The organism is Synechococcus sp. Lug-A, from assembly GCF_024345655.1.
Lineage (GTDB): Bacteria > Cyanobacteriota > Cyanobacteriia > PCC-6307 > Cyanobiaceae > MW101C3.
Map to the genome: position 1 here is coordinate 226,201 of NZ_JAGQBN010000001.1, position 57,525 is coordinate 283,725.

General features: G+C 68.0%; 51 protein-coding genes (2 of these 51 cut by a window edge). 34 read left to right on the plus strand and 17 right to left on the minus strand.

The genetic code is table 11. From position 1 onward, the window contains the following. A protein-coding gene (locus tag KBY86_RS01085) for a dihydroorotase (protein WP_255139841.1) crosses the window boundary here: on the minus strand, window positions 1–280 show its start. The gene continues 992 nt to the left of window position 1, outside the view; only the first 280 of its 1,272 coding nucleotides appear in the window; it begins with the start codon at window positions 278–280; the stop codon falls past the left edge of the window. After that, window positions 280–1,656, minus strand: coding sequence for a histidine phosphatase family protein (locus KBY86_RS01090; protein WP_255139842.1), 1,377 nt, complete (start codon window positions 1,654–1,656; stop codon window positions 280–282). Before KBY86_RS01090 ends, KBY86_RS01085 begins: the two co-directional genes overlap by 1 nt. 74 nt (window positions 1,657–1,730) lie before the next feature. On the opposite strand from KBY86_RS01090, the gene KBY86_RS01095 reads away from it, so the two are divergent. The 5 genes from KBY86_RS01095 to KBY86_RS01115 all read left to right on the plus strand — a co-directional run bounded on the left by KBY86_RS01095 (window position 1,731) and on the right by KBY86_RS01115 (window position 7,321). Next, entirely contained in the window at window positions 1,731–3,155 is a 1,425-nt protein-coding gene (locus tag KBY86_RS01095) for a CPBP family intramembrane glutamic endopeptidase (RefSeq protein WP_255139843.1), read from the plus strand. A gap of 177 nt (window positions 3,156–3,332) precedes the next feature. Continuing rightward, window positions 3,333–3,680, plus strand: coding sequence for a hypothetical protein (locus KBY86_RS01100; RefSeq protein WP_094512957.1), 348 nt, complete (start codon window positions 3,333–3,335; stop codon window positions 3,678–3,680). 46 nt (window positions 3,681–3,726) lie between these two features. Next, window positions 3,727–5,586 (plus strand): penicillin-binding protein 2, encoded by a 1,860-nt coding sequence (locus KBY86_RS01105; protein WP_255139891.1) that lies wholly within the window; start codon window positions 3,727–3,729, stop codon window positions 5,584–5,586. A gap of 65 nt (window positions 5,587–5,651) precedes the next feature. After that, window positions 5,652–6,839 (plus strand): transaldolase, encoded by a 1,188-nt coding sequence (locus KBY86_RS01110; protein WP_094512959.1) that lies wholly within the window; start codon window positions 5,652–5,654, stop codon window positions 6,837–6,839. A 98-nt stretch (window positions 6,840–6,937) separates the two neighbouring features. After that, the gene (locus tag KBY86_RS01115) at window positions 6,938–7,321 is read left to right on the plus strand and encodes a Crp/Fnr family transcriptional regulator (protein WP_255100784.1); all 384 of its coding nucleotides are present in this window, start codon (window positions 6,938–6,940) and stop codon (window positions 7,319–7,321) included. Here the strand turns inward: KBY86_RS01115 and KBY86_RS01120 are convergent. From KBY86_RS01120 to KBY86_RS01140, 5 genes are all read right to left on the minus strand, one after another. Then, on the minus strand, window positions 7,299–8,432 hold the full coding sequence (locus KBY86_RS01120; protein WP_255139892.1) for an NAD(P)/FAD-dependent oxidoreductase: 1,134 nt from the start codon (window positions 8,430–8,432) through the stop codon (window positions 7,299–7,301). The genes KBY86_RS01115 and KBY86_RS01120 overlap by 23 nt on opposite strands. Before the next feature lie 5 nt (window positions 8,433–8,437). Further along, on the minus strand, window positions 8,438–8,977 hold the full coding sequence (gene frr, locus KBY86_RS01125; RefSeq protein WP_094512960.1) for a ribosome recycling factor: 540 nt from the start codon (window positions 8,975–8,977) through the stop codon (window positions 8,438–8,440). Between the two features lie 25 nt (window positions 8,978–9,002). Beyond that, entirely contained in the window at window positions 9,003–9,716 is a 714-nt protein-coding gene (pyrH, locus tag KBY86_RS01130; protein WP_094512961.1) for a UMP kinase, read from the minus strand. Window positions 9,717–9,771: 55 nt separating this feature from the next. After that, window positions 9,772–10,536, minus strand: coding sequence for a cob(I)yrinic acid a,c-diamide adenosyltransferase (cobO, locus tag KBY86_RS01135; RefSeq protein WP_255139844.1), 765 nt, complete (start codon window positions 10,534–10,536; stop codon window positions 9,772–9,774). Between the two features lie 93 nt (window positions 10,537–10,629). Beyond that, window positions 10,630–11,817 (minus strand): site-specific integrase, encoded by a 1,188-nt coding sequence (locus tag KBY86_RS01140; protein WP_094513048.1) that lies wholly within the window; start codon window positions 11,815–11,817, stop codon window positions 10,630–10,632. Between the two features lie 167 nt (window positions 11,818–11,984). Between KBY86_RS01140 and hemH the strand changes: the two genes are divergently transcribed. The 7 genes from hemH (at window position 11,985) to ppsA (ending at window position 20,251) form a co-directional block, all read left to right on the plus strand. Then, window positions 11,985–13,160, plus strand: a complete 1,176-nt coding sequence (gene hemH, locus KBY86_RS01145) for a ferrochelatase (RefSeq protein WP_255139847.1) — start codon at window positions 11,985–11,987, stop codon at window positions 13,158–13,160. Next, window positions 13,141–13,707, plus strand: coding sequence for a M23 family metallopeptidase (locus KBY86_RS01150; RefSeq protein WP_255139848.1), 567 nt, complete (start codon window positions 13,141–13,143; stop codon window positions 13,705–13,707). The genes hemH and KBY86_RS01150 overlap by 20 nt, the downstream gene beginning before the upstream one ends. 78 nt (window positions 13,708–13,785) lie before the next feature. Beyond that, window positions 13,786–15,654 (plus strand): biosynthetic-type acetolactate synthase large subunit, encoded by a 1,869-nt coding sequence (gene ilvB / locus KBY86_RS01155; RefSeq protein ID WP_399220918.1) that lies wholly within the window; start codon window positions 13,786–13,788, stop codon window positions 15,652–15,654. A gap of 176 nt (window positions 15,655–15,830) precedes the next feature. Next, on the plus strand, window positions 15,831–16,208 hold the full coding sequence (locus KBY86_RS01160) for a hypothetical protein (RefSeq protein WP_315855824.1): 378 nt from the start codon (window positions 15,831–15,833) through the stop codon (window positions 16,206–16,208). Then, a complete protein-coding gene (locus KBY86_RS15185) occupies window positions 16,205–16,507 on the plus strand; it encodes a GIVxVP protein (protein WP_315855825.1) in 303 nt (100 codons plus the stop codon). The genes KBY86_RS01160 and KBY86_RS15185 overlap by 4 nt, the downstream gene beginning before the upstream one ends. 26 nt (window positions 16,508–16,533) lie before the next feature. Then, window positions 16,534–17,721, plus strand: a complete 1,188-nt coding sequence (locus KBY86_RS01170; RefSeq protein ID WP_255100782.1) for an ABC transporter substrate-binding protein — start codon at window positions 16,534–16,536, stop codon at window positions 17,719–17,721. Between the two features lie 43 nt (window positions 17,722–17,764). Beyond that, a complete protein-coding gene (gene ppsA / locus KBY86_RS01175; RefSeq protein WP_255139850.1) occupies window positions 17,765–20,251 on the plus strand; it encodes a phosphoenolpyruvate synthase in 2,487 nt (828 codons plus the stop codon). Window positions 20,252–20,321: 70 nt separating this feature from the next. On the opposite strand, the gene KBY86_RS01180 is transcribed toward ppsA, so the two are convergent. Continuing rightward, window positions 20,322–21,872, minus strand: coding sequence for an FAD-linked oxidase C-terminal domain-containing protein (locus KBY86_RS01180; RefSeq protein WP_255139851.1), 1,551 nt, complete (start codon window positions 21,870–21,872; stop codon window positions 20,322–20,324). A 241-nt stretch (window positions 21,873–22,113) separates the two neighbouring features. Between KBY86_RS01180 and hemL the strand changes: the two genes are divergently transcribed. From hemL to KBY86_RS01215, 7 genes are all read left to right on the plus strand, one after another. Beyond that, window positions 22,114–23,415, plus strand: coding sequence for a glutamate-1-semialdehyde 2,1-aminomutase (gene hemL, locus KBY86_RS01185; RefSeq protein ID WP_255139894.1), 1,302 nt, complete (start codon window positions 22,114–22,116; stop codon window positions 23,413–23,415). Window positions 23,416–23,420: 5 nt separating this feature from the next. Further along, window positions 23,421–24,614: an ABC transporter substrate-binding protein gene (locus KBY86_RS01190; RefSeq protein WP_255139852.1), complete on the plus strand. Its 1,194-nt coding sequence runs from the start codon at window positions 23,421–23,423 to the stop codon at window positions 24,612–24,614. Further along, entirely contained in the window at window positions 24,611–25,555 is a 945-nt protein-coding gene (locus KBY86_RS01195) for a branched-chain amino acid ABC transporter permease (RefSeq protein WP_255139853.1), read from the plus strand. Before KBY86_RS01190 ends, KBY86_RS01195 begins: the two co-directional genes overlap by 4 nt. Then, window positions 25,552–26,457, plus strand: a complete 906-nt coding sequence (locus tag KBY86_RS01200) for a branched-chain amino acid ABC transporter permease (RefSeq protein WP_233133005.1) — start codon at window positions 25,552–25,554, stop codon at window positions 26,455–26,457. The genes KBY86_RS01195 and KBY86_RS01200 overlap by 4 nt, the downstream gene beginning before the upstream one ends. After that, window positions 26,454–27,227: an ABC transporter ATP-binding protein gene (locus KBY86_RS01205; protein ID WP_255100776.1), complete on the plus strand. Its 774-nt coding sequence runs from the start codon at window positions 26,454–26,456 to the stop codon at window positions 27,225–27,227. The genes KBY86_RS01200 and KBY86_RS01205 overlap by 4 nt, the downstream gene beginning before the upstream one ends. Beyond that, a complete protein-coding gene (locus KBY86_RS01210) occupies window positions 27,224–27,961 on the plus strand; it encodes an ABC transporter ATP-binding protein (protein WP_255139854.1) in 738 nt (245 codons plus the stop codon). The genes KBY86_RS01205 and KBY86_RS01210 overlap by 4 nt, the downstream gene beginning before the upstream one ends. Before the next feature lie 107 nt (window positions 27,962–28,068). Further along, complete coding sequence (locus KBY86_RS01215) at window positions 28,069–29,445, plus strand: NAD(P)/FAD-dependent oxidoreductase (RefSeq protein ID WP_255139855.1); 1,377 nt, start codon at window positions 28,069–28,071, stop codon at window positions 29,443–29,445. Here the strand turns inward: KBY86_RS01215 and KBY86_RS01220 are convergent. Next, window positions 29,420–30,238 carry an SDR family NAD(P)-dependent oxidoreductase gene (locus tag KBY86_RS01220; RefSeq protein ID WP_255100773.1) on the minus strand — a complete coding sequence of 273 codons (819 nt, stop codon included), beginning with the start codon at window positions 30,236–30,238 and terminating at the stop codon, window positions 29,420–29,422. The genes KBY86_RS01215 and KBY86_RS01220 overlap by 26 nt on opposite strands. A 105-nt stretch (window positions 30,239–30,343) precedes the next feature. Between KBY86_RS01220 and KBY86_RS01225 the strand changes: the two genes are divergently transcribed. The 3 genes from KBY86_RS01225 (at window position 30,344) to KBY86_RS01235 (ending at window position 32,841) form a co-directional block, all read left to right on the plus strand. Further along, entirely contained in the window at window positions 30,344–31,276 is a 933-nt protein-coding gene (locus KBY86_RS01225) for a DMT family transporter (protein ID WP_255139856.1), read from the plus strand. After that, window positions 31,273–32,283 (plus strand): VOC family protein, encoded by a 1,011-nt coding sequence (locus tag KBY86_RS01230; RefSeq protein WP_255139857.1) that lies wholly within the window; start codon window positions 31,273–31,275, stop codon window positions 32,281–32,283. The genes KBY86_RS01225 and KBY86_RS01230 overlap by 4 nt, the downstream gene beginning before the upstream one ends. A 66-nt stretch (window positions 32,284–32,349) precedes the next feature. After that, window positions 32,350–32,841 carry a DoxX family protein gene (locus KBY86_RS01235; RefSeq protein ID WP_399220936.1) on the plus strand — a complete coding sequence of 164 codons (492 nt, stop codon included), beginning with the start codon at window positions 32,350–32,352 and terminating at the stop codon, window positions 32,839–32,841. A 104-nt stretch (window positions 32,842–32,945) separates the two neighbouring features. Here KBY86_RS01235 and KBY86_RS01240 read toward each other — a convergent pair whose 3' ends face one another. The 4 genes from KBY86_RS01240 to KBY86_RS01255 all read right to left on the minus strand — a co-directional run bounded on the left by KBY86_RS01240 (window position 32,946) and on the right by KBY86_RS01255 (window position 39,368). Next, window positions 32,946–34,583 carry a GMC family oxidoreductase gene (locus tag KBY86_RS01240; protein WP_255139860.1) on the minus strand — a complete coding sequence of 546 codons (1,638 nt, stop codon included), beginning with the start codon at window positions 34,581–34,583 and terminating at the stop codon, window positions 32,946–32,948. Between the two features lie 51 nt (window positions 34,584–34,634). Continuing rightward, on the minus strand, window positions 34,635–37,298 hold the full coding sequence (locus KBY86_RS01245) for an MGH1-like glycoside hydrolase domain-containing protein (protein WP_255139861.1): 2,664 nt from the start codon (window positions 37,296–37,298) through the stop codon (window positions 34,635–34,637). Window positions 37,299–37,362: 64 nt separating this feature from the next. Then, window positions 37,363–37,809: an Rrf2 family transcriptional regulator gene (locus tag KBY86_RS01250; protein ID WP_094512978.1), complete on the minus strand. Its 447-nt coding sequence runs from the start codon at window positions 37,807–37,809 to the stop codon at window positions 37,363–37,365. Next, on the minus strand, window positions 37,806–39,368 hold the full coding sequence (locus KBY86_RS01255) for a UbiD family decarboxylase (RefSeq protein WP_255100768.1): 1,563 nt from the start codon (window positions 39,366–39,368) through the stop codon (window positions 37,806–37,808). Before KBY86_RS01255 ends, KBY86_RS01250 begins: the two co-directional genes overlap by 4 nt. Before the next feature lie 57 nt (window positions 39,369–39,425). On the opposite strand from KBY86_RS01255, the gene KBY86_RS01260 reads away from it, so the two are divergent. The 6 genes from KBY86_RS01260 (at window position 39,426) to KBY86_RS01285 (ending at window position 45,192) form a co-directional block, all read left to right on the plus strand. Beyond that, on the plus strand, window positions 39,426–40,184 hold the full coding sequence (locus KBY86_RS01260; protein ID WP_094513054.1) for a 2-phosphosulfolactate phosphatase family protein: 759 nt from the start codon (window positions 39,426–39,428) through the stop codon (window positions 40,182–40,184). 74 nt (window positions 40,185–40,258) lie between these two features. Continuing rightward, on the plus strand, window positions 40,259–41,077 hold the full coding sequence (locus tag KBY86_RS01265) for a carbon-nitrogen hydrolase family protein (protein ID WP_094513055.1): 819 nt from the start codon (window positions 40,259–40,261) through the stop codon (window positions 41,075–41,077). Between the two features lie 35 nt (window positions 41,078–41,112). Further along, window positions 41,113–42,195, plus strand: coding sequence for an N-acetylmuramoyl-L-alanine amidase (locus KBY86_RS01270; RefSeq protein WP_255139895.1), 1,083 nt, complete (start codon window positions 41,113–41,115; stop codon window positions 42,193–42,195). Continuing rightward, the gene (murI, locus tag KBY86_RS01275) at window positions 42,192–43,025 is read left to right on the plus strand and encodes a glutamate racemase (RefSeq protein ID WP_255139862.1); all 834 of its coding nucleotides are present in this window, start codon (window positions 42,192–42,194) and stop codon (window positions 43,023–43,025) included. Before KBY86_RS01270 ends, murI begins: the two co-directional genes overlap by 4 nt. Window positions 43,026–43,048: 23 nt before the next feature. Then, window positions 43,049–44,020 carry a solanesyl diphosphate synthase gene (gene sds, locus KBY86_RS01280; protein WP_094512982.1) on the plus strand — a complete coding sequence of 324 codons (972 nt, stop codon included), beginning with the start codon at window positions 43,049–43,051 and terminating at the stop codon, window positions 44,018–44,020. Between the two features lie 308 nt (window positions 44,021–44,328). Continuing rightward, the gene (locus tag KBY86_RS01285; protein WP_255139863.1) at window positions 44,329–45,192 is read left to right on the plus strand and encodes a helix-turn-helix domain-containing protein; all 864 of its coding nucleotides are present in this window, start codon (window positions 44,329–44,331) and stop codon (window positions 45,190–45,192) included. Between the two features lie 59 nt (window positions 45,193–45,251). Here KBY86_RS01285 and KBY86_RS01290 read toward each other — a convergent pair whose 3' ends face one another. Beyond that, entirely contained in the window at window positions 45,252–46,247 is a 996-nt protein-coding gene (locus KBY86_RS01290) for a sensor domain-containing diguanylate cyclase (protein ID WP_094512984.1), read from the minus strand. Between the two features lie 178 nt (window positions 46,248–46,425). On the opposite strand from KBY86_RS01290, the gene KBY86_RS01295 reads away from it, so the two are divergent. Together KBY86_RS01295 and KBY86_RS01300 are read left to right on the plus strand one after the other, a co-directional pair. Next, window positions 46,426–48,924, plus strand: a complete 2,499-nt coding sequence (locus KBY86_RS01295) for a type II CAAX prenyl endopeptidase Rce1 family protein (RefSeq protein WP_255139867.1) — start codon at window positions 46,426–46,428, stop codon at window positions 48,922–48,924. After that, window positions 48,921–49,304, plus strand: a complete 384-nt coding sequence (locus tag KBY86_RS01300; RefSeq protein WP_094512985.1) for a hypothetical protein — start codon at window positions 48,921–48,923, stop codon at window positions 49,302–49,304. The genes KBY86_RS01295 and KBY86_RS01300 overlap by 4 nt, the downstream gene beginning before the upstream one ends. Window positions 49,305–49,363: 59 nt before the next feature. Here KBY86_RS01300 and KBY86_RS01305 read toward each other — a convergent pair whose 3' ends face one another. Continuing rightward, a complete protein-coding gene (locus KBY86_RS01305) occupies window positions 49,364–50,122 on the minus strand; it encodes a prohibitin family protein (RefSeq protein WP_399220132.1) in 759 nt (252 codons plus the stop codon). Between the two features lie 210 nt (window positions 50,123–50,332). Here KBY86_RS01305 and KBY86_RS01310 point away from each other — a divergent pair, with 210 nt between their 5' ends. Together KBY86_RS01310 and KBY86_RS01315 are read left to right on the plus strand one after the other, a co-directional pair. Beyond that, the gene (locus tag KBY86_RS01310; RefSeq protein WP_255139868.1) at window positions 50,333–51,910 is read left to right on the plus strand and encodes an iron uptake porin; all 1,578 of its coding nucleotides are present in this window, start codon (window positions 50,333–50,335) and stop codon (window positions 51,908–51,910) included. A 50-nt stretch (window positions 51,911–51,960) separates the two neighbouring features. Continuing rightward, window positions 51,961–53,187: a hypothetical protein gene (locus KBY86_RS01315; protein ID WP_255139869.1), complete on the plus strand. Its 1,227-nt coding sequence runs from the start codon at window positions 51,961–51,963 to the stop codon at window positions 53,185–53,187. A gap of 111 nt (window positions 53,188–53,298) precedes the next feature. Here the strand turns inward: KBY86_RS01315 and KBY86_RS01320 are convergent, their stop codons facing one another. After that, window positions 53,299–53,949: an HAD family phosphatase gene (locus KBY86_RS01320; protein WP_094512988.1), complete on the minus strand. Its 651-nt coding sequence runs from the start codon at window positions 53,947–53,949 to the stop codon at window positions 53,299–53,301. 60 nt (window positions 53,950–54,009) lie between these two features. After that, window positions 54,010–54,204, minus strand: coding sequence for a hypothetical protein (locus KBY86_RS01325; RefSeq protein WP_255139871.1), 195 nt, complete (start codon window positions 54,202–54,204; stop codon window positions 54,010–54,012). A gap of 501 nt (window positions 54,205–54,705) precedes the next feature. Between KBY86_RS01325 and acs the strand changes: the two genes are divergently transcribed. Both acs and KBY86_RS01335 read left to right on the plus strand, forming a co-directional pair. After that, on the plus strand, window positions 54,706–56,670 hold the full coding sequence (gene acs, locus KBY86_RS01330; RefSeq protein ID WP_255139896.1) for an acetate--CoA ligase: 1,965 nt from the start codon (window positions 54,706–54,708) through the stop codon (window positions 56,668–56,670). 21 nt (window positions 56,671–56,691) lie between these two features. After that, window positions 56,692–57,525 carry the 5' portion of a hypothetical protein gene (locus tag KBY86_RS01335; protein ID WP_255139873.1) on the plus strand. 129 nt of this gene lie beyond the right edge of the window, so the window shows 834 of its 963 coding nt (coding positions 1–834); the start codon lies at window positions 56,692–56,694; the stop codon falls past the right edge of the window.

Sequence of the window (57,525 nt, forward strand, 5' to 3'; positions counted from 1 at the left end):
CGGTGCCATAGCCCGCCGCCGCCGCGGAGGCCACCAGGCTGGCCAGGGTTTCCGCCCGACCGGCGAAGGGCTCCTCCAGGGTGCTGTGGGGATCCACCAAGGCCGGGGCCAGCAGCCAGTCGTGGGCGACCAGCGGCACGAGACCACGATGCTGGGCCTCGCTGGCGGCGGCCTGATCGAAACCGATCAGCACGCCATCATCAAGCAGCACATCGCGGTGGCGCAGGGGCTGATCCGGACCGGCCAGCACCTGCACCTGCGACAGGAAGCGGGCCGCCATCAGAGCGCACCGGCAGCCGTGCGGTCGATCACACCACCGAGGTGGCTGGTGAGGTTGAGGCTGGATACCACCGGCCAGGCGGAAACAGGGCCGCTGACCTGGCGGGCGGGGTAATCGATGACAGTGACGCCGCCGTTGCCCTGCTTGACCATCCAGATGTCGGCGGGGCTGAGCCCGAGCAAGGCGCAGAGCAGGGTTTTGTTGACGGCATCGTGGGCCACCACGAGCGCGGTCTCGTCGTCGGCAAGGCTGCGGGCGATCCGCTCCCAGGTGTCGAGCGAACGATCCCAGACCTGCTGAAGATTCTCCCCATCGGGCATCTGCACGGTGTGGGGCGCCCGCTTCCAGTCGGCCAGCAGCTGGGGCCAACCGGCCTCAATCTCCGCCTCCAGCCTGCCCTCCCACTGGCCGTGGCCGATCTCCACCAGGCCCTGCAGGCTGGTGAGTGGCACGCCGGGGTGGAGCGCCAGGATCGCTTCGGCGGTCTGGCGTGGCCGCGCCATGGCACTGCTGTAGGCCCGCTGGATCGGCAGCTCGGCCAGGAAACGGCCTGCGGCGGCGGCCTGCTCGCGACCATGGCCGTTGAGCGGAATGTCGATCTGCCCCTGGAAGCGCCCCTGGCGGTTCCAGTCGGTTTCGCCGTGGCGCACGAGCAGCAGGCGGGGCCCTTCCGCCTTCGGTGGCACCGGCACACCCAGATGGGCGGTGCCATTGAGCGATTCGATCTGCACCTCCACGGTGTGATCGGGGCGTCGGCGCAGATTCAGCACCGAGAGGGAGGCGTTATCCACGCGCAGCCGCTGAAAGTTGCTGGCGGGCAGACCGAGTGCCGCCAGCAGCAGACAGCGCAGGATGGCGTTGTGGGCCACCACGAGCACCGACACGGGCCCATCAGCCGAAGACGTTTCGGCCGCAGGGTCGGTCACCGGCAGATGGCGCTCCAGCAGGCGTTCGAGGAAATCGGTGGCCTGGTCCCTGAGTTCGGGTACCGGCCGGTAGGGCTGGCCGTGGCGGGTCAGTTCGAGGGTGTGGGGGGCCTGGCGCCAGAGCGCGTAGTCGGCAGGAAACCGGTCGCGGATCTCGCGGCTCAGCAGACCGCTCCAGGGGCCCAGATCCACCTCCAGCAGACCGCTGTCCGCCTCGGCGCGCTGTCCGCCGCCATGGGCTTCCAGCAGGGCGGCGGCCGTGGCGCTGGCGCGGCTGAGCGGCGAGGTGTAAGCGGCGGCGATGTCAAGCCCGCGCAGAGCCTCGCCGGTGGCGGTGGCCTGACGCACGCCTTCGCTCGTGAGGGTGGAAAGGTCGTCGCGCCCCTGCACCCGATGCTCGGTGTTGAAGCTGCTCAGCCCGTGACGGACCAGAAGAAGCCGGAGGGGCACAGGGATGGAGCCGCAAGCGAGGCCATCGTATGGGAGGGCTTCAGGGCACAATCGATGCAAAGACGGGACGTGTTGTGACAACGGCAGGCCCCAGACAACGCATCCCCCCCTGGAAAACGGCGCTGGCCTTCGTCAGCCTGGCCCTCAGCCTGCTGCTCTGGGTCAATGGCCTGGTGGCAAGCCTCACCCGCCCATCGGTAGGCAACGATCTCGGCCGGCGCCAGCTTGAGTTGGCCGCGCTGGCAGCGCCCCAACTGCCCCCCAGCTGGCGTGCCGCCGTGGTGGGCCAGGAGCCGGAAGCCTCACTGCTGGCTGAACTGCAGCGCCAGGCCCAGCTGCCGCCCCTGCCGGACAGCGCCGAAAACGATCAGGACCCCGAGTTTGCCCGCGTCCAGCAGCGCTCCACCCTGTTGACCCGGGCGCTGCTGCTGATCCGTGCGGGCACTCCCGAGGAAGCCCGCCCCCTGCTGGAGCGGCTCGATGACGGCACCGACCCTGGCCAGAGCGCCCTGATCCGGAGCCTGATGGCGGGCAGCCCAAGGACCGGCGTCGACCCGGTGGCCGCTGCTCTACCGCTGGAGAACCCGCTCCAGCGGCGCCTCACCTGCCAGGCACTGGGCGGGTCTGCGGACCGCTGCGCTCTGCCTGCAGAAGAGCGCCGGGCCAAGGCCCAGCTGCTAGCGGCGAACGCGCTGCCGGCCCTGGCCCTGCTGGCCGGCCTGGCCCTGCTGGTGCGAGCGGCCTGGGTGCGCGTGAGAACCAAACCGAGCCCGCTGCCGCCGCTGGTGGGACCGGAGCTGGGGGCGGTGGATCTGATCCTGCTGATTTCGGGCGGCTTCGTGCTGCTGGGCGAAGTGCTCACGCCGGTGCTGGTGAGCCCGGTGCTGAAGCAGTTGCTCGACGGGCTGCAGGTGGAACCCTCTCTGGCGAAAGGCCTCACCGTGGTGGCGCTCTACCTCGGCCTCATCGCCGCTCCGCTGGCGATTCTGCTGCTGATGCTGCCCAAGGCCGGCCCCGAGGGGGGGTGGCTGCAGTTCCGCTGGCGGCCGCTGGCGCCCACTTTGGGTAGGTCGTTTCAGTATTTTCTGATGGTGCTGCCGCTGGTGAGCTTCGCCGGCTGGCTGCAGCAGCAGATCTGGCCGGATCCCGGTGGCAGCAATCCGCTGCTGGAGATGGTGCTGAACAACCGCAGCAGCCTCGGCCTGCTGTGTTTCGCCTTCACCGCCGTTGTGCTGGCTCCTCTGTTCGAGGAAGTGATCTTTCGTGGTGTGCTGCTGCCGGTGGTGGCCCGCGACCTTGGACCCAGCTGGGGAGTGGTGATCAGTGCCACCATCTTCGCGGTGGCGCACCTGAGTCTTGGGGAGCTTCCCGCCCTGTTCGTGCTGGGCCTGGCCCTGGGCTGGCTGCGGCTCAACAGCGGCCGGTTGAGTGCAAGTGTGTGGCTGCATTCCCTCTGGAACGGCTTCACCTTCACCAACCTGCTTCTGCTGGGAAGCTGACGTCGCCTTGCTGAGCCTGCGCACGCATGGTTCACTGGCGGATCGAGGCACATTCCCGTGGTCGCTGTCCCTTCAGCCGCACCTGCTGCAGCGCCCTCCCTTCACCGGCGCTCCTTCGCCGTCATCCACGGTTCTCTGTCGTCGCGCAAGGTTGCGCGACAAGCTCCAGTTCTCGCCGTGCTTCACAAGGCTGCTGATGGTCTCCTGATCGCCCTTGGCGGCTCGATGATCGGTCTGGCAGCCCTCACGGTCCACTGGCAGAGCCAATGGACCAGGAGCTACCAGGAATTGGAGTCGTCCCAGGTGCTTGAGCACCGCCTGCAGGAATCGGTGGCCCAGTTGGAGCGCCATCACCTGACCGCGGCTCGGCGGCCCGGTCAGTTGATCCCGACGAGCATCCGCCAACTCGTTTATCTGCCCTCGCCATCGGATCACCACAAGGCCGCTGCGCAACTCCCCCTGCTCGGCCAGGTGAACGCCACCATGCTCGACGTCAGCCAGCGCACCGTTCGTCCCGGTTACTGAGGTGGTGCGATCAAGGGGATGGACCGGTTCCGCGCCGTCTGCGCCCATCCGGCGAAACGACCCCCCTGCGCGCGGTGGCCGCAACCGTCGGGTGGTTGCGTTGCAGTCGGTACCGGCCGGACGGCTAGTGGCCGTCTTCCTGCTGCTGGCCGCCGGCCTGGTCGGTCTGTCGATCCGCCTGGCCTGGCTGCAGGTCAAGGAAGGTGACCGGCTGCAGTCGAGGGCGCGCGCCGTTCAGACCCAGCAGGTGGAGCCGATCGGCCGCCGCAGGCCGATCGTGGATCGCCAGGGGCGACTGGTGGCTCTCGATGAAGAGCGCTTCACCCTCTGGGCCCATCCCCGCTTTTTCAACTTTCCGGGCGATGACCCGCAATTGGTCCGCACGCCCACCGATGTGGCCCACAGGCTGGCATCGGTGCTGGCCATGCCGGAAACCGCCCTCGTTCAGAGCATGGGGCCACGCCGCTCAGGGGTGAAACTCGCCACCGAGCTGGATCCGGAAACTGCGCGCCGCGTGCGGGAGCTGGGCATCAGCGGCTTGGATCTTGAGGCCTACCCCCAGCGCATCTATCCCCAGGGGCAGCTGTTCGCCAACGTGGTGGGGTTCCTCAATCTCGAACGGGTGGCCCAGGCGGGCCTTGAGCAGAGCCGCGACAAGGAACTCCGCCGCCACGAGGGCGTGCGCAAGATGCGCCGCGGCGCCGATGGCACCCCTCTGCCGGACGGCATCCAGGCCGGTGCCCTCTACAGCGACGACCTGAGGCTTCAGCTCACCCTCGACGCCAGGCTGCAGCAGGTGGCCCAGCAGGCGCTGGTGAAGCAGATGAAGCAATGGAAGGCGAAACGCGGCGCCGCCATGGTGATGGACGTGCGCAATGGCGAACTGCTGGCGCTGGCCTCCGCCCCCAGCTACGACCCCAACCGGTTCTGGAGCTTCTCGCCGTCCCTCTTCCGGGAGTGGTCGGTGCAGGATCTCTACGAACCGGGCTCCACCTTCAAGCCGATCAACCTGGCGATTGCTTTGCAGGAAAAAGCGATCAAGGCCGATGGAAAAGTGAGCGACAGCGGCCAGCTCACAATCGGCGGCTGGCCGATCTTCAACCACGACCGCAAGGGCAACGGCCTGATCGATTTCCCCACCGTGCTGCAGGTGTCGAGCAACGTGGGCATGGTGCTGGCCATGCGGCAGGTGAAGCCGGCGCAGTTCTGGGAATGGCTGCGCAGGATCGGCATCGACACGACACCGGACACCGACCTGCCGGGAGCCGTCGCCGGCCAGCTCAAGAGCCGGGAGATCTTCACCACCCAACCGATCGAGCCGGCCACCGCGGCCTTTGGCCAGGGCTTCTCGCTCACCCCGCTCAAGCTGCTGCAGCTCCACGCCATGCTCGCCAACGGCGGCCGGCTGGTGAGCCCGCACATCACCCGCGGCCTGCGCTCGGGCGAAGGTCTGGCGGACGCCGCACCACCGGCCCAGGGCCTGCCGGTGCTGGATCCGGCCGTCACCAAGCAGGTGCTGGCCTGGATGGAATCGGTGGTGAAGAGCAGCAGTAGTCCTGGCGTCAAGATGGAGGGGTACCGGATCGGCGGCAAGACCGGCACGGCCCAGAAGGCCCTCAACGGCGTGTACATCGCCGGCGCCCGCATCTGTAGCTTCGTGGCCACGCTGCCGATCGAGGACCCCCGCTACGTGGTGCTGGTGGTGGTGGACGAACCCCAGGGGTCCAATGCCTACGGCTCCACCGTGGCGGTGCCGGTGGCCCGGCAGATCATCGAAGCCCTGCTGGTGCTCGAAAAGGTGGCCCCCAGCGAACCGGCGCGCCATCCCGCTGCGGCTGCAGGCGCTCAAGCTGGAGCTGCTGGCAGGGCCACCCCGGCTCAGGGGGCCGCAACGGTGCGGGGTTGAGCACGGTCAGGAGTGGGCCGCAAAGCTGCTCGGTAGCTTGAGACTCCACGCTTGTGTGTGCAGCCATGGCCAACCTGCTCGATCAACTCGCCGCCATGACCGTGGTGGTGGCGGACACGGGAGAGTTGGAAGCCATCAAGCAGTTCACCCCTCGGGACGCGACCACCAACCCGTCGCTGATCCTGGCGGCGGCCCAGATTCCCCTGTATCAGGGCCTGATCGACGAATCCCTGCAGGCCTCCCGCCAGGTGATCGGCCCCGATGCACCGGCAGAGGCCGTGGTGCTCGAAGCGCTTGATGAAATCTGTGTCACCTTCGGCAAGGAGATCCTGCGCATCGTGCCTGGGCGGGTGTCCACGGAGGTGGATGCGCGGCTCAGCTTCGACACCGCCGCCTCAGTGGCCAAGGCCCGCAAGCTGATCGGCCTCTATGAGGAGGCCGGCATCGGCCGCGAGCGGGTGCTGATCAAGATCGCCTCCACCTGGGAGGGCATCAAGGCCGCAGAGGAGCTGGAGAAAGAAGGCATCCACTGCAACCTCACCCTGCTGTTCAGTTTCACCCAGGCGGTGGCCTGCGCTGAAGCCGGCGTCACCTTGATCTCGCCCTTCGTGGGCCGCATCCTCGACTGGTACAAGCAGGACACCGGCCGTGATCACTACCCGGGCCCGGAAGATCCCGGTGTGATCTCCGTCACCAGCATCTTCAACTACTACAAAACGCACGGCTACACCACGGAAGTGATGGGAGCCAGCTTCCGCAACATCGAGGAGATCATTGAACTTGCCGGCTGCGACCTGCTCACGATCTCGCCCAAGCTGCTCGACCAGTTGCGGCAACGGGAGGGGGTTCTGATCCGGAAGCTCGACGCGGAGGCGCCGGCGGCCTCCGAAGCCAAGCTGCAGCTTGATCGCGCCGGATTCGAGGCGCGCATGGCCAACGACCGCATGGCCAGCGAGAAGCTGGAGGAAGGCATCAGCGGCTTCTGCAAGGCGATCGAAACGCTCGAAGCCCAGCTGGCCCACCGGCTGGCTGAACTGGAGGGTGAAGCCGCCTTCGCCCATGCCGCCCAGGAGATCTTCCTGCTCAACGACATGGATGGCGACGGCTGCATCACCCGCGAGGAATGGCTCGGCAGCGACGCGGTGTTCGACGCGCTCGACACCGACCATGATGGCCGCCTGGTCCCGGAGGACGTCCGTGGCGGCCTCGGCGCACCGCTGGCGCTCTCTCTCTCAGCAACGGCCGCCGGCTGAGGGCGTCCTCGGCTGAAGCAGCCTTGAGCTGAGGAAGTGCTGGGCTGAAGGAGCCCTTAACCTCCGAGGCTCACACTGGGATCAGTTGCCCCGCGGCCATGACCGTTCACGCCCTCGACACGATGCGTGCCCTCGCCTCCCAGGGAGAAGTGCGCGACTTTGCCGCCGGCGAGCGCATCTTCAGCGCCGGTGAATCCGGCGACTGCATGTTCGGCCTGCTGGAAGGCGTGGTTCAGCTCAGCTGGAACGGCGATGCTGCCCATGAGGAGATCCAGGCGGGCGATGTGTTCGGAGCAGGCGCCCTGGTCACCGGCGATCACCGCCGCTATGGCAATGCCACGGCCTTGAACGACTGCCGCCTCCTGGTGATGAACCGCGAGAAGTTCCTGTTCGCCGTGCAGGAATCGCCCATGTTCGCGATCGAGCTGCTCGGCTCGATCGACGAACGGCTGCGCCACATCAAGGATTCCCTGCGCCGCTGAGCAGCAGCCGGCGGATCACCCGCTGGGCGATGTCGCCGTAGCCCATGTCGCCCGAGAGGATCTGGGCGATGCGCTGCGGCGCCGTGGGGCGCTTGATACCCAGCTGATAGCCCACCCGCGGCACCCGATAGAACACCTGGGCGATGCGGCGCCCCCAGGCCATTGAGCTGCCCCACTCCTTGCGCATGGTGTCGCTGTAGGCGGCCAGGGCTGCGCTGTCGCCCGACAGCCAGCCATCCATTCCTGCCGCAGCGCGGGTGGCACTCAACAGGGCTGGCCGCAATCCTTCCGCCAGAAAGGGGTCGCAAAGGGAGGCGGCATCACCCACCACCGCCAGGCCATCGCCATGCAGGCGGTGGTGGCCATCCCACACCCGCAGCGGCCACTGGCGCCGCACGCCGCTGGTGGCCTCGAAGCCAAGGCTGGGCAGCAGCCGGGCCAGGGCAGCCTCACCATCGACAAGATCCCGGCCCAGGAAGGTGCCCACCCCCACGCTCACGCCCCCCTCGCGGGGAAACGCCCAGCAGAAGCCGTGGCGCACCAGGCCGAATTCAAAGCGGGCCGTGTCCGGCTCCAGCGCGGCGCCCTCCAGCTCCACCGACAGGGCCGCGGCGTAACGGGGGCGCGGTGACCCAAGCCCCAGAGGAGCGGCGAGGCGCGAACAGGCGCCATCGGCGATCACCACGGCCCTGGCCTGCAGGGCGCCGCCCCGCTCCAGCTGCACCTGCCAGTGCTCCCCCTGCCGCACGATGGCGCTGACGGCAGTGCCGGCCATCAGGTCGGCACCCGCCGCCACGGCCTGCCGGGCCAGGAAGGCGTCGAGCACGGAGCGGCGCACGATCCAGAACGGCGATGCCCCCGGCAGCTCCGCCAGCACAGGATCCTCCAGGCACCAGGTGAACCGCACCTGTGTGATCACCCGATCCACGGCCGGCGCGAGATCGAAGGGGAACCAGCGCTGCACCGAGGCTGCCATGCCGCCACCGCAGGGCTTGGCGCGCGGCATCTCCGCCGCCTCCAGCAGCTTCACGCGCCAGCCCTTAGCCGCCAGCTGGAAAGCGGTCGCCGCTCCGGCAGCTCCACTGCCGACGACGATCACATCGGCATCCAGCGGACTCAAACCCGAAGGATGTCGGCTTCCTTCTCCGCCAGGTGCTTCTCAAGCTCGGCAATGAAGCGGTCGGTGAGCTTCTGCACGTTGTCCTGCTGATCGCGGCTCTGATCCTCGGAAAGCTCGCCGTCCTTCTCCTGCTTCTTGAGCTTCTCGATGGCGTCACGGCGCAGATTGCGCAGGGCCACCTTGCCTTCCTCGGCGTAGCGGGAGGCCAGCTTGCAGAAATCCTTGCGGCGCTCTTCGGTGAGCGGCGGGATATTGATGCGGATCACCTTGCCGTCATTGTTGGGGGTGAGGCCCAGATCACTCATGGAGATCGCCTTCTCGATCAAGCCCATCGAACCGGAATCGAAGGGCTGGATCTGGATCGTCTGAGAGTCGGGCGTGGAGATGGTGGCGAGGGAACGCAGGGGGGTATCTGCGCCGTAGTACTCCACGCTGAGCTTGTCGAGCAGGGAGGGGTTGGCCCGGCCGGTGCGAATCGTATTGAAAGTGCGCTGGGTGGCTTCCACCGACTTGCGCATGCTGGCTTCGAGTTCCATGAAGGAGTGGGGTGAGGGGAAGGGCTCAGCGGGCCGGAGTGATGCGGGTGCCGATCGGCTCACCCGCCACGGCGCGACCGATGTTGCCGGCACCGAAGAGATCGAACACCACGATCGGGATGGCGTTGTCCTTGCACAGGGCGATGGCGGTGCTGTCCATGACGGCCAGTTCGCCGCTCAGCACATCCTGGAAGGTGAGGCTCTCGTACCGAACGGCATCCGGGTAGCGGGCGGGATCCTTGTCGTAGACCCCATCCACCTTGGTGGCCTTGAACACCACGTCCGCGTTGATCTCGGCCGCCCGCAGAGCGGCGGTGGTGTCGGTGGTGAAGAAGGGGTTGCCGCAGCCGGCGCCGAACACCACCACCCGCCCTTTCTCCAGGTGGCGGATCGCCCGGCGCCGGATATAGGGCTCGGCCACTTCCTGCATGCCGATCGCCGTCTGCACGCGAGTGGGAACACCGGCGCGCTCAAGGGCGTCCTGAAGGGTGATGGCGTTCATCACCGTGGCCAGCATGCCCACGTAATCGGCGGTGGCACGGTCCATGCCTGCCGAGGAACCCTTGAGGCCCCGGAAGATGTTGCCGCCACCCACCACGATCGCCAGTTCGGTGCCGGAAGCCACCACAGCCGCCACATCCGTGGCGATCGACTGGACAATGGCCGGATCTATGCCATAGCCCAGCTCCCCCATCAGCGCTTCCCCGCTGAGTTTGAGCAGGACGCGCTTGAATGCCATCGTTATGAGCGCTCAGCCGCTGCGGACGGCCGAACAGTAGCAAGCATGGCGGTCGCTAGAACTCGATGCCGGCCTGCGCTTTCACACCCTGCTCACGGAAGGGGTGGCGCACCAGGCGCATTTCCGTCACCAGATCCGCCCGTTCGAGCAGCGCCGGCGGCGCCCCACGCCCGGTGAGCGCCACATGGGTGAGCGGTGGCCTTCGGCTCAGCCCATCGAGTACCTGCTCAACAGCGAGATAGCCCAACTTGATGGCTACGTTCACCTCATCAAGAACCACGAGCTTGCGGCCGGCGTCTTCGAGGTAGGTGAGCGATGTCTGCCAGGCCTGCTGCACCAGCGCGCGGTCACGCTCCCGGTCCTGGGTCTCCCAGGTGAATCCCTCTCCCACGGCGCGCCAGTGCAGCGCCTCACCGAACAGCTCCAAGGCGCGGGCTTCACCCGGCTGCCAGCCCCCCTTGATGAACTGCACCACAGCCACCTGCTCGCCGTGCCCCAGGGTGCGCAGCACCAATCCCAGCGCTGCGGTGGTCTTGCCCTTGCCGTCGCCGGTGAACACCAGCACCAGACCCTTCTCCAGGTTGCGCTCCCCCACCCGCTGGCGCTGCACCTCCTGACGCCGCTGCATGCGGCGGCGGTAGGCCTCCCCATCGGCCTCCGGCGCCAGAGCCCCTCCGGGACCCAGGCGGGCCGCCTCCTGATCCAGCGCGCTGGCATCGGGAACTGGGGCGGTGACAGCCAGGTCGGTGGCAGCAAGGGACGTAGGAGGCGGGGTAGTGGCAGCGGAGCTGGCCGTCGAATCGGTGCTGGAGCGGGTCATTGGGTCAGGCCAGGGGGCAGAGGCCAGGGGGTTGCAGCGGCGTAGCAGCGGCACCCCCTGCCGTGAGCAGGGCAGGGCCGCATCCTGCCCGACTCAGCCGGCACGGCGGCGGGAGAGGGCGGCGTCCACGGCCTGCTGCTGATCGCGGCGCGTGATCCAGTGGTGATAAGTGCGCGTATGGATTGACACCGAGTGCCCCATCATCCGTGCCGCCACCGTGTCGGGCAGGCCGATGTGGATCGTGCGCACGGCCCAGGCATGGCGCAGGTCGTAGGGGGTGATCGGCAACTCGTAACGGCGGAACTGCTCCGCCACCCGCCGCCCCACCTGCTGCAAGGTGGTGGTGCGCAGATCGGTGCAGACCGGTGGCAGGGCCCCCGTCTCCAGAGCGAGGCGTGGCAGCTCGAAGCGCTCCACCCAGTCGGGCTGGAACGGCCACACCTGGTGCTCACCGGTTTTGCTGGTGGGAAGCACCCGGATCACCCGATCACCGCCGGGCAGCAGGGCGCTCAGATCGGAGAAGAACACCTCGTGGTTGCGTAGGCCGTAGGTGGCCATCAGGCCATAGGCGAGCCGCCAGCCGGGATTGGGGATCCGCTCCACCAGCTGCTCCACCAGAGCATCACTCGGCAGCTGGCGGAACTGGGCCCGGTGCAGGCCGTAGCCGCCGGCCCTTGCGCTCCAGTCGGCGGGCAGGTCGATCGCCACCACCTCGGCCAGGGCCGCCAGGGCAGTGCCGCACTGCTGGCGGCTGCGGCTGGCGGCGGGGTAGCTCTCCAGCACCTGCAGCAGCAGCTCCCCGTCGAGCCGGGCCCCGGCGGCGCGGGCGGCCAGGCGCCGCACATAGGGCAGATAGGCCGCCGTCCAGGTGGTGCGGGTGCCGGCCGGGTTGCGGCGACGGCGAGGGTCCTCGAAGAACTGGCGCTCGAAACGCTCCAGCGCGGCATCGAGCGCGGTGGCCGCCGCACGGGTGACACCGATGCCGCCGGCAGAGGGGTTGGTGGCGGGCCGCCCCGCCGCCGGCGCAGTGGGCCAGGTGAAGCGCTGCTGCTGGAGCTCCTGCTGCACGCGGCGCAGTTCACGGCGGGCCTGACGCAGTCCCTCCGCATCGGCGGGCAGCCCCAGGCTGAGCCGTTGCACACGGAAACGCCCGCTGCCGCGCCGGCAGGGCAGCGGGCCGCGCAGGCCGAGGCGCTGGCCGCGTCGCTCCAGACGCAGGGCGACACCGGCGGCGGCCAGCTGGGCGTTGCCGAACTGGAGTTCAGCGTCGAGCCCCGCCAGGCCCGGTGCGCCGGCCGCTGCAGCGCTCACCGCTTGTTCGCTCACCCCCGTTGCCGTTGCTCAGGCAGGTGCCGACGGTATCGGCACGGCCGTGGCCACGCCAGCCGGCGGTGAGCAGCCTCGGAGGGGCAGCGTTACGCTCGGCTGACTTGACGGAATGATCTGGCATGGCCAGGGTCGGCGTATTGCTGCTGAACCTCGGCGGTCCCGAGCGGATCGAGGATGTCGGGCCTTTTCTCTACAACCTGTTTTCCGACCCGGAGATCATCCGGCTGCCGATTCCGGCCCTGCAGAAGCCGCTGGCCTGGGTGATCAGCACCCTGCGCAGCAGTAAGTCGCAGGAGGCCTACCGCTCGATCGGCGGCGGCTCCCCCTTGCGCCGCATCACCGACCAGCAGGCACGGGAGCTGCAGAGCGAGTTGCGCCAGCGCCAGGTGCAGGCCACCACCTACGTGGCCATGCGCTACTGGCACCCGTTCACCGAATCCGCTGTCGCCGACATCAAGGCCGATGCGGTGGATGAGGTGGTGGTATTGCCGCTTTACCCCCACTTCTCGATCAGCACCAGCGGTTCAAGCTTCCGCGAGCTGCAGCGGCTGCGCCAGGCCGATCCCGCCTTCAGCCGCCTGCCGATCCGATGCATCCGCAGCTGGTACGACCATCCCGGTTATGTGCAGGCGATGGCCGAGTTGATCGCCCGGGAGGTGCAGGAGTGCAACGACCCCACCACCGCTCGCATCTTCTTCAGCGCCCACGGCGTGCCCAAGAGCTATGTGGAGGAGGCCGGCGACCCCTACCAGCAGCACATCGAGGCCTGCACCGACCTGATCATGGCCGAACTGGCCCGGCAGCTCGGCCACAGCAACCCCTTCACCCTCGCCTATCAGAGCCGGGTGGGGCCGGTGGAGTGGCTGCAGCCCTACACCGATCAAGCGCTGGTGGAGCTGGGTGAACAGGGGGTCAAAGAGCTGGTGGTCGTGCCGATCAGCTTCGTGAGCGAACACATCGAGACGCTCGAGGAAATCGACATCGAATACCGGGAGATCGCCACCGAAGCCGGCATCACCACCTTCCGGCGCGTGCCGGCGCTCGACACCTACCCCACCTTCATCCGTGGACTGGCCGACCTGGTGCAGCTGGCCCTGGCCGGGCCGGAGGTGAACCTCGACCAGGCGGCCAGCCTGCCCACCACGGTGAAGCTCTACCCCCAGGAGAAGTGGGTGTGGGGCTGGAACAACAGCTCGGAGGTGTGGAACGGGCGGCTGGCCATGCTGGGCTTCTCCGCCTTCCTGCTGGAATTGCTGAGCGGCAAGGGCCCTCTGCATGCCATCGGGCTGCTCTAATCGCCGGCTGGCGGCCCTTGGCCTGGCCCTGCTGATCGGCCCGGCCACGATTCCGCCGGTTCAGGCGGCGAATGAACGCTGGCGCCTGGGCGTGTTTCCGGTGGTGAACTTCGCTGGGTACACCAGCCACTTCGGCTTTCGGATCGGGCCCGGCGGTGGCCGCGAGCAGCATTCCGGCCTCGACATCGCCGCTCCGCTGGGCTCACCGATCCGCAGCTGGTGGGGAGGCGTGGTGAGTGATGTGATCAACGATGGCCGCTGCGGCATCGGCCTGGTGATCCGCTCCGGCGACTACGACCACATCTATTGCCATCTCGGCGGGCAGGTGGGCGGCGGTCGCTATCAGAGCGGGCGGGTGCTGCTGGCCGCCGGGCAACGGGTCGCGCGCGGCCAGCTGATCGGCCACATCGGCATGACCGGACGCACAACCGGGCCCCATCTTCACTGGGGAATCCGTTACCGGGGCCAATGGCTCGATCCGGCGCGGATCCTGCAGGCGATGGTGCGCAGCCGTCGCAGTGTCGGCGGCGGAACCCCTGGCCGCTGATTGGAATCGAAACAGTTCACCTCACGGCCGTTGAGCACCTCTTAATGTGAGGCCATCGTGATGTCTGCAGCGACAACCGTGACCCTGACGACCGTCCCCACAGCGGTTGTGTCCGCTTCCCCCCTGCGGCCGATGCCGGCCGTGCCGGGGAGGGTCACCGGCGCTCACGCCCTGATGGATGCCCTGCATCGCCATGGTGTGGAGCACATCTTCGGCTACCCGGGCGGGGCGATCCTGCCCATCTACGACGCCCTTCACCAGGCCGAAAGCCACGGCTGGCTGAAGCACATCCTGGTGCGTCACGAGCAGGGCGGCACCCACGCCGCTGACGCCTACGCCCGTGCCACCGGCCGGGTGGGCGTGTGCTTCGGCACCTCCGGGCCGGGCGCCACCAATCTGGTCACCGGCATCGCCACCGCCCAGATGGATTCAGTGCCGATGGTGGTGATCACCGGGCAGGTGGGCCGGGCTTCGATCGGCACCGATGCTTTCCAGGAAACCGACATCTTCGGCATCACCCTGCCGATCGTGAAGCACTCCTGGGTGGTGCGTGATCCCGCCGATATCGGCCGCATCGTGGCGGAAGCCTTCCTGATCGCGGCCACCGGGCGGCCGGGCCCGGTGCTGATCGATGTGCCCAAGGATGTGGGCCTCGAGGAATTCGATTACATGCCGGTGGAGCCGGGCAGCTCGGTTCCGGCCGGCTACGCCCTGCCGGTGGCCCCCGACCCTGCGCGCATTCAGCAGGCGCTGGAGCTGATCCGCAAGGCACGCCGTCCGCTGCTGTATGTGGGTGGCGGTGCCGTCAGCGCAGGCGCGCACGGGGCCCTGCGCCGGTTGGCCGAGCGCTTCTCCCTGCCTGTCACCACCACATTGATGGGCAAGGGCGCCTTCGATGAGCGCAATCCACTGGCGGTGGGCATGCTCGGCATGCACGGCACCGCCTATGCCAATTTCGCCGTCACCGAGTGCGATCTGCTGATCGCCGCCGGCGCCCGTTTCGACGACCGGGTCACCGGCCGGCTGGACAGCTTTGCTCCTCGGGCCCAGGTCATCCACATCGACATCGATGCAGCCGAAGTGGGCAAGAACCGGGTGCCGGAGGTGCCGATCGTGGCGGATGTGGGCCTGGCACTTGATGCCCTGCTGGCAGCCTCCAGCGACGAGCCGCCCACCAACCGCACCGAGGCCTGGCTGGAGCGCATCCGAAGCTGGAAGCTCCACTATCCGCTCGTGATCCCTGAACCGGTGGGGGAGATCGCCCCGCAGGAAGTGATGCTGGCCCTGCAGCAGCTCGCTCCCGAGGCGTTCGTCACCACCGATGTGGGCCAGCATCAGATGTGGGCAGCCCAGTTCATGAACACCCCTCCGCGCCACTGGATCAGCAGCAGCGGACTCGGCACCATGGGCTACGGACTGCCAGCCGCCATGGGCGTGCAGGTGGCCTTCCCCGGGGATCAGGTGGTGTGCGTCGCCGGCGACGCCAGCATCCTGATGAACATCCAGGAACTCGGCACCCTCTCCCAGTACGGGCTCCCGGTGAAGGTCGTGATCGTCAACAACGGCTGGCAGGGCATGGTGCGCCAGTGGCAGGAAAGTTTCTACGGCGAGCGCTACTCCGCCTCCGAGATGACCGGCGGCATGCCGAACTTCTCCGCCCTGGCTGAAGCCTTCGGGGTGCGCGGCGTCGACATCACCGACCGCAACCGTCTGTATCAGGATCTGCAGGAGGCCCTGGCCCATCCAGGCCCGGCCGTGGTGAACGTGCAGGTGCGGCGCAACGAGAACTGCTACCCGATGGTTCCCCCCGGTGCCAGCAACGCCCAGATGGTGGGCCTGCCCAGCCATCCGGAGCTGGCGATCGACACCACCCGCGACTGCGGCTCCTGCGGTGCCACCACAGAGAGCGCCCATCTGTTCTGCCCCAGCTGCGGGGCAAAGCTCTGACCTCCCCTGCCGTCCTGACAGGAGGCCATAGCGCCCTAGCCCCCCTGAGCATCGCCAGCGCACTCGGGCCCTGTCTCCCCATCCGGTCGCAGAAGAAGCTGAGACAGAGACCTCACCGGCACTCCAGCCTTCTGCACGATCCCCTGCAGTGTCTGCTGTGGATTGTTTTTCCTTGCTTGCTGGCCGCGCTGCTCATGGTCACCCTCAGCCCTGCTGCCGCTGAGGCGGCCGAAGTGCTCCAGGTGCGTGGCGCCACGTTGTTGCAGGTGGGCGACCAGAACCGCAGCTACCCGGTGCGGTTGGGATGCGTGCAGGTGGACCCTGCCGATGGTGCGGCCGCCACCTCCTGGCTGCGGGAAGCACTGCCGCGGCGCACGCGCGTGAATCTGCGCCCGCTGGGCACCGCCGATGGCACCCTGCTGGCGCGGGTCACCGTGCTCTCCAGCGGCATCGACCTGGGCACAGGGCTGCAACAGGCCGGTCTGGCCACCCCGCTCGACGCGACAGCCGCGCCACAGGGCTGCCCGGCGGCAGCCGCCTCGGCGGTGTCATGAGCATCAACCGCACCGCCAAAGGGATCGTGCTGGTGCCTAGCCTGCTGCTGGGCGGCGCCTTTCTCGCCGCAGGCACCTGGATGGAGGGGGCAGCCGCCGCCAACCGCCCCCTGGCCTTCACCCTGGGTGGAGTGCTTGTGGCTGCGGGGCTGTTCACCCAGCTGCTTCCGGAAAGCCAGAAGGAAGGCTCAAGCCTCGACGAACCAGAGGGAACAACACCACCAGCGCGGCCCGGCCGCAGCCTGGGCAAGCTTGGCGGCACCGCAACCAAGGATGGCGGTGGAGCACAACCCTCCTAGTGTTCACCGGCTGAATGGAAACCCGCATGTCCCCGGGGAAGTCCGCGTCCGGCTCCGGTGCTGAACCACCTCCTCGCCGCCACCTCTTCTGGATGGGTGCCGGTGTGGTGGCCGCCCTGCTCGGGCTGCAGGGCCTCGCTGCCAGCGCACCGATCCGCAGCGATGTGCTGATGCTGCTCACGCCTGAAGGGCTGCTGGCAGGGGTGGGTGACGGCCTGCGCCGCGGCTACGCGCTGGCCATGGAAGAGGCACGCGTCTGCGGGGTGAAGCCGCCCACGCTCCAACTCGGCTGGCTGCCGCCGGAGCAGGACCCCCGCGCGGCGCTCATGGTGCGGCCGCTGCCCGGCTTGCTGATCGCGCCGCCGGCGGTGTCCCTCGTGTCGTATGGGTTGCTGGCGCAGGAGCTGGGCCTCACCGTGCTGCTGCCGCTGCAGCGGGGCAGCTCCCTCAACGGCCTGCCCAGCCTTGCCGGCGCCGACCGGCTCTGGCCGGTGCTGCCGGCGCGCAGCCTGGAGGCCGATCGCCTCGCCAAAGGGCTGATCGAGGAGAAACGCTCACGCGTGATGGTGATCCACGACGGCAGCAGTGAGCAGATCGCCCTGGCCAATCGCTTCGTGGCCTCGCTCAGCGGCGACGGCGGCCGGGTGGTGGGCTATCAGGAGGGAAGCCAGGAGATCGCCGATCCCGATGCCCGCACCATCACCCGCCTGGTGGACGACGTGGACTACTACCGGCCCGAGGCCCTGGTGGTGATGACAGCACCGACCAGCCCGCTGGCCAAGGCGGTGCGAGAAGCGCGCTGGCCTGCCGATCTCACCCTGGTGTGGCCGTTTCCGGCCACGGAACCGCTGGCCAACGCCCAGCTGGGCGTGGATCCGCTCAGCCGCGGGCCCGGCTGGAACCGCTTCGCCGCCAACTTTCAGCGCCGTTACAACTATGTGCCCAGCCTGGTGGAAGCCACCGGGTACGACACCGGCCAGCTGGCGGCCGTGACCGCCCGCCGCCCAGGTGACGCCGCGCCGTGGGACATGGCCTGGCTCGACCCCAAGGCACAACCCCGGGCCCTCTGCGCTGCGATCGAAAGCCGGCGGCAGGGCGGGCGCACGGCGCTCAAGGGCGCCGCCAGCCAACTGGATCTGGGCGCGGGCAGCGCTCCAAGTGCCGAACTGCGACTGACTCCCCTGCCTGCAGCTGGGAACGCCCCCCCTTCCTAGTCTCAAAGGATGAGCGGAGATCGTGATGGGTCAGGCACCTGCGATGGCCAGCCCCGATCTCCTGGTGGTGCCGCTCGCGTCCGTCGGCCTTGACGCCATCGCCCAGGTGGGAGGCAAGAACGCCTCCCTGGGAGAGATGATCCGCCAGCTGGGGCCCCGAGGGGTGGCGGTGCCCGGCGGCTTTGCCACCACGGCGGCGGCCTACCGCCTGCTGCTCGCCCACAACGGACTGGAGGCCCGGCTTGCCGACCTGTTCGATGGCCTCGATGCCAGCGATCTGGCGGCCCTGCAGGCGAGTGGCGCCGCCGCTCGGCAACTCGTGCTGAACGCCAGCCTGCCGCCGCCGCTGGAGGAAGCGATCCGTCAGCACTACAAGCAGCTGAATGAGGACAGTGTCGGTGATCGTGACAGCAGCGCCAGCGGCGCGCGCAGCACCGTCACGGGCGGCACTGGCGGTACTGACAGCTCGGTGCCGGTTCCAGTTTCGGTGGCCGTGCGCTCAAGTGCCACCGCTGAAGATCTGCCGGAAGCCAGCTTCGCCGGGCAGCAGGAGAGTTTTCTGAATGTGCAGGGCATCGACGCCCTGCTGGCGGCCTGCCGCCGTTGCTACGCCTCGCTGTTCACGGATCGGGCCATCTCCTACCGGCAGATCAACGGCTTCGCCCACGACGCGGTGGCTCTGTCGATCGGCGTGCAGACGATGGTGCGCTCCGATCTGGCGGCCTCAGGGGTGATGTTCACCATTGATACCGAGAGTGGCTTCCGTGAGGCGGTGCTGCTCACCGCCGCCTATGGCCTGGGTGAGAACGTGGTGCAGGGGGCAGTGAACCCCGATGAATACCTGATCTTCAAGCCGACCCTGCTGCAGGGGCACGCGCCGATCCTGAGCAGACGGCTCGGCAGCAAGAAGCTGCGCATGGTGTACGCCGAGACGGACACCTGCAACGTGCCGGTGCGGGCGGAAGAGCGTGAACGCTTCGCCATCGACGACGCTGATGTGCTCACCCTGGCCCGCTGGGCCTGCGTGATCGAGGCGCACTACAGCGCCCTGCACGGCGTTCCCACCGCGATGGACATCGAGTGGGCCAAGGATGGCCTCAGCGGCAGGTTGTTCATCCTGCAGGCCCGGCCGGAAACGGTGCAGTCGCGCCGTTCGAGCACCCTGCTGCGACGCTGGCAACTGGATCCCCATCAGGCCGAACTGATCGTGGAGGGGCGGGCGATCGGAGCCTCGGTGAGCAGCGGTGTGGCCCGGGTGCTGGCCAGCGCCGATGCCATCAACCGCTTCGAGCAGGGGGATCTGCTGGTCACAGAGCGCACCGACCCCGACTGGGAGCCGATCCTGCGCAAAGCCAGCGGTGTGATCACCAATCAGGGCGGCCGCACCTGCCATGCGGCGATCATTGCCCGCGAGATGGGGATCACCGCGATCGTGGGCTGTGGCACGGCCACCAGCCGCATCGCCGATGGCGATCTGATCACCGCCAGCTGCTGCGAAGGGGATGCGGGCCGGGTCTATCGCGGCGCGTTGCCCTTTCATGTGGAGGAACAGGAACTCTCCGAGCTGCCTCCTACCCGCACCCGCCTCCTGGTGAATGTGGGAAATCCGGAGCAGGCGTTCCAGCAGGCGGCTCTGCCTGTGGACGGGGTGGGATTGGCCCGGCTGGAGTTCATCATCGCCAACCACATTCAGGTGCATCCGATGGCGCTGTTGAAGCCGGAGCTGGTGGCCGATGCCGGTGAACGCGAGGCGATCGCGCAGCGCACCAAGGGGTATGCCCACCCCGCCGATTACTACGTGGACCTGCTCACCCAGGGCATGGCGCGCATCGCCGCCGCCTTTCATCCACGACCGGTGATCCTGCGGTTTTCGGATTTCAAGAGCAACGAATATGCCCGTCTGCTCGGGGGAAGCGGCTTCGAGCCCCACGAGGAGAACCCGATGCTGGGCTGGCGGGGCGCTTCCCGCTACACCGCCGAAGCATTCCGGGAGGCGTTCGGTCTGGAATGCCAGGCGCTCAAGGCGGTGCGGGAGGCGATGGGGCTCACGAACGTGATCCCGATGGTGCCGTTCTGCCGCACACCGGAGGAAGGCGAGCGGGTGCTTGCCGAGATGGCCCGTCATGGGCTGGTGCGGGGCCGCCACGGCCTGCAGGTGTATGTGATGTGCGAACTGCCCAGCAACGTGATCGGCGCCGAAGCCTTCGCCGAGCACTTCGATGGCTTCTCGATCGGCTCCAACGACCTCACCCAGCTCACCCTTGGGCTGGACCGGGATTCCGCGCTGGTGGCGGATCTGTTCGATGAGCGGCACGCGATCGTCAAGGAGATGATCCGCCTGGCGATCCGCACGGCTCACCGCTGTGGCAGCCGCATCGGCATCTGTGGCCAGGCTCCCAGCGACTACCCCGACTTCGCCCGCTTCCTGGTGGAGGAGGGAATCGATTCGATCAGCCTCAACCCCGATGCGGTGATCACCACACGCCTGCAGGTGGCAGCGATCGAGCAGGAGCTTGGCAAGGGCGCCTGAACGCGCGGGAAGGAGTTCCAGCCAGGACAGCCGGGTTCAGAGCAATCAGAGCCTTTCAGAACAGCTGAGCTCAGAACAGCTCGACGGCCTCGCGTTCCAGCAAGCCCGGCTGGCCGTCGGCCAGCCAGGGGGCGGACTTTGGCTCCGGCGGCGGCAGTGTGGCCGCAGCGCCATTGTGGGCAGGTGTTTCGCGCAGCACCGCCACCCGCCGGGACGACTCGCCGCAACTGCGAGGCGTGGGAAAGATCTTGCCGGGATTGGCCCGCCCCAGCGGGTCGAAGGCGCGACGCACCAGCTGCATGGTGTCGAGGTCGTCGTGGGAGAACATCCAATCGAGATAGCAGCGCTTGTCGGCGCCCACGCCGTGCTCACCGGTGATGCTGCCGCCCGCCTCAATGCAGAGCCGCAGGATCTCGGCGCCGAGGGCCTGCACCTTCTCCTGCACGCCGGGCTCGCCTGCGGTGTAAAGGATCAGCGGGTGCAGGTTGCCGTCGCCGGCGTGGAACACATTGGCCACGGGCAGGCCGTAGTGGCGGCTCAACTGCTCGATCGCCGCCAGCACCGAAGGCAGGGCACTGCGCGGCACCACCCCGTCCTGCACGTAATACGTGGGGGTGATGCGCCCCACCGCCGCGAATGCCGATTTGCGGCCCTTCCACAGCTGGGCCCGGTCGGCTTCCTGCTCCGCCTGGCGGATGGAGCGGGCCCCGGCCTCACGGCACAGGTCGCTGGCCAGAGCCACCGCGGCCGCCACTTCCCGCGCCTGGCCGTCGAGCTCGATCAGCAGCACCGCCGCTGCATCGCGCGGATACTCCTCCACCCCGAAGAGGTCGTCGACGGCGTTGATCGTGAAGTTGTCCATGATCTCCATCCCCGCCGGCAGAACCCCGGCGGCCGTGACCCGGCGCACCGCTTCACCGGCTGCCTCCATCGTGACGAAATCAGCCAGCAGCACCTGCACGTTGGGGGTCTGGGGCAACAGGCGCAGGGTGATCGCCGTGGCGATGCCCAGGGTGCCTTCGCTGCCGATGAACACACCGCGCAGATCCAGACCGGGCAGCTCTGCCAGCGGCCCCCCCAGCCGGGTGAGCGTGCCGTCGGGGAGCACCACTTCAAGCTCCAGCACGTGGTTGCTGGTGACGCCGTACTTGAGGCAATGGACGCCACCGGCGTTCTCGGCCACATTGCCGCCGATGCTGCACACCACCTGGCTGGACGGGTCGGGGGCGTAGTAGAAGCCGTCGCCCGCCACCGCGCGGGTGACCCAGCTGTTGATCACACCGGGCTGCACGGTGATGCGCTGGTTGTCGAGGTCGATCGCCAGCACCGAACGCATGCGGCTGGTGACCACCAGCAGGGCCTCCTGCTCCGCCACGGCGCCGCCTGACAGCCCCGTGCCGCTGCCACGGGCCACGAACGGCACCCCCAGGGCATGGCAGCAGCGCAGGATCGCCGCCACTTGCTCGGTGGTTTCCGGCAACACCGCCAGCGGCGGCTCATGGCGATGCAGGGTGAGACCGTCGCTGTCGTAGGTGAGCAGTTCCTGGCGCCGGGCCACCACGGCACGCGCCGGGAGCAGACGGCGCAGCTGACGTTCGATGGTGGACCAGGGCAGGCTCACGGGGTTTCGGCCTGGATGACGGCCTGGAGTTGGGGACGCTGGGCGGGCAGAGCGGCCGGCAGGCCAGCAGTGATGGGCCTGTGACACCAGGCTCATGGCCCTCGGCCAACAAGACCTTACCGAGCAGAGGCGGCAACCACCGCACTGACACATCTTGAGTCAGGATGGAGATCGGCCGAGCGGCATTGCGCTGTCGCGCCGTTCTCAACCGTCTGCGGATCGCGCCTTGACCTCGGCCCCTGTGTCAGTTCCTGCCCTGAACACCAGCCGTTCCCAGGAACTCTTCGCCGCTGCCCAGAAGCTCATGCCCGGAGGGGTGAGCTCTCCGGTGCGGGCCTTTCGTTCCGTCGGCGGCCAACCGATCGTCTTCGATCGGGTCCAGGGGGCCTACGCCTGGGACGTGGACGGCAACCGCTACATCGATTACATCGGCTCCTGGGGGCCGGCGATCTGCGGCCATGCCCACCCCAAGGTGATCGGTGCGCTGCGCAACGCCCTGGGCAAAGGCACCAGCTTCGGCGCCCCCTGTGCCCTGGAGAACCAGCTGGCCCAGATGGTGGTCGATGCCGTGCCTTCTGTGGAGATGGTGCGGTTCGTGAACTCCGGCACCGAAGCCTGCATGTCGGTGCTGCGGCTGATGCGGGCCTTCACCGGCCGCGAGAAGCTGATCAAGTTCGAGGGCTGCTACCACGGCCACGCCGACATGTTCCTGGTGAAGGCGGGCTCGGGCGTGGCCACGCTCGGCCTGCCCGATTCCCCCGGCGTACCGCGCAGCACCACCGCCAACACGCTCACCGCCCCCTACAACGACCTGGAAGCGGTCAAGCGGCTCTTCGCTGAGAACCCCGGTGAAATCGCCGGGGTGATCCTTGAGCCGGTGGTGGGCAATGCCGGCTTCCTGCCCCCCGAACCGGGCTTCCTGGAGGGTCTGCGCGAGATCACCACCGAAAACGGGGCCCTGCTCACCTTCGATGAAGTGATGACCGGCTTCCGCATCAGCTATGGCGGTGCCCAGGCCCGTTTCGGCATCACCCCCGATCTCACCACGATGGGCAAGGTGATCGGTGGCGGTCTGCCGGTGGGCGCCTACGGCGGCCGCGCCGACATCATGGCCATGGTGGCGCCGGCCGGGCCGATGTATCAAGCCGGCACGTTGAGCGGCAACCCGCTGGCGATGACCGCCGGCATCCACACCCTCGAACTGCTGCGCCAGCCAGGCACCTACGAGAAACTTGAGGCCACCACCTCGCGGCTGATCGCCGGCATCCTGGCGGCCGGCAGGGATGCGGGCCTGCCGATCTGCGGCGGCAGCATCAGCGCCATGTTCGGCTTTTTCCTCTGCGAAGGGCCGGTGCGCAACTTCGAAGACGCCAAAGCCGCCGACACCGTGCGCTTCGGCAAGCTGCACCGCGCCATGCTTGAGCGTGGCGTCTACCTGGCGCCGAGCGCCTTTGAAGCCGGCTTCACCTCGCTGGCCCACAGCGAGGAGGACATCGACGCCACGCTCGAAGCCTTCCGGGCCGCCTTCGCTGCCATCGCCTGATCGGCATGCATAGGCACCTTTACCCCGCCCGCCGCCTCCTGCTGGCGATGATCGGGCTCGCCTTCGGGGTGGCTGGCTGTGAGGCCACCACCTCCGACAAGCCTCTCGATGTCAACAAGGGGGTGCCGGTGGGGGCGGTGCTGGCTCTCACCAGCAACGCGAACGTCTACGGGCAGGACCAACAGCTGGGCCTCAAGCTCGCCGAACGCTGGTTCAAGGGAAAGGGTGTGCCGATCCAGCTCACGATCGAGGATGGAGGTGGTGATGAGCAGGCAGCCAGCCAGGCCTTCAATCTCCTGATCGATGCCGGTGTGGTGGCCCTGATCGGTCCCACCCTCTCCCAGCAAGCCTTTGCCGCCGCCCCGATCGCCCAGCGCCGCGGGGTGCCTGTCGTCGCGCCTTCCAACACCGCCAAGGGCATTCCGCAGATCGGCAGCTTCATCAGCCGCGTTTCAGCCTCCAGCGCTGTGATCGCTCCGTTGGCGATCGAAGCCGCCTTGAAGAAGGATCCAACGATCCGGCGCACAGCGGTGTTCTTCGCCCAGGACGACGCCTACAGCACCTCTGAAGCCGAGATCTTCCAGAACGCCCTGGTGGCAAAGGGGCTGAAACCGGTCACCGTGCAACGCACCCAGTTGAACGACCAGGATTTTCAGAACCAGATCACTGCGGCGCTGCGGTTGAAGCCTGATCTGATTGTGATCTCGGCCCAGGCCGTCGATGGCGGCAACCTGATCCGCCAGCTGCGAGAGCTCGGCTACAAAGGCCGCATCGTGGTGGGCAACGGCATGAACACCCCGAACATCTATCCGATCTGCCAGATCTATTGCGACGGGATCCTGATCGCACAGGCGTACAGCCCGGAGCTGGACACAGCCACCAACGCGGCCTTCGTGAAGCTCTTCAAGGAGGCCTCTGGTGGCGCCATCCCCCCCCAGCTCACTGCCCAGGCTTTCACCGCGTATCAGGTCGTGGCCGAAGCGCTCACACGGCTGAACCGCCGTTCGCCCATCAACGGCCGGCCGCTGACGGAGGTGCGCCAGGAGCTGATGAAGGAACTGCTGGCCGGTCGCTACGACACACCCTTGGGTGAGATCGGCTTCACCCCAGAGGGCGAAGTGGTTCAGAAGCGCTTCTACGTTGCAGAGGTGCAGATGGTTACGGGCGGGCAAAGCGGGCGCTTCGCCTTGCTCGATTGAGCGACACCGTGGATCACCTGCTGCAGGTGCTGCTCAATGGCCTGGCCAGTGGGGCCGTCTATGCCCTCTTTGCCCTCGGGTACACGCTGGTCTTCTCGGTGCTCGGGGTGATCAACTTCGCGCAAGGGGCCCTGTTCACGCTCGGGGCCTATTTCACGTATCTGCTGATCGGCGGCAGCGTGGGCTCCAATGGCCTGCTCGCAGGCGTCCAGCTGCCCTTTGCCCTGCCCTTCTGGCTGGCCCTGCTGCTTGCCGGTGTCGGCGCCGCCGGCATGGGCGTGCTGGTGGAAGCCACCGCTTTTGCACCCTTGCGCCAGCGGCGGGCCGAGCCGCTGCTCTACCTCATCTCCAGCCTGGGCGCTGGGGTCGTGATCGTGAATGTGGTGCAGTTGCTGATGGGCGCCGAAAGCTATTCGATCCCCGCCGCCACCCTGGCAGAGCTGCCGGCCACCATCCGGATCGGAGCAGCCCAGGTGCGCTCCGTGCAACTGCTGCTGATGGCGGTGGCTGCCATCGTGCTCGTCACGCTGACGCTCTGGCTGGAAGGCAGTCGCATGGGCAAGGCTCTGCAGGCCGTCTCGGAAGATCCAGACACCGCCCGACTGCTGGGCATCAATGCCGGGGCCATGATCCAGCTCGCCTTTGCACTGAGCGGCTTTCTCGCCGGCGTGGCCGGTGGGCTGGTGGGGCTGAGCGTGAGCATCTCCGGGCCGTACTTCGGGATCGGCTTCGGCATCAAGGCCCTCGGGGTTCTGGTGCTTGGCGGCCTGGGCAGTGTGCCCGGAGCGATGCTGGGGGGCCTGGTGGTTGGCCTGGCCGAGGCACTCGTGCCTGCCGACTTTTCCGGCTACAAAGACGGGGTTGCCTATGCCTTCCTGTTCGCGGTGCTGCTGCTTCGGCCCCAGGGGTTGCTGGGCAAAACCCTGATCAGCAAGGTGTGAGCGACCTCTCCCTGCTGGTGCAGATGGGGCTGGGCGCTCTGCTCGCCCTTTCGGTCTACCTGCCACTGCGTGCGGGTCAACTGTCACTCGCCACCCCGGGCTTCTATGCCATCGGCGGCTATGTGGCCGCACTGCTTTCCACGCGCTGGCCAGCGCTGGCCGGCAACGGAGCGCTCTATCCCTTGCCCTCGCTGCTGCTGGAAATGGTCCTGGCCACAGGGTTGGCCACAGGGCTGGCGCTGCTGATCGGCCGGCCGGTGCTCCAGCTGCGGGGCATCTATCTGGCGATCGCCACGATCGCCCTCGTGGAGATTCTGCGGGTGGTGAACCTCAACGCCGGCTGGAGTGGTGGTGCGGTGGGCATCTTCGCGATCCCACAACCGTTCAACGGCCCGCAGGGCTATCTGATCTGCACGGCGCTTCTCCTGGCGTTCTGCTGCTGGCTGTGCGCCCGGCTGGAGCAGATGCGCCTGGGACGGGCGATGGCCGCCATGCGGGAGGACGAACTGGCCGCCCGCTGCATGGGAGTGCCCACGGCTCAGGTGGCCTTGAGCGCCTTTGTGCTGAGCGCCGCGATCGCGGCGCTCACCGGGGTGGTGGCCGCCCATTTCCTCAACACCTGGAACGCCCGCCAAGGCAGCTTCGATGCCAGCATCACCACCCTCGCTTTCGTGGTGTTCGGGGGTTCACGCACCTGGCTCGGGCCGGTGCTGGGTGGCCTCTTTCTCACCGCACTGCCGGAACTGCTTCGGCCGGTGGGGGATCTGCGCCTGATCGTGTTCGGTCTGGTGATCCTGGTGGGCCCGATCCTGGCGCCGCAGGGCCTGATCACACCGGAACGGTTGGCGGCCCTGGTTCACGCCCTGCCACTGCCAACGGCCAGAAAAAGCACCTCGGCATGATCGGCACACCACTGCTGGAACTGGAGGCGGTCACCAGGAGTTTTGGCGGGCTGATCGCCGTGAACCGCGTGTCGCTGCAGGTGGAAGCCGGGTCGATCACCGGGCTGATCGGACCGAACGGAGCTGGCAAGACCACTCTGTTCAACCTGATCTCCGGGCTGACGCCCCCCGATGCGGGCCGCATCCTCTGGCACGGTGCCGCCATCGATGGCTTGCCGCCGGAACGGGTGAACCGGCTGGGCATCGCCCGCACCTTTCAGAACCTGCGCCTGTTCGGACCGCTCAGCTGCCTCGACAACGTGCTGGTGGGACTGCACAGCGCCGACAGAGCACCTCTGCTCGGCGCCCTGCTGAACCGATCTGCTTTCCGCCGCCAGCAGGGCCAGCTGCGTCAGCGAGCCCATGAGCTGCTGGAACTGCTGGAGCTCGATCACCTGGCGCACCAGCCGGCCGACAGCCTCGCCTATGGGCTGCGGCGCCGGCTGGAGATGGCCCGTGCACTGGCCACCGGCCCCAGGTTGCTGCTGCTTGATGAGCCGGCTGCCGGCATGAATCCGGCCGAAAAAGCCACACTCGCCGATCTGATTCGGCGGCTGCGCCAGCACTTCGATCTCACCGTGCTCGTGATCGAGCACCACGTCCCCTTGATGATGCGACTGTGCGACCGCCTTGCCGTGCTCAATTTCGGGCAGCGGATCGCTGAAGGGACCCCCGCCGAGGTACGCAACGATCCACTGGTGATCGAGGCCTACCTGGGGAGCAAGACATGAACGGGGTTCCGCCAGGCGGACCCACGCCGCTGCTGGCCCTGCGGGGACTCACGGTCCGCTACGGGGCGATCCAGGCCCTCGGCGATGTGAACCTCGAACTCCACAGCGGCGAGCTGGTGGCGCTGCTCGGTGCCAACGGCGCCGGCAAAAGCACCACGCTGCGCGCCATCTCGCGGTTGGTGGATGCTGCCGCGGGATCGGTGGAATGGAAGGGGCGCTCTCTCGCCTCGTTGTCCACCGAAGCCACCGTGCGCCTTGGCATCGGCCATTGCCCCGAAGGCCGCCGGGTGCTGGCGCGCCAGAGCGTGGCCACCAATCTGGAACTGGGGGCCTTCCTGCGGCGTGATGCCAAAGCGATCCACGCCGACCTCGACTGGTGCTACAGCCTGTTTCCGCGGCTTGCTGATCGGCGCCGCCAGCCGGCCGGCAGCCTCTCGGGGGGCGAGCAACAGATGCTGGCGATCGCCCGTTCCCTGATGGGGCGGCCGGAACTGCTGATGCTGGATGAGCCAAGCCTTGGACTCGCCCCCAGGCTGGTGGAGGAACTGATGGCAGTGCTCCACACGTTGCACAGCCAGGGCCTCACGATCCTTCTGGTCGAGCAGAACGCCCAGGCGGCCTTGGCAATCGCCGACCGTGGCGTGGTGCTCGAAGCTGGGACAGTGCAATTGCGCGGCTCTGCCGCTGCCTTGCTCGCAGACGACGAACTGCGCGCCAGCTATCTGGGCGCTTGAGGGCACGTCAGCACGCGGCCCTGCTCTGTTCTTCGCACCAACATCCTGGGCGCCTATCCACGCCGATGCGCCCTGAATAGGCTGCGACCGTCCGGCCTGCAACCGCCATGCCACGCGAGCGCTTCTTTCTGGAGTTGGAGCCGCCGGCTGAAGCTCTGCGCGGGCGACCCCATGTGGTGATCGTGGGAGGGGGTTTTGCTGGGCTGTCGGCGTGCAAAGCCCTGGCCGGCGCCGATGTTCGCGTGACGCTGATCGACAAGCGCAACTACAACCTGTTCCAACCGCTGCTGTATCAGGTGTCCACCGGGCTGGTGGCTCCGGGGGATGTGACCGTGCCGCTGCGGCTGCTGGTGGGGCGGCAGCGCAATGTGCAGGTGCTGATGGGGGAGGTGAAGGAAATCGATGCCGAGGCGAAGGAGCTGGTGTTCAACGAGCGCCGCTTCAGCTACGACCACCTGATCCTGGCGGCAGGTTCCGGCAGCTCCTACTTCGGCCACGACGAATGGCAGGCGATCGCCCCGCCGATGAAGCAGCTGGAAGACGCCCTGGAGATCCGCGAGCGGCTGCTGTTGGCGATGGAGGAGGCGGAGCAGACGCCCGAGGAGGAGAAGCGGCGCCTGCTGCAGTCGGTGGTGGTGGTGGGGGGCGGACCCACCGGCTGTGAGCTGGCGGGGTCGGTGTCTGAGCTGCTGCGCCACGCCCTGGCCAGGGATTTCCGCCAGCTCGATCCCGAAGACACCCGCATCCTGTTGGTGGATCCCGGCGATCGCCTGCTGCGGGGCATGCATCCCGATCTGGGCGCCGGCGCCAGGCGCTTCCTGGAATCCATCGGCGTGGAGGTGCTGCTGGGGGGCCGGGTGAAGGCGATCGAGCCGGGGCGGGTCACGATCAGCACCGCCGCTGGCGAGCAGGTGCGGGAGGCGGCCACGGTGTGCTGGACGGCGGGGGTGAAGGCGTCCCCACTGGGTGCCCGGCTGGCTGAGGCCACCGGCGTGCCCCTCGACCGGGGCGGCCGGGTGCCGGTGGAGGCGGATTTCTCCGTGCCCGGCCATCCCGAGATCCGGGTGGTGGGTGACCTCTGCGCCTATGCCCCCAGCCCGGGCGCCAGCCCGCTGCCGGGGCTGGCCAGCGTGGCGGTGCAGATGGGCAGCTGGGTGGCCCGTGATCTGCGGGCCGGCCTGGAAGGGCGCCCGCAGGCGCCGTTCCGCTTCGTGGATTTCGGCTCGATGGCGATCCTGGGGCGCCTGCACGCCGAAGCCGACCTGCGCGGCTGGCGCGTGGACGGCCCGCTGGGCTGGCTGATCTGGGGCGTGGCCCACCTGGGCTTCATGCCCGCCAACGAGAACCGGGTGAGCCTGCTGGTCAAATGGCTGTGGGCGATCGCCGCCCGGCAGCGCGGCTCCCTGCTGATCATGGGAGAACCGCGCTTTGAGGAGGGTGTGCCGGAGGGCTCTGCCGCTACAGACCCGGGCTGCTCTGCATGATGCCGCCATCGGCAAAGATCGTGGTGGCGGTGATGTAGCTGGCGTCGTCGCTGGCGAGGAAAGCCACCACCTTGGCCACCTCTTCCGGCTGGGCCATGCGGCCCAGCGGGATGGCGGCATCCAGCTTGGCCATCAGCTCCGGATCCTTCATCGTGGCGTCGTTGATCGGAGTGGCCACGGCTCCCGGTCCCACATTCACCAGAGTGATGCCGTGGGGAGCCAGCTCGAGGGCGGCGGTGCGGGTGAGCATGCGCACGCCGCCCTTGGCGAGGCAGTAGGGCGTGTTGTTGGGCATGGGCCAGTCTTCGTGAACCGAGGAGATGTTGATGATGCGGCCGCCGCCGCCCTGGGCAATCATCTGCTTGGCGGCGTACTGGGTGGCGAAGAAAACGCCACGCAGGTTCACATCCAGCACCTTGTCGTAGTCGTCGGGGGTGGTGGTGAGAATGGAGGTGCGCGTTTCGATGCCGGCGTTGTTCACCATCACATCAATGCGCCCGTATTTCGCCACTGCAGCATCCACCAAGCGCTGAAGATCATCCAGCTTGGACACATCAGCCTGCACACCGAAGCTGCTGCCGCCGAACGCGCCGATCTCCCGCTCGATCTCTTCGGTGGCCTCAGGATGGGAGCGGTAGTCGATCACCACCTTGGCGCCGCGGTGCGCCAGGGCTTCCACAATCGCTTTGCCGATGCCGCTGTTGCCGCCGGTCACGATCGCCACCTTGCCTTCAAGCAGCTTGGCCAGGGTGCGGATGGCGTCTGGATTGGTGGTGCTGGTCACGGAATCCATGGGTGACAGGGGCAGCTTTGAAGGTAAGCATGGGCCCAACGGGAAGGGTTGAACGCCGTGGCGAATGTGATTCCATCCACACCCCCGCAGGAGGCCTCCGGCTCAATGCGTTCACTGCTGCTGGGCGCCGCCCTGCTGGTGCTGGCCTTTCTGGCGAACACCGCCCAGAGCGCCTTCGGCAAAGCGCTCGGCAGTGGCATGGGGCCCGTGCCGTTCACCTGGCTCACCTTCGTGATCGCGCTGGCACTGATCCTGCCCTGGGTGCTGTGGCGCGGTGGCCGTGATCTGCGCACGTCCGTGCCACTGCTGCACCTGCTGCGCAGTTGCACCGGGCTGGCGGGGTTCTTTCTGTTCATTACCGCCGCGCGACTGGTGAATCTGGTCAACGCCAATGTGCTGCTGAACACCACGCCGTTGTTCATCCCGCTGCTGGGTCTGCTGGTGCTCGGCCAGCAGGTGCCCAGAGCTCTGTGGGGCTGCCTCGCCATCGGCTTTGCCGGCATGGTGATCGTGGTGCAGCCCAACGCCTCCCTGCTCACCCGCCCCGGCGATCTGCTGGGCCTGGCTGCCGGCCTGCTCTGCGCCGTGGAGTTCCTGGCCGTGAAGCGGCTCGACCGCACCGAGGCGCCGCTCACCCAGATGATCTATTTCCTGCTCATCGGCAGCGTCGGCTCCACCCTGGCGATCCTTGGTCCGCTGCGGCCGGAGGGACAGGCCGGTGCACTGCTCAGCGGGCTGGACACCAGCCAATGGCTCACGGTGCTGGCCTCCGGCGTGTGCCTGGCCTGCTTTCAGTTTCTCTTGATCAAGGCTTACACCTATGCCGAACCCGGCGCGATCGGCGCCTTTCAGTATTCGTCGGTGGTGTTCGCCGGCCTGATCGGCTGGATCTGGTTCGCCGAGACGCCCACCCTGGCGGTGTGGGTCGGCACCGCGCTGATCACCTTCGGCGGCGTGCTGAGCATCGTGCTGCAACGCCCGGGGAGCACCGCACAGCCTGCTGGCCCCATGGGCAGCACCGGCAGCACCGGCACATGACGCACCCCCTGGTCAGCTCTGGCCCCCACATCGAAGCGGTGGCGATCACCTGTGCCAGTGCCGAGCGCAGCGCCGCCTTCTTCTGCGCGTCGCTTGGCTTCATCCGGCTCGCTGAGGAGCGGGTGGAGGGCGGGCCCCAGGCCGCTCTGTTCGGGCTGCCGCAGGGACGGCTGCAACGGGTGCAGCTGGGGCTGGGCGAGGAGCGGCTGGATCTGATCGAAGTGCTCGATCCTGGCCCGGGGCAGCGCCCGGGGCGGCCGCTGCCACCTGACTCACGCAGCTGCGATCTCTGGTTTCAACACCTCTGCCTGGTCACGGCGGATCTGGCGGCGAGCCACGCCCGGCTGCAGCCCCTGCTGGCCGCTGGCGCAATCACGGCGGTATCAGCGGCGCCGCAGCGGCTTCCCGAGTGGAACACCGCCGCCGCCGGCATCTGGGCCTTCAAGTTCCGTGATCCTGATGGCCACAACCTGGAGCTGCTGCAGTTTCCCGACGGCAAGGGGGATCCCCGCTGGCATCGCCCGCGGCCGGCCGGTGCCTCTGAGCTGCTCGGCATCGATCACAGCGCCATCGCCATCGCCGACACCGCCCGCAGCCGTGCCTTCTACAGCGAGCTGCTCGGCCTGACGGCACTGCCCAGCGGCGAAAACAGCGGGCTGGAGCAGGACCGGCTCGATGGGCTGAGCGAGACGCGGGTGCAGATCACGCCCCTGCGCTGCGCGGCAGGCATGGGCATCGAAACCCTTGGCTATCTGCCCCCCAACCAGGGGCGCCCGCGACTGGCGGATCAGGCGCCGCAGGACCTGGCCCACTGGCAGATCCACCTGGCAGCCAGCGGCCTCGATCGCATCGCCGCCAGCGCGGCGGCATTCGGGGCCGAGCTGCTGCCGCCCGGCCTGGTGGCGCTGGAAGCGGGGGCCGGCGGGAGCAGACGGGCGCTGCGGCTGGCCGATCCCGATGGCCACGAGCTGCTGGTGCTGGAAACCGCTGGCGTCAGCGCTCCCTGAAGCCCGGCAGCCGCTCGGGACGCCTTGGTTACCTTGAGGCACCGACGCACGTGAGCTGCCGTGGCCGTGGACATCGTGGAGATCCTGGTGCCCATCGGCCCCTCTCCCCTCAGTGAAGCGGTGCTGACACTGCTGCGGGTGTTCACCGGCATCGCCTTCATCCGCCACGGCTGGCCGAAGCTGCGCAACCTCACCACCTGGGCGACCGCGCTGAAAACACCACGCTGGCTCTGCTTTCTGTCGGCATTCTCGATGTGGGCAGGCGGGATTGCCCTGATCCCCGGTCTGCTCACGCCCCTGGCCGCCCTGGCGATTCTGGTGTCGATGGGGTACGCCATGGTGCTGGAGGTTCTAGCGGGCACCCCCTTCATCGCCCCCGATCCCTATCAGATTCCGCCGGGAGATTATGCCGGCCCCATGGGCGTGGGGGAACCACCCAGCTGGGAAAAGGCCGCCATGTATGTGGTGATGTGCCTGGTGCTGATCGGAGCCGGAGGTGGCGCCCTTTCCCTCGACGGACTCCTGATTCGCGACGTCCTGATGCTCAACTTCGGCTGACACCATTCGGCGCTGCTGAGAGGATGCAACTGTGCTGAGGGCATTCAACTCGGTTGACAGCGTTCAACCAAGAAGATTCCCCCTGGCGCCTCTCCCCGGCTGGATCATACCTGCAGCCGGGCGATGAGATGATCGCCCACCCGCAGGGCATTGGCGATGGCGGTGAGCGAGGGATTCACCGCACCGATGCTGGGGAAGAAGCTGGTGTCCACCACGTAGAGATTGTCGAGCTCGTGGGCTTTGCAATCAAGATCCAGCACCGAGGTGGTGGGATCGGTGCCGAAGCGGCAGGTGCCGGCCTGGTGGCCCACGGCGGCAATCGCCATGCTGGATTTCACGTAGATCTGCCGCTCCACCAGGTGATTCTTCAGATAGAGAGAATCCAGCAAGCCGCGAAGATTATGCTCAAGCTTGGCGCTTGCCGTCTGATTGTTGGGGGTGTAGGAGAGGGTGATCGCCCCCTCCTTGTTCACGGTGATGCGGTTATCAGGGTCGGGGAGATCCTCGCTGCTCAGCCAGAAATCCAGTGCATGTTCCGCGATCTGGTCCATGCTCCAGCCGGGCATCAGGAAGGTTTCCAGTGGGGCATAGCCCTTCATGATCGTGCCGCTGGTCTTGCCGGTCATCTGGATGTTGCCCATCGGGTAGGGAAACGCCTCAGAGCCCAGATACCAGTCATTGATCGACACCGTTTTCTGAAACACGGTGGTGTTGGGTTCATGGGCCAGCGCTACCAGGGCCTTGCTGTTGTGGAACATGTAGTTGCGCCCCACCTGCCCCGAGCCATTGGCCAGGCCGGCCGGGTGGCGGTCGTTGGCAGACATCAGCAGCAACCGGGCGCTGTTGGCGGCGCCGCAACTCACCACCACCACATCGGCGGAAAAGCGCATCGGCTCGCCATCGCGAAGAAGCTCCACCGCCGTGACCCGCCCACCACTGGCATCGGTGAGCAGCCGCTGCACATGGGCGCGGGTGAGCAGCGACACATTCGCATCGGCCAAGGCCGGCCGAATGCCCACCACGTCCGCATCGCCCTTGGCATGCACCAGGCACGGAAAGCCATCACAGCGGTTGCACTTGCGGCAACGGCTGAAGGGCAGGTTGGCCTCATCGAGCATCACCCCGCTGGGGGCGTGGAAGGGGCGCAGGCCGGCGGCACGCAGGTCGTCGACCAGCTTCTGCATGCGCGGCTCATGGGCAATCGGCGGGTGGGGATAGGGGGCACTGCGGCGGGGTTCGGTGGGATCTTCCCCCTGCTGGGCATGCACGTGGAACAGTGCTTCGGCGCGCTGGTAATAGGGCTCGAAGACGTCGTAAGGGAGGGGCCAGGCCGGTGAGATGCCGTCGTGGTGAATCAGCTCGCCGAAATCGGCCTCGCGCAGGCGGAAGTGGGCGGCCCCGTACATCTTGGTGGCACCTCCCACCATGTAGTGGCTGCCGGGCTGAAAGGCCTTGCCGTGCTTGTCGTGCCAGGTGTCCGCAGACACATAGCGACCCTGCTGAAACACCGCTTCGGCGCTCCAGTTCTGCGGTTCCTGGGGGAGCCAGTCGCCGCGTTCCAGCACCAGCACCTTGAGGCCGCTGCCAGCCAGGTGCCGCGCCAGGGTGCCGCCGCCGGCCCCACTGCCGATGATCAACACATCCACGTGGCTGCCATCCGGTGGATTCAGCTGCCCGGCACCAGGCAACGGGGCGAGGGTGATCGACGGGTCGATGATCCGGGCCGTTGGGGTGGCAGGCATGGCGGAAGGGTGGCGGCGGAACAGAGGGGAAGGCAGAGACAGGTGCTGCGATCAGGGCACTGGATATTGGGAGAGTTGGTTGATCATCTTGCAGACGATCGCACTCCAGCCGGTCTGGTGGCTGGCGCCCACCCCACGGCCATTGTCGCCATGGAAATACTCATGAAACTGGATCAGATCACGCCAATGGGGGTTGTGCTGAAACAGATCCACATCCCCGAGGAAGGCGCGCCGGCCCTGGCTGTCACGGCGGAAAAGATTCACCAGCCGCTGCTCCAGCTTCAATGACACATCCCAGAGGCTGAGCCATACGCCGGAGCCGGTGGGGAACTCCACCGTGAAGCTGTCGCCATAAAAATGGCCGAATTTCTGCAGAGATTCGATCAACAGATAATTCAGCGGCATCCACACCGGCCCACGCCAGTTGGAGTTGCCACCGAACATGGCCACCGGGCTGTCCGCCGGTGAATAGGAGAGGCAATCTGATTCACTGCCTTCGGTGTAGCAGAAGGGTGCGGTTTCATACACCTTCGACAGAGAGCGGATGCCGTAGGGAGAAAGGAATTCCGTCTCATCGAACAGCCGCTCACAGATGCGGCGCAGCCGATCTTCCGGCACCAGGGAAAACAGCAGCCGGTCGTTGTGGCGCCGGCCCAGGTGCGTTTCCACCCAGGAGGGAGAGGTGCGCTCGTGGGTGTACCACGCCATGCTGTTCTTCACATCCAGCACCGGCAGACGTTCCAGCGTTTCCTGATCGAAACTGGCCACCGCCAGCAGGGGAATCAGGCCAGCAATCGAGCGGCTGCGCAGGAAATCAGTGCTGCCATCGGGCCGCTTGATCACGTCGTAGTAGAAGCCATCCTGCTCATCCCAGTTCAGAAACTCGTTGTCTGTGGGGGTGTTGAGCGTGAGGTTGAGCTGCACGAAGTCGTAGACAAAACGCTCGCACAGATCCGCATACTCCGGTTCACGCACACTCAGCTCCACGCTGATGTTGAGCAGATTCAGGCTCAGCGACGCCATCCAGGCGATGCCATCGCTTTCTCCGATGTGGCTGCCATCGGCGAGCGGAAAGCGGCGATCGAACACGGCAATGTTATCCAGACCGAGGAATCCACCCTCGAACACGTTGTCGCCCGAACGATCGTTGCGGTTGGCCCACCAGCCGTATTCCAGCAACAGCTTGCGCAGTGCCGCCCGCAGAAAGGGCATGTCCGGTTCACCGTTCTGCTTGCGGTCGATCTGATACACACGCATCGCCGCCCAGGCACCGATCGGTGGGTTCGGATCGGAGAGCGCCCATTCGTAGGCAGGGGTCTGGGCGTTGGGCGCCGTGAAGCGGGGGCTGCGCAGCAGCATGCACTGCTCCTTGGCGGTGGCCGGATCGAAGCCGGCGAAGGCCACGGCATGCACCATCAGATCCCACTGGCAGAAATAGGGGTATTCCCATGAATCGGGCATGGAGATCACATCTTCCACATGCAGACGGCGCCAGGCCGCATTGGCGCTCCTGAAGCGCTCCGGCGGCGGCACCGGCTGGCCCGGATCCCCCTCCAGCCAGCGTTTCACGTCCCAGCTGTAGTACTTCTTGCACCACAGCAATCCGGCGGCGCCTGCGAGGTGAATGCGGCGGTCGTCGGCTTCCAGCCCCGGCACGCAGTGCTCGAAGTAGGCCCTCCATTCCTGCACGCGTGCCTGATGGGTGGCCTCGAACGCCGCGCCGAACGCCGCCGGCTGCTCGCCCGCCCACAGGCGCAGGTCCACCACCCAGGTCTCCCCCGGGGCCAGTGTGCGGCGCAGCAGGCGGGCCGCCTTGGTGCCCCGCTGGGCGGGGTTGATGGCTCCCTCCTCCCCCTCCACCACATACCGGTGAAAGCCGTCCTTCTGATACGGCCGCTGGTTGGGCTGGCGGAACAGGCGCTCGGTGTTGGTCTCGTTGTCGGTGAAGATCCAGGGGCCAGGCTCGGCGCAGGCCAGCCGGTACGACCCGAGGCCGGGCAGCACAGGGGTGCGCAGCAGATCCCCTTCAAGCTCCAGCGGCTGCTCGAGCGCGCCCGCATAGCCCCAGCTCCAGGTGTTGCGCAACCACAGGGTGGGCAGGAGGGTGAGCGGGGCAGGATCGGGGCCTCGGTTGGTGAGGCGCAAGCGGATCAGCAGGTCGTCGGCCGCCGCCTTCGCGTACTCCACCTCCACATCGAAGTAACGGTCGTCGTCGAACAGCCCGGTGTCGACCAGCTCGTATTCCGGGCTGTCGCGCCCGCGCCGCCCGTTCTCGTGGATCAGGTGGTCGTAGGGGAAGCAGCGCTGGGGGTACTTGTAGAGCCCCCGCATGAAGCTGTGGGTGGGGGTGTTGGCCAGGTGAAAGGTGTAGTCCTTGATGTCTTCGCCGTGGTTGCCTTCCGGGTTGCCCAGCCCGAAGGGCCGCTCCTTGAGGATGGGATCGAGGCCGTTCCAGAGCGCCACCGAAAAGCAGAGGCGGGCGTGCTCGTCGCAGAGGCCCAACAGGCCGTCCTCCCCCCAGCGGTACACGCGCGAGCGGGCGTGGTCGTGCGGGAAGGAGCGCCAGGCATCGCCGTCGGCGGAGTAGTCCTCCCGCACCGTGCCCCACTGACGATCAGGTAGGTAGCTGCCCCAGAGCGCCCAGGGCACCAGCCCCTGATCCCGTTCGGCCATGCGGCGCCGTTCGGCGAACTCGATGGCGTCGCGGTCGGGCATCAGCGCGTGATCAACACCTGGCCATCCTGGCCGGGTTCGGCGCTTCCGCAGGCCGCTCTGTGCGTTAGCCCACCATCAGGCCGCCGTCTTCACTGAGGCATTCCTGCCAGCTGCGCAGATCGAAGAGCAGTTCCTCGAGCGTGAGCACGGCCAGTTCCTGCTCCAGCGCCCGCTGCAGACGCCGCACCAGAGCCTGGGCCACCTGCTCGCCCGCCAGTGCCGGGTCGCTGGCTGTAGCCGCCGCCGGCCCCAGAGCTGGATCAGCCTGCACGGCTTGCAGCACGGTGGCGACAGGAATCGCCGCCGGTACCCGCCGCAGGCGGTAGCCGCCGCTGCGGCCCCGCCGCGCCTCCACCAGATCGGCCCGCCGCAACTGCAGCAGAAGTTGCTCCAGCATCGGGGCCGGAATCGACTGAGCGGCGGCGATCTGCGTCACCGAGCGCCAGGCGCCCGGCTCCCTGGCCAGCTCCAGCAGCGCCTTGAGCGCCTGCAGGCCGCGGCGCTTGATCAACGCCGCGCCGCCAGACGCTCCAGCACGTTCTCGAGGGTGTAGCCGAACAGGGTGGGATCCGGTTCGGTGGCGTCGATGTCGGCCAGGCCCAGCTCCTGCCAGCGGGCATCGAGCCGATCTTCGATCGCCGCCGGCCGGCGGAGCGGTTCGCCCCAGTCGTGGCGCTTTTCCGGCCCGACCTTGGTGGTGGCATCGATCGCCAGACGGCCGCCCAGCCCCAGACGCTCGCTGGCGAAATCAAGCGTGTCGAACGGGGTGTCCTCCAGCACGAACAGATCGCGCTGGGGATCCACCTGGGCACTGATGGCCCAGATCACCTGGCGCGGGTCGCGGATGTTGATCGACTTGTCGACCACCACCACGAACTTGGTGTAGGTGAACTGGGGCAGGACGGTCCAGAAGGCCATCGCCGCCCGCTTCGCCTGGCCCGGATAGGCCTTGTCGATCGAGAGCACAGCCAGCTTGTAGCTGAGCCCTTCCATCGGCAGGAAGAAATCGATGATCTCGGGCACCTGTTGCCGCAGGATCGGCGTGTAGATGCGGTTGAGCGCGATCGCCAGCATCGCCTCCTCCTTTGGCGGGCGGCCGCTGAAGGTGGTGAGGAACACCGGGTTCCGGCGCTGGGTCATGCACTGGAAGCGCACCAGCGGGGACGCCTCGACGCCGCCGTAGAAGCCCATGTGATCACCGAAGGGGCCGTCGGGCAGTTCCTCGCCGGGGGTGATCGTGCCCTCCAGCACCACCTCGCTGTGGCTGGGCACCTCCAGGTTCACTGTTTTGCACTTGGCCAGCCGCACCCCTTCGCCGGCGTAGATGCCGGCGAACAGCCATTCGGAGAGCTGCACCGGGATCGGGGTGGCGGCGGCCATCACCAGCAGGGGGTGCACGCCGATCGCCACAGCCACCTCCAGGGGCTTGCCCATGGCCGCCGCCTTGCGCAGGTGGCGGGCACCGCCACGCACGCTCAGCCAGTGCACCGTCATGGTGTTCACCGACTGGCGCTGCAGCCGGTAGACACCCACGTTGGGCACGCCCGTTTCCGGGTCCTTGGTGATCACCAGGCCGAGCGTGATCACCCCGCCGGCATCGCCGGGCCAGGGGCGCAGCAGCGGCAGGCTGTCGAGGTTCACGTCCTCCCCCTTGAACACCTGCTGGTGGCAGGGCGGCAGCAGGTCGAGGTCGGGGCGGGCCTTCACCACATCCCAGAGCACCCCGCCGAAGCGCACCGCCTCGCGCAGCCCCTTCGGCGGCCGGGGCTGCTGCAACAGGGCCAGCCGCGCGCCGAGATCCTCCAGCTCTTCGGCCGACTCCAGGCCCATGCTCCACACCACCCGCTGCACGGTGCCGAGCAGGTTCACAGCCACCGGCATCGGGCTGCCGATCACGTTCTCGAACAGCAGGCCGGGGCCCCCGCGGGCCAGCACCCGGTCGGCGATGGCGGCCAGTTCCTGGTCGGGGTCGACGGGGGCTGTGATGCGCCGCAGCTGGCCGCGCTGCTCCAGTAGCGACAGAAAGCCCCGCAGATCTCTGGTGGAACTCCGCGGCAGCGTGGCCGTCATTGAGTGGGTCCTGAGCGTCGCTGCCTACTGTGACGCACGCGACCCGTGCCCTGCGCCGTGCAGATCCATACCTTCCACACCTCCGAAGATGTGCCAGACCGCGGCCCTGGAGCGGCGGCGGCGGGCCCGGATGCGGCCGTGGTGATCGACGTGCTGCGCGCCACCACCACGATCGCCTGGGCACTCCAGAACGGCGCCGAGGCGGTGCAGGCGTTCGCCGATCTCGACAGCCTCAAGGCCGCGGCCGCGGCCTGGCCGGCCGCGCAACGGCTCACAGCCGGCGAACGGGGCGGCGCCCGGGTGGAGGGCTTCGATCTCGGCAACTCCCCCCTGGCTGTCACGCCGGCGCTGGTGGCGGGCAAGCGCATCTTCATGAGCACCACCAACGGCACCCGCTCGCTCGACAAGGTGCGCACTGTGCCCCTGCTGCTGACCGCCTGCCTGCCCAACCGCGCGGCAGTGGCGGCGCGGCTGCTGGAGCGGCAGTGCGAGCAGGTGTGGATCGTGGGCAGCGGCTGGGAGGGCTCCTACTCGCTGGAAGACACCCTGGCGGCTGGCGCGGTGGCCCAGGCGGCGATGGATGCCGCAGCCGCTGGCGGCCGGTCGGTGGAGGCGGGCAATGACGAGATGGTGGCGGCGCTGGCGCTCTGGCAGCAGTGGCGCCACGATCCCGAAGGCTGCCTGCGTACCGCCAGCCATGGCCGGCGGCTGATCGGCCTGGGCGATCACGACGATGATTTCCGCTGCTGCGCCAGCGTGGATTCGCTTGAGATCGTGCCGATGCAGGCCGAGCCAGGCGTACTCAAAGCCAGCTGAAGCCGGCGCCCAGCCCCGTTCCGGTGCCGGAAGGCAGCTCCCTTACAGTTCCGCCGACCTCTTCCCTGCTCATGGTGACGAGCTTCCTGGCCGCTGCTCTGCAACTCACCAGCACGCCCGATCCGGAGTCCAATTTCGCGGCCGCCGAGGAGCTGATCGATCTGGCGGCCCGGCGCGGCGCCGATCTGGTGGGGCTGCCCGAGAACTTCGCCTTCATGGGCAACGACGAGCGGCGGCTGGAGCTGGCGGGCAGCCTGGCCGAACGCTGCAGCCGCTTTCTGGTGACGATGGCGCGGCGCTACCAGGTGACCCTGCTGGGCGGCGGCTATCCGGTGCCGGCCGGGGAGCGGGCCACCTTCAACCGCGCAGAGCTGGTGGGCACCGAAGGCCAGCTGCTGGCCCGCTACGACAAGATCCACCTGTTCGACGTGGATCTTCCCGATGGCAACACCTATCGGGAGTCGGGAACGGTCAAAGCGGGCGAAACCTTGCCGCCGGTGGTGGATGTGCCGGGCCTGTGCCGCATCGGACTTTCGATCTGTTACGACGTCCGCTTTCCCGAGCTCTACCGCCACCTAGCCGGTGCTGGTGCCGAACTCATCATGATTCCGGCCGCCTTCACCGCCTTCACCGGCAAGGACCATTGGCAGGTGCTGCTGCAGGCGCGGGCGATCGAGAACACGGCCTACGTGATGGCACCGGCCCAGACCGGCCTGCACTACGGCCGCAGGCAGAGCCATGGCCACGCCCTGGTGATCGACCCATGGGGCACGGTGCTGGCGGATGCGGGAATTTCCCCCGGGCTGGCGGTGGCGCCCGTCGACCCTGATCATGGCCAACGGGTTCGCACCCAGATGCCGAGCCTGAACCACCGCCGTCCTTCGCTGTTCTGACCCTGGGGAAGCCCTGCCCGTCACTGCTCACCACGCTGCGGGCGTCGTGCCGCGCGATCGCCCTCGCCACGCTCGCGCCGTCTGCCCTGCTGCTGGCCTCTCTGCCGGCCCACGCCGCCAGCGCCCTGGCCGCCTGGCGCGTCAGCCGGGATGGGGTGCTTGAGCTGCGCACCTCGCCCTCAATCTCCCTGCAGGCCTTCTACGAAAGCGGCAGGGGCACCCAGGGTCCTCGGGTGTGGATCGACCTCCCCGGCGCCCCGGTGCGGCCTCGCACCCTGCGCGGCAGCGGCGCCCTGCGCGAGGTGCGCATCGGCAAGCCCGATCCCGGCACCACCCGCCTTGTGCTCGAATTCGCCCCAGGCACCCAGCTCGATCCGCGCAACATGCGCCTGGTGGGCACCGCCCGCGACCGCTGGCGCCTCGAGCTGACCGGGCTGGGCTCCAACCGGCTGATCTCCACCCTCGGCGAAGGCAACGTGGAGGTGGCAGGCGGAGGCTGGGTACGGCCGACTCCCTTCGGCGGCAGCCGCCCCCTCCCCTCGACCGGCGGCATGCCCGCAGTGCCGCGCGGCCGCTTCCGGGTGGTGATCGATCCAGGCCACGGCGGACCCGACCCGGGCGCCGTGGGCATCGGCGGGCTGCGGGAAACCGATGTGGTGCTCGACATCTCGTTGCAGGTGGCCCAGCTGCTGCAGAGCAAGGGTGTGCAGGTGGTGCTGACGCGCACCTCCGAAATCGACGTCGACCTGCCGCCGCGGGTGGCGCTGGCGAACAGCAGCGGTGCCCAGGCTTTCCTCAGCATCCACGCCAACGCCCTGAGCATGGCCCGGCCGGATGTGAACGGCATCGAAACCTTCTACTTCCAGGGCGCGCAGTCGCGGGCGCTGGCGGAGGCCGTGCAGGAGGAGATGCTGCGGGTTTCACCCGGCAGCCCCGACCGCGGCGTCAAGACCGGCCGCTTCTTCGTGATCCGCCGGACGGTGATGCCCGCGGCGCTGGCGGAAACCGGCTTCGTGACAGGCGATCTGGATTCCCCCCGGCTGGCGGATGCGGGACACCGCCAGCGGCTGGCCCAGGCCATCACCCGCGGCATCCTGCGTTACCTGGGGGGCGGATGAGCAAGCGACGCATCGGCCTGCTCGACAGCGGACTCGGCGGCCTGACCGTGCTGCGCCGCCTGGTGGAGCGGCATCCCGACCAGCCCTACATCTACCTGGGCGACACCGCTCGGGTGCCCTATGGCGAGCGCTCCAGGGGGGAGATCCGCTCGATTGCCGCCGAGGTGGTGAGCTGGCTGCAGCTGCAGTCGGTCGATGTGGTGCTGATGGCCTGCAACACCACCCATGCCCTGGCCCTTGATGTGGTGGAGGCCATTGCCGGCCGCGAGGTGCCGGTGCTGGGTCTGATCGACAGTGCTGCCACCGTGGTGCAGGGGGAACGGGTGGGCGTGCTGGCCACGCCGGCCACCGCAGCCAGCGGCGCCTATGGACGCGCCCTGCGCGCCGTGCGTCCGTTCATCAAGGTGGTGGAAGTGGGCTGCCCCGCCTTCGTGCCCCTGATCGAGCGGGGTGATCTCACCGACCCGCAGCTGCGCGAGGCGGCCCACACTTATCTGAAGCCCCTGCTGGCCGCCGATGTGGACACCGTCGTGCTTGGCTGCACCCACTACCCGCTGCTGGAAGACCTGCTGCGGGAGCTGCTGCCCCAGCACGTGGTGCTGGTGGATCCGGCCGAGGCCGCCGTGGCGCGCCTGTCGGTCTGCATCGGCCGAACGCCGGCGCCGGTGCCGCAGCGCTGCGGCCTGCACCCGTCTCCCGCTCTGGCCAGTGGCAGCCGCTTCTGCGTGACCGGCGATCCGGAGGCCTTCGCCCGTGCCGCCATGCCCTGGCTGGGCTGGCGGCCGGTGGTGGAGCAGGTGGCGCTCTCAGCGCCGATCCAGGCCTTCTAGGATCCATCCACTGAGCAGGGGTCATGGCCACGGTCGCGCAATTGCTCCAGCCGGTCGAGAACGACCTCGAAACTCTGCTGAGCGATCTGCGCAGCCTGATCGGCGCCGGCCACCCGATCCTCCAGGCTGCAGCTGAGCACCTCTTTAGTGCCGGTGGCAAACGGATCCGCCCCGGCGTGGTTCTGCTGCTCTCACGGGCTCTCAGCCCTGATGGTGAGCTCTCCAGCCGGCACCGGCGCCTGGCTGAGATCACCGAAATGATTCACACCGCCTCCCTCGTCCACGACGACGTGGTCGATGAGGCCTCCACCCGCCGCGGCGTGGACACGGTCCACAGCCGCTTCAACAATCGCCTGGCGGTGCTGGCGGGCGATTTCCTTTTCGCCCAGGCCAGCTGGCACCTCGCCAACCTCGACGACCTCGATGTGGTGAAGCTGCTCTCGCGCGTGATCATGGACCTGGCCGACGGCGAAGTGCGACAGGGGCTGTTCCGCTACGACACCGGCCAGAGCTTCGAGACCTACCTCGAAAAGAGCTACTGCAAAACTGCCTCGCTGATCGCCAACAGCGCCCGCGCCGCCGGGGTGCTGAGCAACCTGCCGGTCGATCGCCTCGATCAGCTCTACCGCTTCGGCCGCCAGTTGGGCCTGGCCTTCCAGGTGGTCGACGACATCCTCGACTTCACCGGCAGCGATCAGCAACTGGGAAAGCCTGCTGCCAGCGATCTGGCCGCCGGCTACCTCACGGCCCCGGTGCTCTTCGCCCTTGAGGAACGTCCGCCCCTGGCCGGGCTGATCGAGCGAGAGCTCTGCGAACCCGGCGACCTCGATCAGGCGCTGGAGCTGGTGCGGGGCTGCGAAGCGATCCCCCGGTCGCGCACGCTGGCCGAAGGTTTTGCCCGAGAGGCCGGCGAAGCGCTCCAGTGGCTACCGCCTTCCGCCTCCAGCGACGCCCTCAAGGCCCTGCCGGACTTCGTGCTCAGCCGCCTCTATTGAGCGCGCTTTGCCGAGCTGAGTGGGCTTGCTCCGCCGAATCGCACGGCCGTTTGACCTGCTCTCATGCAATGGCCAGAGCAGGTTGCTGCACGAGGGATGGATCCATTCACCGAGAAGCCAGTTCTCCTTCACACAGGCTGCTTCAAAATCAGGGAGGTGTGAAGATTCAAAGCCACAAGATCTCTCACGTTTTGCTAGCGATTGACGGGCAGCTTTACCCATGCTGAAAAGGAACCCTCCCATGGACATCAATCAGCACCATTTCGAGCTACAAATCCTCTGACCTCCCCCTCTCAGAGATCCACACCATGAGCGAGGGCAGTTCCTCCAACCAACCCGTGCCCGACGTGGACGCCGAGGATCAGGCCACGGCGATTGCACTGGGCGCATTGGGAGCCCAGCTCCGTCAAGCACGCGAGGCCAAGGGCATTGCCCTGCCGGAGCTTGCCAAGCGCCTGTTCTTCCGCGAGGAGCAGTTGAACGCGCTTGAAGCCGGCGACCGTGCCGCCCTGCCCGAGCTTGTGTACGTGATTGCCCAAGCGCAGCGCGTGGCCGGGGTGCTCGGGCTGGATGTGGCGCCGTTGTTGCAGCCGCTGCGCAACCTGCAGAAAAGTGGCCTCACCCACCGCTGCCTGGACCCAAGCACCTCAACGACACAGCAGACGGCGCCAGGGTCCGCCAAGACCGCCGCCGCAGGCGTGATGGTCCGTTCCATTGCCGTGATGGCTCTGATCGTGGGCGCTGGATCGGCGCTGGTGTGGGGCTGGCGGCGCTTCGATGCCGGCACCCTCCAGACACGGCTTTCCGCGCAGCCGGCTGCCCCCTCCCCTGCACGGCCCGAGCCCCCGGCCAACGAACCAGCCCCTGCCATGGTTGCCCCGGTGGCCGTGCCGCCAGCTCCTGGCGATCTGCTGCTGAGCAGTAGTGCCCCCAGCTGGCTGGAAGTGCGTCAGGTGGGCGGCCCTGCCGGCGAGGAGGTGGTGTTCCGCGGCACCTTCAAGGGGGAGCGCCACTTTCCGCTCGGCGATGGCCTCAAGGTGCTGGCCGGGCGCCCCGACCTGGTGACAGCCCGTCTGGAAGGCAAACCGGCTGAACGCCTCGGTTCGATCGAACAGGTGCAGTGGCGCACCTTCAAGACTTCAGCAGCGGATCCGTCCGCTCCGCCTCCCTGAGCACAAGAAGCCACCCCCCCAAGGGGCACCTCCGCAGGGTTGCTGGGGCGGAGCGGCCTTCATTCCCTTTCCATCGCCACAATCTGATCGCGACCGTTCATCCGGGCCAGTTCTGAGGCTTTTGTTGCCCGCTGGAACAGGCTGGCGAAATCGGCGTCGGTGTCGCTCATGGTGGTGACTCCACCGCTGAGGTGAATCTGCTGCTCGCTGTGGAAGGACGACACACCAATATGGTGGACGCCCTCCAGCACGCTTTCCGCCAACCAGGTGGCCTGCTCATCGGTGCTGTTGATCAGCAGAATCGCGAATTCCTCGTCGCCCACCCGTCCGATCAGGTCCTGGTCCGCGGCGTGGCTGCGGCAGAGATCGGCCACTTTCACCAGCACCTCATCGCCCGCCTTGTGGCCTGAACGGCTGTTGATCATCCGGAAGTTGTCAATGTCGAGAATCACCAACGACAACGGCACCTGACGCTCCCGCGCATGCCTCAGTTCGAGTTCGCCGAGCTGAAGGAAAAGGCTGCGCCCCAGCAGATGGGTGATCGGGCAATGCAGCGACTGGCGGCGCATCTCGATTTCCCGCATCGCCAATTCAGCAATGCGCTCCAGAAGACGGATCTGCTGATCGCTGGGCTGGCGAGGCTTGCGGTCGATCACGCACAGCGTGCCGAGGTTGTGGCCGTCTTCAGAGGTAAGCGGTGCGCCCGCATAGAAGCGAATCCTGGGCTCCTCCAGCACGAGGGGATTGGTGTTGAAGCGCGGGTCTTCGAGCGCATCGGGCACCACAAGCACGCCGTTGCCGGCGATGGCATGGGCGCAGAAGGCCATCTTGCGCGGTGTCTCGTCGATCTCCAGCCCCTGGCGGGCGATGAACCACTGGCGGTCGGTATCGATCAGGGAGATCAGGCCGATCGGTGTGTCAAGCAACTCAGTGGCCAGCTCCAGCAGGCGATCGAGGTGCGGATCCTTGCGATGATTGAGCAGGTCGTGGCGCTCCAGCGAGCGCAACCGCTGGAGTTCATCGACGGGGACCGGGTAGTCGGGGAAGGGGGACATTGCAAGGCCACGCGCAGACAGCTCCTGCCTCTGTTGTAGCCAGGCCGGGCTGCGTCACGCCCTGAGCCAGTGGGCTTGGCAACCGACTGGTATGCAAAACAGCACCCAAGCGGCTCCCGTAACCTCGGCTCTCCCCCCGGTAGCCGTCGTGCCTCCCCGAACGCGCCGGCTGCGGCCCATGCCCAGCGCCAGAAGGGCAGCGACCCTGGCCGCTGGTTTCTCCGCCGGTCTCGCCGCTGTTCTGGCGGCCTTGCTGGCGGTTCTGCTGCCCATGCTTCAGTCGGCGCAGGCGGCGACCGGACCGTCCAGCTACGCCCTGGCCTGGGAGCAACCCTTCAACCGCCCAGATCACTACCCCCTTGATCAGCGTCCTGATCCGGCGCTCTACAAGCCGAACGGCGCCTGGATCGGCCGGCTGATCCTGCCGGAGGCGCGCGCCGCGGATCCCGCCGGTCAGGGTCAAAGCGCCCAGGATCCCGGCGCTGACTGGGTGTGGCTGGAGGTGCAGCACGCGCCTCCCGAGCACGAGAAACTGGTGGGCCAGCGGCTGCGGCTGGGCTGGCAGGAGCGGCCGCTGTTGCAGGCCATGGTGCGCACCGTCAGCACCGACATCCACTTGGATGCGGCGGCCCATGCGGCGATCGCTGCCGGCAACGTGGTGCCGCAGCGACTCGATGGCCGCCGCGGCGTGGGTCCGCTGCAATCGCTGGCCGGGGCTCGCCCCCACGACGACGTGATCGTGCGGCTGGAGGAGGTGGAGCTCACCACCAGCCCCACCGGCAGCCCCGGCCTGGCGATCGCCCAGCCGCCGGTGCAGATCACCGGCCGGTACGTGGCCCTGGTGCAACTGCTGCAACCAGCCGCCGCCGCCGAGAACCCCGACGGCGATCGCTTTGAGGTGCGGCACTTCGATCGGCGCCAGGGCGGATTCAGCGGCCCGCTGGACGTGGTGCGGATTCCGCGGCAGCCACCTGATCGCGATGGGCGCCGGCTGTTCAACCCGGATGGCCTGGTGGGGGATCCGATCGGCGCCGCCGGCTGGCTGGTCTACGGCGCGCCCGATGCCAGCGGCCTGTTCACGGCCCAGGCACTGCTGCCCCGGGCGCTGCTGCAGCCCCAGGCCGATCAGCTGGTGCAGGGCCGCGGCGCCGGCCTCGACTACGTGCTGCACCGCAACTGGGCCCGCACCCCCGAGCGCAAGGGCCGCTTCTCACGGGTTCAGGTGGGGGGAGAAGGCAGCTGGCAGCTGGGCGAGCGGGGCCTGCTGATCCACAGCTTCGGCGGCATCGGCGGCCCCGCTGGCGAAGCGATCGTGGCCGGGACCGTGACCGGCCACTTCGCCTTCGGCGACGCCGAACTGGGGCGCGACCCCTTCAGCGGTGAGCCGCTGTTTGCGCTCCGCTTTCACCAGATCTATGCCAACAACCCCAACGGCATCGTGGCCGGCACCCAGGACTGGAGTGCCTACAGCGGCGATCTGCAGCGGGGCTGGCTGTGGCTGCGGCCGATCTCCGATGTGCTGATCCGTCAGGACCTGTTCAGCGACGTGCAGCTCGGCCCCCGCCGCTTCTCCCTGCTCGACGAACTGGGGGTGCAGGCCAACGTGATGATGGCCCGTTACCGCAGCGGCGATGGCACGGGCCTGTCGTCGGTGACGCCGGCCACCTCCTGCGTGCAGGATTCCAGCCAGACCCTCTACATCGCCCTGCAACGGCTGCGCCAGCAGGTGCTGGCCGATCCCGGGCTGATGGCCTGGTGGCGCGCCCATCCCAACGACAGCGACAGCCGGCGCTTCGAGCGGCTGCTGGCCCTGGGCCGGTCGCTCGACGACCTGCTCACTCCCTTCGGCATGGTGCGCTCCGACTGGGTGCGCAACGCGGCAGTGGTGGCCGGCGCTGACACGCTCACCAGCGGTGAGCAGCATTTCGTGCGCGGGGAAAGCGTGCGCGATGCCCTGCTCAGCTGGCGTTCGATGCTGCCCCGCCGCGGCCATGACGACATCGCCCGCGTGTTCCTCCAGAACGGCTCGCAGCTGTGGTTCCAACGCACCAACCAGGTGCCGGGCCGCGACCCCGAGCTGCTGCCGCTGGCACCCACGCTGCTGCTCGGCCAGTGGCCCTGGTTGTCGGTGCCGCTGCGGCGGCTCTCCGATGCGGTGAGCACGCCGCTGCTGGGCGGCAATGGGCTGGTGGCGGCGCTGGGAATGCTGCTGTACGCACTGGTGGCCCTGCCGCTGGCGCGGCGCAGCGGCCTGCTGCGGCAGGGCTGGCGCTGGCGACCGCTGGGGCCAATGCTGCGCCAGGCGCCGCTGCTGCTGCTGATGCCAGCGCTGGGGGAGGAAGCGGTGTTCCGCGCCGCCCTGCTGCCGGCAGCCGCAATGGAGGGGGTGGGGCCCTGGTCGTCGCTGGCCTGGGGCGCCCTGAGCGTGGGGCTGTTCGTGGCCTACCACCCACTGGCTGGCGCCACCTGGTACCGGCCGGGGCGGCAGCTGTTCCGTGATCCGGCCTTCCTGCTCTCCTGCAGCTGGCTCGGCGCCGTGTGCGCGGGCGTCTTCCTGCTCAGCGGCTCGCTGTGGCCGCCCGTGCTGATCCATTGGCTGGCCGTGACCCTGTGGCTGTGGCCCCTGGGCGGACGCCTGCGGTTGAGGATGGAGGCCCCCAGGCCGGTGGCCCCATGACCCTCGAACGGTTCAAGCAGGCCCTGGCCACATTGATGGAGCAGGCGCCCACCGACCCCCTGGAGCGGGATGAATTCTTCGAAGTGAACCCGCTGCCCGCCGCCGATGGCCCCTTTGAGGTGGTGGTGGTCGACGAGGAGCAGGGGATCTTCGCCGCGCTCTATCTCGACCGCCTGTTCGAGGAGGAGGAAGCTGAAGGCCAGGACGAGGTTGAAGCGCTGGTGCCCGCCTACCTGCAGGAGGCGTTCGGGCTGGAGCGGCACGACTGGCAGCCCACCGCTCCCTTCGATCTGGGCTGGCGGTCGCGGGAATTTCTCTGGTTTCTGGAATTCCAGCTCCCCGGTCTCACGCCGCCCTGTCACAGCGACGCCGTCAGCTGAGTGAGGGCTGGCGCGGGGCGCAGACGGCTGAGTGTGTGCTGACGGGGGCTCAGAAGGCTTCAGCGCCCCCTGACGATCACCGGTGTGCCACCGCCTGGAGCGGTGCCGGGCAGGGCGGGCACCACCGAGGTCTGACCGTCCCATTTGTCGAGGAACAGCTTGTAGAGCACCTGGTCATCGAGGCTGGAGTTGAGGATCTGGTAGCGCTTGGCCTCCTGATCGGCGATCTTCACTTCGGTCTGGGCGCGCAGCAGCCGCTGCTCGGCGATCTGTTTCTGTTCGATGGCGGCGCGGTATTCCTCAGCGATCTGCAGACCGGTGAGGTCGAGGCCCTGCACGATCACGTAGTTGAACTTGCTGAGTTCTTCCGCCACCTTCTCCTGCACCAGGGCGGAGATGTCGTTCCATTCGGTGGCGATCGTCACCAGCTCGTACTGGGAAAACACCGATTTGAGCGCCTTGAGCAACGAGGGCTGGATCACCCGCGGATAGATCTGGGAGTTATCGGTGGCGATCGTTTCGAACACGCGGGCCGCCTCGCTGGGCTTGATCGCGTACTTCACCGTGGCGGTGGCCTCGATCACCTGCAGATCCTTGGTGAGGGTGGAGAACTGCTCCGGCCGCACCTGGGTGCGCACATCAAAGAACGAGGTGGCCTGAATCAAGGGGATCTTGAGGTTGGGGCCGGGGTCGCGCTGGTTGCCGGTCACCTTGCCGAGCGTGGTGACCACGGCGACGTTGCCGGCCGGCACGATGAAGATCGTCTGGGTGAAGAGGATCAGCAGCGCCACGGCCCCGGCGATCAGCAGTTGAAACATGGCGCCCGGGCCATCACCGGCCGGTCGCATCGAGCCTTGCATGGTGGTGGGGCGTAGGGAGTGCGCACCCTAGGGGGAGCCTGTGGCGGGAGTGCGAAGCAGGAAAGCGGGATCCCGCCGCGGGCAGGCTGTGGACGCCGGCAGGCGCTGAGCAAAGGGAAGCGTTGACTTGAACAACCGCCGATGATGGGCGTCACAGTGCTGCCTCCGGTGCCGCGCCCCGTCCCGCTTGGCCTGCTGAGCCTCGTTCCGTGGTCGCTTGCTGTGGCTTCGGCAGCAGGGGCGCCGGCGACCGCAGCTCCTGTGGAGGCGGCTCCTGTGGCCGCCCCGTCCGAAACCATCGCCCGGACCGAGGCGGCCCTGACGGACCTGATGGCATCGCAGGGGTGCCGCACCAACAGACTGCCGACAACAGCCGGGGGTCAGCGGGCCCTGAGCCGCTGGAACGCGGCCGCCATGCTGCAGGCCTGCCTTCAGCAACTGGCGCCGGCGACAGGCGACCTGCAGCAACTGCAGCACGAGCTCGCCGCCGAACTGGCCGTGTTACGGGGGCAGCTCGGCAACGAGCAGGCCCGGTTGCGGGCGCTGGAAGCCGCCGCGTTCTCCACCACCACCACCCTCAGCGGCCAGGCCAGCTTCGTGCTGGGCACCAACGCCTTCAGTGGCTCCGCCGCAGGGCTGGTGCAGCAGAACCGGCAGGCCTTCGGTGCCGCCAGCTTCAGCTACGACCTGCAGCTCATCGCCGACACCAGCTTCAACGGCAAGGACCTGCTGCGCACCACGCTGCGGGCGGGCAACCTCGCATCCAGCAGCTTCGGTGGCGCCGGGCCCAGCAACCTCTCCACCCTCGCCGCCGCGTTTCAGGAGAACTGCGGCTTCAACGTAAGCAATTGCGGCAACGCGCTGGCGATCGATCGCGCCTTCTATCAGTTCCCCCTGGGGGCGGGCTTCACCGCCACCATCGGCGGCCGCGTCGAGCAGGACGACATGCTCGCCCTCTGGCCCAGCGTCTACCCGGCTTCAGCCGTGCTCGACCTGTTCACCCTGGCCGGGACTCCAGCCGCCTACAGCGAGAACCTGGGGGCAGGCGTGGGCCTGTGGTGGGCCCGCCGGGGCTTCAGCATCAGCGCCAACTACGTGGCCGCGAGTGGCAATGCCGGCAATGCGGGCCAGGGGGGGTTCGGCACCGCCAACGCCGGCGCCACCGGCACCGTTCAGGTGGGTTACGGGCACAAGGCCTGGGCCGTGGCGGCGGTGTACACCCGCCTGCAGAACACCAACGGCCTGATCGGTGCCGCCAGCCCCTTCACCACCGCCAGCCTCAGCGTCCCGGGCACCACGGAGGCCTTCGGCCTGAGCGGCTACTGGCAGCCGTCACGGGCGGGCTGGTGGCCCTCGATCAGCGCCGGCTGGGGCCTCAACAGCACCACCTATTCCAGCCGCGGCCTCAGCAGTGGGCTGAGCAACAGTGACACTGGGGGCAGCAACGGCCTCGTGGCCACCAGCCAGTCGTGGGCGGTGGGCCTCCAGTGGAGCGACGTGCTGGGCAAGGGAAATGTGCTCGGCATGGCCGTGGGGCAACCGATCGTGGCCACGCGGCTGGTCGGCGGCGGCGACGGCCAGGACAGCAATCTGGTGGCCGAATGGTGGTACAGGCTGCAGGTCAGCGACAGGATTGCCGTGACCCCGGCACTGTTTCTGCTCAGCCGGCCGCTCGGCGCTGACACCCCCGCAGGAGAGCAGTTCCGCCAGTTCGGCGCCCTGATCACCACCAGCTTCCAGTTCTGAACCCGACCGGCCAGACCGCACGCCGGCGAATCCACGCGCGACCCACGGCCATGCCCGCCACGCTCACCTTTCACTTCCGCCCCCGCGGCCCCGCGCGCTTCGCGGTGGGGGGCTTCCTCACCCTCTGGCTGGGCGGCTGGGCGGCCGGGGAAGTGTTCGCGCTGTTCACGCTCAGCCGTCTGCTGCGGGAGTGGACCGGGGCTGGCCCGATGGACATGAGCGTGGGGAAGGCCGCAGCGGTGACCGCCTTCCTGCTGCTGTGGGTGAGCTTCTGGACCCTGGGCGGGGTGATGGCGATACGCGAATGGCTGCGTTGTTTCTGGGCCGATGAGCGGCTGGTTGTCACCGACGATGTGCTGACGCTGCACACGCGGCTGGGCCCGTTCGTGCGCCGGCAGCGCATCGGGGTGGGCCAGATCCGCCGCTGCGCGGTGCGCAGCCGCCACCAGCAGCCCAGTGCGCTGGTGGCAGAACTCGAGAACCGGGTCATCGAACTCACGCGGCTGGGCACCGCTGGCGAACGAGAGCAGGCCGCCGCCGCATTGAACGCAGCCTTCGCTCTCGATCCAGCAGCGCCGGCGGATCCGGTGGCCACTGATTTGCCCCAGCCGCTGACGGCCCAGCTGCCGCGTCAATGGCAGGAGCTGGAGGCCGCGTTCTGCGACGCCCCGTTGCTGGTGCCCACGCTCCGCATCCGGCGGCGTCAGACGGCCGTCACGGCCGTGATCACCTTGCTGCTGCTGGCGCTGCTGGGCCTGCTGGGCCGGTCAGCCCTGGCCGACCCATCCCTGTGGCCAGTGGTGGCCTTCCTGGCCCTGCCGGCACTGGGCTGCGGCTGGGGAACGGTCTGGCTGCTGCTGGGCCGGCGAGAGCTGCGCCTGGAGCGCCACCAGCTGGTGGTGCAGCGCCGCTTCGGCCGCTCCGTGCGTGAGGTGGCCCAGCTGGACGCCCTGGAGTTGGTGGAGAGCACCGACAGCGACGGGGACCGCTGGTACAAGCTGCAGGGGCTGCGCTCCGAGGGCAAACCCCTCACGCTTGAAAGTGCGATCAGGGATCCCGCCGATCCACGCGCCCTTGGCCAGTGGCTGCAGCAGCGCACCCAGATTCCGTACCGCGATGCGATTCCGTCCGAGGGCGAACGGGAGGAGCAGCGGGCGGCCGCCCTGCTGGAGCTCAAGCAGCGACTGGGCGAAACGGGCCGGGCCGGCTCCTGGATGCTCAAGCTGGTGGAGCGGATCGAGACAGACAAGAAAAGGCCACCGGCCCCGCCGGCCTGAGCGTGGAGCCGTCCCGGGGCCGCGCCACGGGCATCACCGACACCACCTGCGCCACCGCTCAACCTTTGCACCACCGCTCAACCGTCCCCGCACCTCCGGGTTTCCACAGGCTCAGAGCCGCAGCTCCGCCAACGACTGCAGACAGATCACCTCGGGCGGGTACTGGGCGCAGACCCCATCGTCGGGCAACAGCACATGCACCTGGCAGCCTGCCGCCTGGGCCGAGCAAGCACCGGCGATCGAATCCTCAAAGGCCCAGCAGTCACTGGGGTCGACACCGAGGCGGCGGGCGGCCAGCAGAAAGACATCGGGGGCCGGCTTGCCAGCCAGGAGCTCCGGGTCATCGCCATGCACCCGCCGCTCGATCAGCTGCAGCCAGGCATGGGGCTGACTCTTGAGGGTCACCGCCTCACGGGAGCTGCTGGTGGCCAGGGCCATGGGTATGCCCAGAGCATGGCAACGCTCCACCAGCGCCTGGGCACCCGGCATGGCTGCGGCCTGCGGCAACAGGGCCTCAGCGATCGGCTGGCGCACCTCCAGCAGCTCAGCGGTACTCAGCGAAGGCCCACCGCTCTGATGGATCCACTGGCGCACCTGATCGGCGCAATCGAGGCGCCGGCGACCACGCAGGGCCAGCACTTCCTCCGGCCGGAGCCTGCGGCCGAAGTGGGCGGCGGCGGCCTGCCAGGCCTGGGCATGCAGCGGTTCGGTGTCCAGCAGGAGACCGTCGAGATCGAACAGGCAGGCCGCGGGACGGGTCATGGCGCCATCTTCCCAGCTACCAAGACCAGTCGCCCAGGCTGGCGGGGCATCAGGGCCTGCTCAGGTGGAAAGCAGCGGCCCGGCGCTGGGGAAGCGCCGCCGCAGAGGAATCACCTGGGTGATGGATATCGAATCCTCCAGAGGCGCTTCCTGGGGTTCAGCAGCAAGGCGAACAGACGATCTGGCCTGACAAAGAATGATCTTTCCTGACAACAGATGATCTTTCCTGAGCATTGCCACCTGGAGCGTGATCATCACGTTCCAGCATTCCAGCTTGCCCTTTCTGCGCTGCGCTGCAACAGCCGGCGCGCATCACTAGCTGCCAATGTGGACGTAGCTGCCAGTTGGACGTAACCGCCAATGTGGACGACCTCACCCAGTAGCAGATCTGCAGCCTGGTGAAGAGGAGGTGGCGTATGCGGACGCTGGCTACCAAGGAAATGAGCAACGAGAAGAGATGGAGGGCAAGGCCAGCAAGTTTTGGCTCACCATGCGCCCCGGCAAGCGCCGGTCCTTACCGGATCCTGCTGGTGACAAGTTGAAGCCAAGATCATTCAACAATCAGCGGACATTGCCCGATTCACGACGTGCCACGCACAAAACCGTTCAATCTGCACACTTCGCCACCGCTCCTTTTTTGCTGTTCGGTGTTGCCCAGAGCTTCCCTACGCGTGTTGCTGAAATCCAGCCCGTGCGACGCCAGAGCGGCAACGCCACCAGCGGCCGCTTGAATGGGGGGCCCTGGTCCCGATGGCGATGAGCGAGGTCACGATCGAATCCGTGCTGCAGGAAGGCCGGGTGTTCGAGCCCCCCGCCGCCCTCGCTGCCAGCGCCCGGGTCGGCAGCCTCGCGGCCTACCGGCAACTGGCAGAGGCAGCGGACACCGACCCGGACGCCTTCTGGGCCGAGCAGGCGCGGGGAGCCCTGCACTGGTTCCAGCCCTTCGAGAGCGTTCTCGACTGGAGCGACCCGCCCTTCGCCCGCTGGTTCGAAGGGGGCACCACGAACGTGGCTTACAACTGCCTCGATCGCCATCTGGATGGCCCCCGCGCCCACAAGACGGCACTGATCTGGGAGGGGGAACCCGGCGATGAGCGCCGCTTCACCTACACCGAACTGCACGCCGAGGTGTGCAAGGCCGCCAATGCCCTGCTGGCCCTCGGCATCGGCAAGGGCGATCTGGTGGCGCTCTACATGCCGATGGTGCCGGAAGCGGCCATCGCCATGCTGGCCTGCGCCCGCATCGGCGCTCCCCATTCGGTGGTGTTCGGCGGCTTCTCGGCCGAAGCGCTGCGTGACCGCCTGATCGATGGCCAGGCCAAGGCGGTGATCACCGCCGATGGCGGCTTCCGCAAGGACAAGCCGGTGGCGCTCAAGCCGGCGGTCGACCAGGCCCTCGCCGAAGGCTGCCCCAGCGTGGAGCACGTGCTGGTGGTGAAGCGCACCGGCACCCCCACCGCCATGACCGAGGGGCGCGACCACTGGTGGCACGACCGTGTGGAGCCGGCCAGCGTCGAGCACATCGCCGAGCCGATGGCCAGCGAAGACCGCCTGTTCGTGCTCTACACCTCAGGCTCCACCGGCAAGCCGAAAGGCATCGTGCACACCACCGCCGGTTACAACCTCTGGGCCCAGATCACTTTCCAGTGGATGTTCGACATCCGCGAGGACGACATCCACTGGTGCACCGCCGACGTGGGCTGGATCACGGGCCACAGCTACATCGTGTACGGGCCGCTCTCGGCCGGTGCCACCACGGTGATGTACGAAGGCGCGCCACGGCCCAGCAAGCCCGGCGCCTTCTGGGAAGTGATCCAGAAGCACCGCGTCACGATCTTCTACACGGCGCCCACTGCGATCCGGGCCTTCATGAAGAACGGCCGTGAGGTGCCCGACCAGTACGACATGAGCTCCCTGCGCATCCTCGGCACCGTGGGCGAACCGATCAACCCGGAAGCCTGGATGTGGTACCGGGAGGTGATCGGTCATGGCCGCTGCCCGGTGGTGGACACCTGGTGGCAGACCGAGACCGGCGGGGTGATGATCAGCCCCCTGCCGGGTGCCACACCCACCAAACCAGGCTCCGCCACCCTGCCCATGCCCGGCATCGTGGCCGATGTGGTGGACATGGACGGCAACAGTGCTGATGTGGATGAGGGGGGCTACCTGGCCGTGCGGCGCCCCTGGCCAGGGATGCTGCGCACCATCCACGGCGATCCAGAACGCTTCCGCAAAACCTATTGGGAAGCGATCCGGCCGGCGGACGGCAGCTGGGTCTACTTCGCCGGGGATGGCGCCCGCCGTGATGCCGATGGTTATTTCTGGGTGATGGGCCGCGTCGATGACGTGATCAACGTGTCTGGGCACCGGCTGGGCACGATGGAGATCGAATCCGCCCTGGTGAGCCATCCGGCCGTGGCCGAAGCCGCCGTGGTGGGCCGGCCCGACGACCTCAAGGGCGAAGGAATCGTGGCCTTCGTGACCCTGGATGCGGGCACCAGCGGCGACGAGGCCCTGATCGCCGCGCTGAAGCGCCACGTGGGCGCCGAGATCGGCCCGATCGCCCGCCCCGACGAGATCCGCTTCACCGATGCCCTGCCCAAGACCCGCAGCGGCAAGATCATGCGCCGCATCCTGCGCGCTCTGGCGGCCGGCGAAGAAGTGAGCGGCGACACCAGCACCCTGGAAGACCGCTCCGTGCTGGATGCGCTGCGGGTCTGAGGACCACACCGGATGCCCGTCATGCGGATCCCCAGCAACCGGGAGGAATCCCTGGCCATCCTCGCCGCCATGGCGGATGTGGGCGGCTGCGGCGGAGAACTGCCGCCGGCCGCGGCGACCGCGGTGGCGGCGGCCGGCCACTGGATCTTCCGGCTCGGGGCTGAAGGACTGCCACGCCCGCTTCCACCCACCAGCCCGGCGCTGCTGGCCGCAGCCCTGCAGCCGGCGGCCCTGCGCGTGGAGGCGATCCGCTTCCTCACGGTGATGGCCTTCCTCGGCGACCGGCTGGATCCGGGGCGCATCGAGCGGGTGCTGGCCTACGCGGCGGCTCTCGGCATCCACACCGCCTCGATGGAGGAGATCGCCGCTGCCGCCCAGGGGCACCTGCAGGAGGCGCTGGCTCTGATGGCCCGCAACAACCTCAGCTCCCTGACCGGCTCCCCCTGGAGCCCGGAAGCCGACATCGCCGCCTGGCTGCAGCCGTACCAGGGGGAAGGGGCGGATCCGGCCCTGGCGGCGCGGTACCGGGCACTGGGCACACTCCCGCACGACCGGCTCGGGCGTGCCTTCCACGACCACTTCCAGCGCAACGGCTACGCCATGCCGGGGGAGCCGGGGGCTCTCAACGAACGGTTCACCACCCCCCACGACACCTGCCACGTGCTCACCGGCTACGACACCACGCCCCACGGCGAAATCCTGGTGTCCACCTTCACCGCCGCGATGCATCCGCGGCATCCGATCTCCGGTCACGTGCTGCCGGCGATCTTCTCCTGGCATCTCGACACCCAGCTCAACGACGTGGCCCGATCGGCGCACGGGGCGCTGGATCCTGAGGCGTTCTGGCACGCCTGG

Coding starts and splice junctions, on each gene's coding strand:
- KBY86_RS01215 (WP_255139855.1), top strand. CDS start 28,069: ATGCCACGCGAGCGCTTCTTTCTGGAGTTGGAGCCGCCGGCTGAAGCT.
- KBY86_RS01190 (WP_255139852.1), top strand. CDS start 23,421: ATGCATAGGCACCTTTACCCCGCCCGCCGCCTCCTGCTGGCGATGATC.
- KBY86_RS01220 (WP_255100773.1), bottom strand. CDS start 30,238: ATGGATTCCGTGACCAGCACCACCAATCCAGACGCCATCCGCACCCTG.
- sds (WP_094512982.1), top strand. CDS start 43,049: ATGGCCACGGTCGCGCAATTGCTCCAGCCGGTCGAGAACGACCTCGAA.
- frr (WP_094512960.1), bottom strand. CDS start 8,977: ATGGAACTCGAAGCCAGCATGCGCAAGTCGGTGGAAGCCACCCAGCGC.
- KBY86_RS01325 (WP_255139871.1), bottom strand. CDS start 54,204: ATGATCACGCTCCAGGTGGCAATGCTCAGGAAAGATCATCTGTTGTCA.
- KBY86_RS01110 (WP_094512959.1), top strand. CDS start 5,652: ATGGCCAACCTGCTCGATCAACTCGCCGCCATGACCGTGGTGGTGGCG.
- cobO (WP_255139844.1), bottom strand. CDS start 10,536: ATGACCCGCTCCAGCACCGATTCGACGGCCAGCTCCGCTGCCACTACC.
- KBY86_RS01285 (WP_255139863.1), top strand. CDS start 44,329: ATGAGCGAGGGCAGTTCCTCCAACCAACCCGTGCCCGACGTGGACGCC.
- KBY86_RS01225 (WP_255139856.1), top strand. CDS start 30,344: ATGCGTTCACTGCTGCTGGGCGCCGCCCTGCTGGTGCTGGCCTTTCTG.
- KBY86_RS15185 (WP_315855825.1), top strand. CDS start 16,205: ATGAGCATCAACCGCACCGCCAAAGGGATCGTGCTGGTGCCTAGCCTG.
- KBY86_RS01115 (WP_255100784.1), top strand. CDS start 6,938: ATGACCGTTCACGCCCTCGACACGATGCGTGCCCTCGCCTCCCAGGGA.
- KBY86_RS01295 (WP_255139867.1), top strand. CDS start 46,426: ATGCCCAGCGCCAGAAGGGCAGCGACCCTGGCCGCTGGTTTCTCCGCC.
- KBY86_RS01300 (WP_094512985.1), top strand. CDS start 48,921: ATGACCCTCGAACGGTTCAAGCAGGCCCTGGCCACATTGATGGAGCAG.
- acs (WP_255139896.1), top strand. CDS start 54,706: ATGAGCGAGGTCACGATCGAATCCGTGCTGCAGGAAGGCCGGGTGTTC.
- KBY86_RS01240 (WP_255139860.1), bottom strand. CDS start 34,583: ATGCCTGCCACCCCAACGGCCCGGATCATCGACCCGTCGATCACCCTC.
- KBY86_RS01315 (WP_255139869.1), top strand. CDS start 51,961: ATGCCCGCCACGCTCACCTTTCACTTCCGCCCCCGCGGCCCCGCGCGC.
- hemH (WP_255139847.1), top strand. CDS start 11,985: ATGGCCAGGGTCGGCGTATTGCTGCTGAACCTCGGCGGTCCCGAGCGG.
- KBY86_RS01205 (WP_255100776.1), top strand. CDS start 26,454: ATGATCGGCACACCACTGCTGGAACTGGAGGCGGTCACCAGGAGTTTT.
- KBY86_RS01255 (WP_255100768.1), bottom strand. CDS start 39,368: ATGACGGCCACGCTGCCGCGGAGTTCCACCAGAGATCTGCGGGGCTTT.
- KBY86_RS01150 (WP_255139848.1), top strand. CDS start 13,141: ATGCCATCGGGCTGCTCTAATCGCCGGCTGGCGGCCCTTGGCCTGGCC.
- KBY86_RS01305 (WP_399220132.1), bottom strand. CDS start 50,122: ATGTTTCAACTGCTGATCGCCGGGGCCGTGGCGCTGCTGATCCTCTTC.
- KBY86_RS01210 (WP_255139854.1), top strand. CDS start 27,224: ATGAACGGGGTTCCGCCAGGCGGACCCACGCCGCTGCTGGCCCTGCGG.
- KBY86_RS01290 (WP_094512984.1), bottom strand. CDS start 46,247: ATGTCCCCCTTCCCCGACTACCCGGTCCCCGTCGATGAACTCCAGCGG.
- KBY86_RS01230 (WP_255139857.1), top strand. CDS start 31,273: ATGACGCACCCCCTGGTCAGCTCTGGCCCCCACATCGAAGCGGTGGCG.
- ppsA (WP_255139850.1), top strand. CDS start 17,765: ATGGCCAGCCCCGATCTCCTGGTGGTGCCGCTCGCGTCCGTCGGCCTT.
- pyrH (WP_094512961.1), bottom strand. CDS start 9,716: ATGGCATTCAAGCGCGTCCTGCTCAAACTCAGCGGGGAAGCGCTGATG.
- KBY86_RS01320 (WP_094512988.1), bottom strand. CDS start 53,949: ATGACCCGTCCCGCGGCCTGCCTGTTCGATCTCGACGGTCTCCTGCTG.
- KBY86_RS01245 (WP_255139861.1), bottom strand. CDS start 37,298: ATGCCCGACCGCGACGCCATCGAGTTCGCCGAACGGCGCCGCATGGCC.
- KBY86_RS01170 (WP_255100782.1), top strand. CDS start 16,534: ATGTCCCCGGGGAAGTCCGCGTCCGGCTCCGGTGCTGAACCACCTCCT.
- murI (WP_255139862.1), top strand. CDS start 42,192: ATGAGCAAGCGACGCATCGGCCTGCTCGACAGCGGACTCGGCGGCCTG.